Origin of the sequence: Paenibacillus camerounensis, assembly GCF_000723885.1 — a bacterium.
In the GTDB taxonomy this organism is placed as follows: Bacteria; Bacillota; Bacilli; order Paenibacillales; family Paenibacillaceae; genus Paenibacillus_AQ; species Paenibacillus_AQ camerounensis.
Genome location: NZ_CCDG010000006.1, coordinates 1 through 57671, shown reverse-complemented (window position 1 = coordinate 57671; position 57671 = coordinate 1). Strand labels below are relative to the sequence as shown.

At 43.2% G+C, this 57671-nt stretch carries 60 protein-coding genes and 2 pseudogenes (1 of these 62 running past the window's edge); 46 read left to right on the top strand and 16 right to left on the bottom strand.

Translation table 11 applies throughout. The annotated features are described in order from the left end of the window. On the top strand, positions 1-895 hold the 3' portion of the coding sequence (locus tag BN3772_RS02065; RefSeq protein WP_042196156.1) for an MFS transporter. Its footprint begins 338 nt before the window's first position; only the last 895 of its 1233 coding nucleotides appear in the window; its start codon lies off the left edge, out of view; it ends in the stop codon at positions 893-895. A gap of 247 nt (positions 896-1142) precedes the next feature. Then, a complete protein-coding gene (locus BN3772_RS02060) occupies positions 1143-2726 on the top strand; it encodes a peptide chain release factor 3 (RefSeq protein WP_042196154.1) in 1584 nt (527 codons plus the stop codon). Between the two features lie 78 nt (positions 2727-2804). Here the strand turns inward: BN3772_RS02060 and sspI are convergent, their stop codons facing one another. Then, positions 2805-3050 carry a small acid-soluble spore protein SspI gene (gene sspI / locus BN3772_RS02055; protein WP_042180672.1) on the bottom strand — a complete coding sequence of 82 codons (246 nt, stop codon included), beginning with the start codon at positions 3048-3050 and terminating at the stop codon, positions 2805-2807. 190 nt (positions 3051-3240) lie between these two features. Between sspI and BN3772_RS02050 the strand changes: the two genes are divergently transcribed. The 3 genes from BN3772_RS02050 (at position 3241) to BN3772_RS02040 (ending at position 5319) form a co-directional block, all read left to right on the top strand. After that, entirely contained in the window at positions 3241-3900 is a 660-nt protein-coding gene (locus BN3772_RS02050) for a potassium channel family protein (protein ID WP_042180670.1), read from the top strand. Between the two features lie 24 nt (positions 3901-3924). Beyond that, positions 3925-4716: a TrmH family RNA methyltransferase gene (locus tag BN3772_RS02045; protein ID WP_042196152.1), complete on the top strand. Its 792-nt coding sequence runs from the start codon at positions 3925-3927 to the stop codon at positions 4714-4716. A gap of 282 nt (positions 4717-4998) precedes the next feature. Continuing rightward, a complete protein-coding gene (locus tag BN3772_RS02040; RefSeq protein ID WP_052380335.1) occupies positions 4999-5319 on the top strand; it encodes a helix-turn-helix domain-containing protein in 321 nt (106 codons plus the stop codon). Between the two features lie 289 nt (positions 5320-5608). Here BN3772_RS02040 and BN3772_RS02035 read toward each other — a convergent pair whose 3' ends face one another. Beyond that, on the bottom strand, positions 5609-6214 hold the full coding sequence (locus BN3772_RS02035; protein WP_042196149.1) for a pentapeptide repeat-containing protein: 606 nt from the start codon (positions 6212-6214) through the stop codon (positions 5609-5611). 34 nt (positions 6215-6248) lie between these two features. Then, positions 6249-6449 (bottom strand): RNA chaperone Hfq, encoded by a 201-nt coding sequence (gene hfq / locus BN3772_RS02030; RefSeq protein WP_086074362.1) that lies wholly within the window; start codon positions 6447-6449, stop codon positions 6249-6251. 276 nt (positions 6450-6725) lie between these two features. Here hfq and BN3772_RS02025 point away from each other — a divergent pair, with 276 nt between their 5' ends. From BN3772_RS02025 to BN3772_RS02015, 3 genes are all read left to right on the top strand, one after another. After that, on the top strand, positions 6726-7178 hold the full coding sequence (locus tag BN3772_RS02025) for a MarR family winged helix-turn-helix transcriptional regulator (RefSeq protein ID WP_042196146.1): 453 nt from the start codon (positions 6726-6728) through the stop codon (positions 7176-7178). A gap of 1 nt (position 7179) precedes the next feature. Then, positions 7180-8262: a YhgE/Pip domain-containing protein gene (locus BN3772_RS02020; RefSeq protein ID WP_244444657.1), complete on the top strand. Its 1083-nt coding sequence runs from the start codon at positions 7180-7182 to the stop codon at positions 8260-8262. Positions 8263-8810: 548 nt separating this feature from the next. Continuing rightward, the gene (locus BN3772_RS02015; protein ID WP_052380334.1) at positions 8811-9155 is read left to right on the top strand and encodes a hypothetical protein; all 345 of its coding nucleotides are present in this window, start codon (positions 8811-8813) and stop codon (positions 9153-9155) included. A 174-nt stretch (positions 9156-9329) separates the two neighbouring features. Here BN3772_RS02015 and BN3772_RS02010 read toward each other — a convergent pair whose 3' ends face one another. Then, positions 9330-9761 carry a MarR family winged helix-turn-helix transcriptional regulator gene (locus BN3772_RS02010; protein ID WP_042196143.1) on the bottom strand — a complete coding sequence of 144 codons (432 nt, stop codon included), beginning with the start codon at positions 9759-9761 and terminating at the stop codon, positions 9330-9332. A 240-nt stretch (positions 9762-10001) separates the two neighbouring features. Here BN3772_RS02010 and BN3772_RS02005 point away from each other — a divergent pair, with 240 nt between their 5' ends. The 5 genes from BN3772_RS02005 (at position 10002) to BN3772_RS01985 (ending at position 16389) form a co-directional block, all read left to right on the top strand. Continuing rightward, the gene (locus BN3772_RS02005) at positions 10002-10517 is read left to right on the top strand and encodes an SRPBCC family protein (RefSeq protein ID WP_042196141.1); all 516 of its coding nucleotides are present in this window, start codon (positions 10002-10004) and stop codon (positions 10515-10517) included. A gap of 104 nt (positions 10518-10621) precedes the next feature. Beyond that, the gene (locus BN3772_RS02000) at positions 10622-11497 is read left to right on the top strand and encodes an NAD(P)-dependent oxidoreductase (protein ID WP_042196139.1); all 876 of its coding nucleotides are present in this window, start codon (positions 10622-10624) and stop codon (positions 11495-11497) included. 545 nt (positions 11498-12042) lie between these two features. Continuing rightward, positions 12043-12885 (top strand): BglG family transcription antiterminator LicT, encoded by an 843-nt coding sequence (gene licT / locus BN3772_RS01995; protein ID WP_042196137.1) that lies wholly within the window; start codon positions 12043-12045, stop codon positions 12883-12885. Between the two features lie 110 nt (positions 12886-12995). Next, a complete protein-coding gene (locus BN3772_RS01990) occupies positions 12996-14927 on the top strand; it encodes a beta-glucoside-specific PTS transporter subunit IIABC (protein WP_042196135.1) in 1932 nt (643 codons plus the stop codon). A 31-nt stretch (positions 14928-14958) separates the two neighbouring features. Further along, positions 14959-16389 (top strand): 6-phospho-beta-glucosidase, encoded by a 1431-nt coding sequence (locus BN3772_RS01985; protein WP_042196133.1) that lies wholly within the window; start codon positions 14959-14961, stop codon positions 16387-16389. Positions 16390-16556: 167 nt separating this feature from the next. Here BN3772_RS01985 and BN3772_RS01980 read toward each other — a convergent pair whose 3' ends face one another. From BN3772_RS01980 to BN3772_RS01965, 4 genes are all read right to left on the bottom strand, one after another. Continuing rightward, a complete protein-coding gene (locus tag BN3772_RS01980) occupies positions 16557-16871 on the bottom strand; it encodes a DMT family transporter (protein ID WP_042196130.1) in 315 nt (104 codons plus the stop codon). After that, positions 16871-17215: a DMT family transporter gene (locus BN3772_RS01975; protein ID WP_042196127.1), complete on the bottom strand. Its 345-nt coding sequence runs from the start codon at positions 17213-17215 to the stop codon at positions 16871-16873. Before BN3772_RS01975 ends, BN3772_RS01980 begins: the two co-directional genes overlap by 1 nt. 19 nt (positions 17216-17234) lie before the next feature. Next, on the bottom strand, positions 17235-17810 hold the full coding sequence (locus BN3772_RS01970; RefSeq protein ID WP_042196125.1) for a TetR/AcrR family transcriptional regulator: 576 nt from the start codon (positions 17808-17810) through the stop codon (positions 17235-17237). Between the two features lie 415 nt (positions 17811-18225). Continuing rightward, positions 18226-18675 (bottom strand): RrF2 family transcriptional regulator, encoded by a 450-nt coding sequence (locus BN3772_RS01965; RefSeq protein WP_042196122.1) that lies wholly within the window; start codon positions 18673-18675, stop codon positions 18226-18228. 251 nt (positions 18676-18926) lie between these two features. On the opposite strand from BN3772_RS01965, the gene BN3772_RS01960 reads away from it, so the two are divergent. From BN3772_RS01960 to BN3772_RS01870, 19 genes and pseudogenes are all read left to right on the top strand, one after another. After that, a complete protein-coding gene (locus BN3772_RS01960) occupies positions 18927-19445 on the top strand; it encodes an NAD(P)H-dependent oxidoreductase (protein WP_042196120.1) in 519 nt (172 codons plus the stop codon). 305 nt (positions 19446-19750) lie between these two features. After that, positions 19751-20461 (top strand): DsbA family oxidoreductase, encoded by a 711-nt coding sequence (locus BN3772_RS01955; protein ID WP_052380333.1) that lies wholly within the window; start codon positions 19751-19753, stop codon positions 20459-20461. 30 nt (positions 20462-20491) lie between these two features. Further along, positions 20492-21055, top strand: coding sequence for a thioredoxin family protein (locus tag BN3772_RS01950; RefSeq protein ID WP_042196118.1), 564 nt, complete (start codon positions 20492-20494; stop codon positions 21053-21055). Between the two features lie 74 nt (positions 21056-21129). Continuing rightward, positions 21130-21852, top strand: a complete 723-nt coding sequence (locus BN3772_RS01945) for a 3-ketoacyl-ACP reductase (RefSeq protein WP_042196116.1) — start codon at positions 21130-21132, stop codon at positions 21850-21852. A gap of 67 nt (positions 21853-21919) precedes the next feature. Then, entirely contained in the window at positions 21920-23086 is a 1167-nt protein-coding gene (gene bshA / locus BN3772_RS01940) for an N-acetyl-alpha-D-glucosaminyl L-malate synthase BshA (protein WP_042196114.1), read from the top strand. Positions 23087-23146: 60 nt separating this feature from the next. Further along, positions 23147-23446 (top strand): antibiotic biosynthesis monooxygenase family protein, encoded by a 300-nt coding sequence (locus BN3772_RS01935; RefSeq protein WP_042196112.1) that lies wholly within the window; start codon positions 23147-23149, stop codon positions 23444-23446. A 61-nt stretch (positions 23447-23507) separates the two neighbouring features. Beyond that, on the top strand, positions 23508-23846 hold the full coding sequence (gene ytxJ, locus BN3772_RS01930; protein WP_042196110.1) for a bacillithiol system redox-active protein YtxJ: 339 nt from the start codon (positions 23508-23510) through the stop codon (positions 23844-23846). Positions 23847-23989: 143 nt separating this feature from the next. Further along, on the top strand, positions 23990-24418 hold the full coding sequence (locus BN3772_RS01925) for a MarR family winged helix-turn-helix transcriptional regulator (protein ID WP_042196108.1): 429 nt from the start codon (positions 23990-23992) through the stop codon (positions 24416-24418). A gap of 24 nt (positions 24419-24442) precedes the next feature. Next, complete coding sequence (locus tag BN3772_RS01920) at positions 24443-25153, top strand: DsbA family oxidoreductase (RefSeq protein WP_052380332.1); 711 nt, start codon at positions 24443-24445, stop codon at positions 25151-25153. A gap of 57 nt (positions 25154-25210) precedes the next feature. Beyond that, on the top strand, positions 25211-25777 hold the full coding sequence (locus BN3772_RS01915; RefSeq protein WP_042196106.1) for a thioredoxin family protein: 567 nt from the start codon (positions 25211-25213) through the stop codon (positions 25775-25777). 488 nt (positions 25778-26265) lie between these two features. Then, positions 26266-26919 carry a nitroreductase family protein gene (locus BN3772_RS01910; RefSeq protein ID WP_042196104.1) on the top strand — a complete coding sequence of 218 codons (654 nt, stop codon included), beginning with the start codon at positions 26266-26268 and terminating at the stop codon, positions 26917-26919. 114 nt (positions 26920-27033) lie between these two features. Beyond that, on the top strand, positions 27034-28437 hold the full coding sequence (locus BN3772_RS01905; protein ID WP_042196102.1) for an MFS transporter: 1404 nt from the start codon (positions 27034-27036) through the stop codon (positions 28435-28437). A 169-nt stretch (positions 28438-28606) separates the two neighbouring features. Beyond that, positions 28607-29005: a site-specific integrase gene (locus BN3772_RS01900; RefSeq protein WP_244444656.1), complete on the top strand. Its 399-nt coding sequence runs from the start codon at positions 28607-28609 to the stop codon at positions 29003-29005. A gap of 873 nt (positions 29006-29878) precedes the next feature. Then, positions 29879-30268, top strand: coding sequence for an ArsR/SmtB family transcription factor (locus BN3772_RS01895; RefSeq protein WP_042196097.1), 390 nt, complete (start codon positions 29879-29881; stop codon positions 30266-30268). After that, a complete protein-coding gene (locus BN3772_RS01890; protein WP_042196095.1) occupies positions 30265-31128 on the top strand; it encodes an aldo/keto reductase in 864 nt (287 codons plus the stop codon). The genes BN3772_RS01895 and BN3772_RS01890 overlap by 4 nt, the downstream gene beginning before the upstream one ends. 115 nt (positions 31129-31243) lie before the next feature. Next, positions 31244-31660 (top strand): annotated as a pseudogene (locus BN3772_RS01885) (HXXEE domain-containing protein); the annotation flags it as partial. 1397 nt (positions 31661-33057) lie between these two features. Further along, positions 33058-33531 (top strand): C40 family peptidase, encoded by a 474-nt coding sequence (locus BN3772_RS01880; RefSeq protein ID WP_042196380.1) that lies wholly within the window; start codon positions 33058-33060, stop codon positions 33529-33531. 73 nt (positions 33532-33604) lie between these two features. Continuing rightward, positions 33605-34030: a BlaI/MecI/CopY family transcriptional regulator gene (locus BN3772_RS01875; RefSeq protein WP_042196093.1), complete on the top strand. Its 426-nt coding sequence runs from the start codon at positions 33605-33607 to the stop codon at positions 34028-34030. Next, complete coding sequence (locus tag BN3772_RS01870) at positions 34027-34896, top strand: M56 family metallopeptidase (RefSeq protein WP_042196091.1); 870 nt, start codon at positions 34027-34029, stop codon at positions 34894-34896. The genes BN3772_RS01875 and BN3772_RS01870 overlap by 4 nt, the downstream gene beginning before the upstream one ends. Positions 34897-35139: 243 nt before the next feature. On the opposite strand, the gene BN3772_RS01860 is transcribed toward BN3772_RS01870, so the two are convergent. After that, positions 35140-35997 (bottom strand): helix-turn-helix domain-containing protein, encoded by an 858-nt coding sequence (locus BN3772_RS01860; protein WP_042196085.1) that lies wholly within the window; start codon positions 35995-35997, stop codon positions 35140-35142. 104 nt (positions 35998-36101) lie between these two features. Between BN3772_RS01860 and BN3772_RS01855 the strand changes: the two genes are divergently transcribed. Then, on the top strand, positions 36102-39272 hold the full coding sequence (locus BN3772_RS01855; protein WP_042196083.1) for a discoidin domain-containing protein: 3171 nt from the start codon (positions 36102-36104) through the stop codon (positions 39270-39272). Positions 39273-39350: 78 nt separating this feature from the next. Here the strand turns inward: BN3772_RS01855 and BN3772_RS01850 are convergent, their stop codons facing one another. Further along, on the bottom strand, positions 39351-39902 hold the full coding sequence (locus BN3772_RS01850; protein WP_042196080.1) for a helix-turn-helix domain-containing protein: 552 nt from the start codon (positions 39900-39902) through the stop codon (positions 39351-39353). Between the two features lie 169 nt (positions 39903-40071). On the opposite strand from BN3772_RS01850, the gene BN3772_RS01845 reads away from it, so the two are divergent. From BN3772_RS01845 to BN3772_RS01825, 5 genes are all read left to right on the top strand, one after another. Further along, the gene (locus BN3772_RS01845) at positions 40072-40719 is read left to right on the top strand and encodes an alpha/beta hydrolase (RefSeq protein WP_042196079.1); all 648 of its coding nucleotides are present in this window, start codon (positions 40072-40074) and stop codon (positions 40717-40719) included. A 19-nt stretch (positions 40720-40738) separates the two neighbouring features. Continuing rightward, a complete protein-coding gene (locus tag BN3772_RS01840; protein ID WP_042196076.1) occupies positions 40739-41509 on the top strand; it encodes a DODA-type extradiol aromatic ring-opening family dioxygenase in 771 nt (256 codons plus the stop codon). A gap of 196 nt (positions 41510-41705) precedes the next feature. Beyond that, positions 41706-42407, top strand: coding sequence for a hypothetical protein (locus BN3772_RS01835; protein WP_042196074.1), 702 nt, complete (start codon positions 41706-41708; stop codon positions 42405-42407). A gap of 13 nt (positions 42408-42420) precedes the next feature. Next, positions 42421-42966, top strand: a complete 546-nt coding sequence (locus BN3772_RS01830; RefSeq protein ID WP_042196071.1) for an RNA polymerase sigma factor — start codon at positions 42421-42423, stop codon at positions 42964-42966. Further along, the gene (locus BN3772_RS01825) at positions 42963-43250 is read left to right on the top strand and encodes a hypothetical protein (RefSeq protein ID WP_042196069.1); all 288 of its coding nucleotides are present in this window, start codon (positions 42963-42965) and stop codon (positions 43248-43250) included. Before BN3772_RS01830 ends, BN3772_RS01825 begins: the two co-directional genes overlap by 4 nt. Here the strand turns inward: BN3772_RS01825 and BN3772_RS01820 are convergent. Then, a pseudogene (locus tag BN3772_RS01820) lies at positions 43244-43672 on the bottom strand (NAD(P)-dependent oxidoreductase); the annotation flags it as partial. The gene BN3772_RS01825 and the pseudogene BN3772_RS01820 sit on opposite strands and share 7 nt — an antisense overlap. A gap of 124 nt (positions 43673-43796) precedes the next feature. Between BN3772_RS01820 and BN3772_RS01815 the strand changes: the two are divergent. Continuing rightward, positions 43797-44609 carry a Cof-type HAD-IIB family hydrolase gene (locus tag BN3772_RS01815; protein ID WP_042196067.1) on the top strand — a complete coding sequence of 271 codons (813 nt, stop codon included), beginning with the start codon at positions 43797-43799 and terminating at the stop codon, positions 44607-44609. A gap of 93 nt (positions 44610-44702) precedes the next feature. Here the strand turns inward: BN3772_RS01815 and BN3772_RS01810 are convergent, their stop codons facing one another. Then, positions 44703-47021, bottom strand: coding sequence for a beta-galactosidase (locus tag BN3772_RS01810; protein ID WP_042196065.1), 2319 nt, complete (start codon positions 47019-47021; stop codon positions 44703-44705). A 117-nt stretch (positions 47022-47138) separates the two neighbouring features. Here BN3772_RS01810 and BN3772_RS01805 point away from each other — a divergent pair, with 117 nt between their 5' ends. The 4 genes from BN3772_RS01805 to BN3772_RS01790 all read left to right on the top strand — a co-directional run bounded on the left by BN3772_RS01805 (position 47139) and on the right by BN3772_RS01790 (position 50331). Then, positions 47139-48005: a helix-turn-helix domain-containing protein gene (locus BN3772_RS01805; RefSeq protein WP_042196060.1), complete on the top strand. Its 867-nt coding sequence runs from the start codon at positions 47139-47141 to the stop codon at positions 48003-48005. 114 nt (positions 48006-48119) lie between these two features. Continuing rightward, complete coding sequence (locus BN3772_RS01800; protein WP_042196058.1) at positions 48120-48422, top strand: ArsR/SmtB family transcription factor; 303 nt, start codon at positions 48120-48122, stop codon at positions 48420-48422. A gap of 26 nt (positions 48423-48448) precedes the next feature. Beyond that, complete coding sequence (locus BN3772_RS01795; RefSeq protein ID WP_042196056.1) at positions 48449-49840, top strand: aldehyde dehydrogenase; 1392 nt, start codon at positions 48449-48451, stop codon at positions 49838-49840. Between the two features lie 38 nt (positions 49841-49878). After that, positions 49879-50331: a DUF1569 domain-containing protein gene (locus tag BN3772_RS01790; protein WP_052380331.1), complete on the top strand. Its 453-nt coding sequence runs from the start codon at positions 49879-49881 to the stop codon at positions 50329-50331. A gap of 9 nt (positions 50332-50340) precedes the next feature. On the opposite strand, the gene BN3772_RS01785 is transcribed toward BN3772_RS01790, so the two are convergent. From BN3772_RS01785 to BN3772_RS01770, 4 genes are all read right to left on the bottom strand, one after another. Beyond that, positions 50341-51441 carry a sensor histidine kinase gene (locus BN3772_RS01785; RefSeq protein ID WP_042196053.1) on the bottom strand — a complete coding sequence of 367 codons (1101 nt, stop codon included), beginning with the start codon at positions 51439-51441 and terminating at the stop codon, positions 50341-50343. Continuing rightward, positions 51434-52114, bottom strand: coding sequence for a response regulator transcription factor (locus BN3772_RS01780; RefSeq protein WP_042196050.1), 681 nt, complete (start codon positions 52112-52114; stop codon positions 51434-51436). The genes BN3772_RS01785 and BN3772_RS01780 overlap by 8 nt, the downstream gene beginning before the upstream one ends. Before the next feature lie 52 nt (positions 52115-52166). Then, a complete protein-coding gene (locus BN3772_RS01775) occupies positions 52167-52718 on the bottom strand; it encodes a class I SAM-dependent methyltransferase (protein ID WP_042196048.1) in 552 nt (183 codons plus the stop codon). A gap of 158 nt (positions 52719-52876) precedes the next feature. Continuing rightward, the gene (locus BN3772_RS01770) at positions 52877-53749 is read right to left on the bottom strand and encodes an AraC family transcriptional regulator (RefSeq protein WP_042196046.1); all 873 of its coding nucleotides are present in this window, start codon (positions 53747-53749) and stop codon (positions 52877-52879) included. 166 nt (positions 53750-53915) lie between these two features. On the opposite strand from BN3772_RS01770, the gene BN3772_RS01765 reads away from it, so the two are divergent. From BN3772_RS01765 to BN3772_RS01755, 3 genes are read left to right on the top strand one after another with little or no spacing between them, the layout of a single operon-like run. Continuing rightward, the gene (locus tag BN3772_RS01765) at positions 53916-54746 is read left to right on the top strand and encodes an amidohydrolase family protein (protein ID WP_042196044.1); all 831 of its coding nucleotides are present in this window, start codon (positions 53916-53918) and stop codon (positions 54744-54746) included. Positions 54747-54770: 24 nt separating this feature from the next. After that, complete coding sequence (locus BN3772_RS01760; protein WP_042196043.1) at positions 54771-55736, top strand: aldo/keto reductase; 966 nt, start codon at positions 54771-54773, stop codon at positions 55734-55736. Further along, entirely contained in the window at positions 55736-56755 is a 1020-nt protein-coding gene (locus BN3772_RS01755) for a zinc-binding alcohol dehydrogenase family protein (RefSeq protein ID WP_042196041.1), read from the top strand. Before BN3772_RS01760 ends, BN3772_RS01755 begins: the two co-directional genes overlap by 1 nt. The last annotated feature ends 916 nt before the right edge of the window (positions 56756-57671 follow it).

Here is a 57671-nt window from a genome sequence, read left to right as displayed (position 1 = left end):
ATTGATTTCCGGCTCGCCGCAGGCCTGGTATCTGGATAAGCTCGATGATCTGGGTATGCCGGAGTATAAAAATGTTGCACTGCCGCGCCTGAACGGATATGTCTCGGCATTTGCGGTTGCAGGAGCACTGCTCGCATCCCTTAGCAGCAATATTTACCTCTATCTTCCGGTTGCTATAGCGGGGGCAGTGGCAGTTGGGCTTGGCCTCTACGTCTGGCTGCGGTTCAGTGACAATTATGGGGTGCGGACAGAGGACGGGATTTTTAAAGAGGTGTATATCACGACCATTCAATTTGCCCGGAATAAGCTGATGCGGTTCATTCTGCTGAAAAGTATATTCAGCCATGCGGCCCTGCTTGCTTTTCTGCTGAGCTGGCAGGTATACGGAGTAAATGAGCTGGGTCTGCCCACAGGTTCCTTAGGAGGATTGCTGACCGTTTTTATGGCTGTAATCAGTCTGTCGTCGTTCTGCAGCTCTTTTCTGGTGAAGCGCAGAATTCCGGCTGTGCGGATTATCTGCACGGGAATGGTGATTTCGGCCGCAGGGCTGCTGCTGGCAGGATTGTCTGCACATCCGGTTATATTTATTGCGGGGCTGATCCTGTATGAATTCGGGCTTGGACTGGAGTTCTCCTTATTCAGCGCATGGGTACAGGATTTCATTCCCCGGGGTAAAAGAGCCACATTCACCTCCGGCCTGTCCGCCCTTCAATCACTTGCCGGCTTTGCTGTCACCTTACTGCTTGGTGTGCTTGCGGAACGGTTCGGCTATACTGTAATTTGGATGCTTGGTGCGGCGAGTGTAATGCTTTCCATGATGGTTTTGCTCTTTTTGAATAAGCGGTACATCGGGGCAGATCAGACCCATGCGGAAGCTGAAACGGCAGCGGGGTAGTATGGCGGCTTTTTCAGGTCCATTTTAACAACTTATTTGACTTCCGCTGCTTTTTTGTAGATAATGTCTGCCGGATTTTGATATACTTTAAAGGATGCTTTCACTGGTGGTTGAACCGGAGACTATTATTGGATAATAAAGAATCTACGGTAGAAGGGATTTGTACTTATGAGCAGAGCGCCGATTTGAGCATAGCCTTGTGCGATGGAAGAGGCAGCATGAATTTATATATGAAGGGATATGTGCAATGACACCGGATCAGAAACTGCAACAGGAAGTGGACAAACGCAGAACGTTTGCGATCATTTCCCACCCGGATGCGGGTAAAACAACACTTACGGAGAAGCTGCTGCTGTTCGGCGGCGCAATCCGGCTGGCGGGAACGGTTAAGGCCCGTAAAGCAAGCAAGCATGCGACAAGTGACTGGATGGAAATAGAAAAGCAGCGCGGAATCTCGGTAACGTCTTCCGTTATGCAATTTGATTACCTGGATCACCGGGTCAACATTCTGGATACCCCTGGTCACCAGGATTTCAGTGAGGACACCTACCGGACCCTGACAGCTGCGGATAGCGCGGTCATGCTGATCGACGTGGCGAAGGGTGTGGAAGCACAGACGATTAAGCTGTTCCAGGTGTGCGCGAAGCGCGGCATTCCGATCTTTACCTTTATCAACAAGCTGGACCGTGAAGGCCAGAGCCCGTTCGATCTGATGGATGAGCTGGAGAATGTACTGGGCATCCGCTCCGTACCGATGAACTGGCCGATCGGCAGCGGCCGTGAGCTGTGCGGCGTGTACGACCGGATGAAGAATCAGGTGGAGCTGTTCCAGGGTGACGATCACTCGGTGATTAAGGTGCAGAAGGTTGAGAGCTACCGTGACCCGATTATCCGTGAGATGGCCGGAGAATATCTGCATGACCAGCTGTGCCAGGACCTGGAGCTGCTGGATGTGGCGGGTGACGCTTTTGACTATGAAAAAGTATTGCGCGGTGAGCTGACTCCGGTCTTCTTCGGCAGTGCGATCAACAATTTCGGAGTGCAGACATTCCTCGATAACTTCCTGGAGCTGGCACCGAAGCCGGAGCCGCGCCGCAGTACAGTGGGTTCCATTGAGCCGACGAATCAGAAATTTACCGGCTATGTATTCAAAATCCAGGCCAACATGAACCCCGCCCACCGTGACCGTATCGCGTTCCTGCGGATCGTATCCGGCAAGTTCGAGCGCGGGATGAGTGTGAAGCATGTACGGGCAGGCAAGGACATCAAGCTGTCCCAGCCGCAGCAGTTCCTGGCCCAGGACCGCGATATTGTCGAAGAGGCGTATCCGGGCGATATCATCGGTCTGTTTGACCCGGGTATCTTCCGCATCGGTGATACGCTGAGCCAGGCCGGCGAGATGGAGTTCGATGAGCTGCCTACGTTCTCACCGGAGATTTTCTCCAAAGTGAGCATCAAAAATGCACTTAAGTCGAAGCAGTTCCAAAAAGGGATTGACCAGCTGACAGAAGAGGGCATGATCCAGGTGTTCCGTACGGTTAACTTCGACGATATTCTGCTCGGCGTAGTCGGCCAGCTGCAGTTCGAGGTGTTCGAATACCGGATGAAGGGCGAATATGGCGTAGATGTTATGCTGCAGCGTATGAGCTATCAGTTCGCCCGCTGGATCGTCGATGATGAGAATAAGCCGGACCCTTCGAAATTCCGGATTAACTCTACACTTGTAACGGATAAAAAGGGCAACTATGTCGTGCTGTTCGAGAATGAGTACGCCATGCGGACAGCGATAGATAAGAATCCTACTGCGAAGTTCCTCGAGACGGCTCCTTAATGCCATGAATGTATAAAACAAAAACCTCCGCCTCTAACGGTGCAGCTGCACGTTATGAGAGCGGAGGTTTTTGGCTGTCTATCTCTGCTCAGTAGTAATGGCTCCGGGAGTAATCTCCTCCAGATGCCTGTGCAGCAGTCCGATGACATGATCCTGCTTGGCCTTGCCAATGTCTTTCCAGACCATTTCAAATACGACACCAAGTCCCGGAAGCGCGGCCTCCGGTCCGTCTACAGAGCCCTCAATCATTGAGCGCAGCCCTTCCTCTGACTGGCCGTGCACCTTATGAAGAATAGCCTGGCGTAAATCAATGGTTACCGGCATTGTGCACCTCCTTCTTAATTAAATGCAAAGCTTCAACGGGCGGAAGCTCTTGAACAGGCTGCCGCTACAGGACAGGCTCCATTCAAAATGCCCTGTACTAATGTGCCCTGCGGCGGCAGTGAAAATTCAAGTTTGGCCGCCCTTATGCTATACTGTGTGAGACGAAAAATGCTGCAGGGGGTACACGGACATGGCTAAAAAACAATACGCGATTATCGGGATGGGACGCTTCGGCTCGAGTGTAGCCAAGGCGCTCAGCGGCATGGGCTACGATGTGCTGGCAATCGACACAGATGAGCAGCGCACCCAGGAGATCTCCGGTATTGTGACCCATGCCGTATCCGCAGATTCTACTGATGAGGAAGCGCTGCGTGCGCTGGGAATCCGTAATTTTGACGTTGTCGTTGTGGCGATCGGCGAAGACATTCAGGCCAGTATTCTGACTACGCTGATCCTTAAGGATCTGGGAGTGCCGGCGATTCTGGTTAAAGCAAGGAATGAGCTGCACGGCAAGGTGCTCAGCAAGATCGGCGCAGACAAAATCATTTATCCGGAACGGGACATGGGCTTACGGGTGGCGCATCATCTGGCTTCGCCGAATATCCTTGATTATATCGAGCTGTCTCCGGACTACAGCATCCTGGACATGAAAGTCCCCAAGCAGATGCTCGGTAAAAACCTGCTGGAGCTGGACATCCGTGCCAAATACGGCTGCAACGTCATGGCTATCCGCCGGGGTGAAGAAATGAACATCACGCCAAGAGCCGAGGACCGGCTGGCAGACGGCGATGTGCTGGTCATCGTTGGGCACAAGGATAATCTGACAAAGCTGGAGATGGCTTATCAATAAAGAGGTGAGAAAGGAAAGAACTTCATGGAAATATTATCACCGCAGAACACGCGGGTAAAAGAATGGGCCGGACTTCAGGAAAAAAAACACCGCGATAAGTCCGGCAAATATATAGTGGAAGGGATTCATCTGGTTCAGGAGGCACTGCTGGCGGCAGCCGATGTGGAGATCCTTGCCTACGATTTGGACAAGGGAATGCCGTCTGAGCTGCGCGATCATCTGCAGGCGGTGCAGGGCATGGAGGTCATCGGCGTGTCGGGCGCAGTAATCGCTAAGTGCAGCAGCACCAATACGCCGCAGCCGGTGTTTGCGGTTGTCCGCAAGGAACAGCAGGGCGTAGAGACGATCCTGGCGAAGACGGACAGTCTGATTGTTGTGCTGGACGGCGTCCAGGACCCCGGCAACGTGGGTACGATCATCCGCAGCGCGGATGCTGCAGGTGCGGACGGGGTTATCCTCGGCCAAGGCTGCGCCGATCTGTATAATCCGAAGACCATCCGCTCCACGATGGGCTCGATGTTCCATCTCCCCGTAGTAGAGGGAGATCTGGGCGTTGTTCTGCCGCAGGCGCGGGAACGCGGCGCCCTTCTGGTCAGCACCTCACTGACCGGCGAGGACTCCTGCTATACGCATGACTTCCGCGGCAGCCAGTGGCTGCTGATCGGCAGCGAAGGCAAGGGCATCTCCCCGCAGACGGCGGCGCTCGTCGATAAGAGCATCATCATCCCGATGGCCGGCCGGGCCGAGTCGCTGAATGCGGCTATGGCGGCTACGATTCTGCTGTTTGAGGGGATGCGGCAGCGGTATTCAAAGTAAATAAACCTGTCTCTGTGTGTGAGTTATAACGAAAAATAGGACTGTTTTTAACCATAAATGAGACAGCTTATAGCATCAAAATGAGACGGAAAAAAGGCATGAAATCCCTTATAGGATAAGGGATTTCTGCTTTTGGTATATGGAGAGTGCTATGAGTATTACAGTGCATAAAAGTCGTTTTTATTGCAAAAAATTTTTATATCCTATATTAGGATTTACCGCATGAATTCGTGTTATATAGCCATTTTTAAAGATCTTGGTGTTCTAACTTTATGAGGAATAATGCCATGTTGGATTCTGGAGGCGATTATCAAGACTCATGTTGGGATAAATATTAAACAATTAAGGAGATTACATAATCTAAATCAAACTGAGTTTGCTAAGAAGATTGGGATTTCGCAAGGTAGCCTTAGTGATCTAGAGGCAGGTAACAGTAAGCCGGCAATAGAAACTGTTATTTCGATATGCACTATATTTGGTTGTTCTTATGAATGGCTATTGACTGGTAATGAATACTCAATTGATGGAGAGTTAAACTCTACAATAACAGAATTAGTCCAAACTGTTAGTAGACTTAATTTAGCGATCAGCTTGGGCTTTTAGAGTTAGCTAAGATCAAATTTAGAATACATGAGGCTTATAAAAACACACTCTAAGAATCTTGATATTAAATTCATGGTGATTAATTAAAAGAATGGGAATAAATATCAACCTAAAACGAAGGCAGCCGATTATATGATCGGCTGCCTTTATTCAACTAACGGGCAGTTCAGTCCAATAATTAATATGCCCGTTTAACGGGCGGTTTTAATTAATGAACAAAATAGTGTAGCTCAACACACTGTTGTAAGACGAAGTCTTTACAGTGTAAGAAGATAAAGTGCAAATTTAATCAATCTACCTTGGCACCATGCGAAAGCGTGTATAAGATGGCTTGTTCTTTATCCAATCGCATGCCAGAAATAGAGATTGCCTTAAAGTCTACTCCACTCATTTTCGCACCTCTAACGTCGGCTCCTTGTAATCTAGCTTTTGAAAAGGATGCCAAAGTAAGATCAGCATTTCTTAAATCAGCTTTCTCCAGGTTTGCCCCCGAAAAGTCAGCCTCAAGAAATTTCACCTCGCGTAAATCTTGTCTTATTAATCTTGCATTTCTCAATATTGTATAGGACCAGTCTCCTTTTGAAATTGTTAGTCCGTCCAACGTTGAATCTGTGAAATCCGAACCGGTCATCTTACATGTGATAAGCTTTGAAGAGAAAAGATTTGCTCGACTAAAGTTGCAGTTTTCAAAAGCCGATTCGTTATGAATGGAGCCATTTAATGAGACACCTTGAAAATCGCATTCGATAAAACGGCAGTTAATTGAATTAATCTCGTCCAGCATCCCGTTAGCGAAGGAGCAACGTGTAAATGTACAGCCAATTAGTTCACCGTACCTCATGTCCTGTCCACTAAAGTTTACCTCTGAGTAATTCTGTCTATGATGTTGAAGCATTCTTTACCTCCAATGAAAAATGAAATAGTCGGCTTTATCTGAATAAATGTTCACTAGTAACGGTGGATATGGCATGTTTATAAACCATGTTTAGTGTTCTGCTTTCGGAACGGATTAAAATTACATAACTATCAAATAGTTCGATTATTCCTTTAATACGTACTCCATTAGTAGTTATAATAGTGCATTCTGTTTTGTTTTTCCTTAAGGCGTTCAGTAGAAAGTCTTGACTCATAGTTATTTGTTCATCTTTTTCTTTCAACTGGACCAACCTTTCCAAAAATAAATTGTATCGTCATCGCAAATAACAGTCATTTTAATATAGCATACGGCTGTCAAGGCCCCGGTTATTTTATAAATAAAGTCAAGTTTTTTATTTTAAAGAAGCTTGGTATAAGTTTGATTTGAAACATAACAAGAGTTTTCGTAAATACAAAAAACTGTTTACAAAAGTAATATCCATACATATAATAAGCATGCTTATTAAATTTACGGGAAAGGAAACTACTAGATGACTACACAAAAGCAATTACAAACACTCGGGTACTGGTTACATCATACCTCCGCGCTTCATAAAAGAGCTTTCGCAACTGAAACTAAAAAGTTTGGTCTAACGACTGAACAGTATGGATTACTACTTCAACTACGTGACCGTGAGAAAGTAAGCCAGAAAAAGCTGGCTGGACTTATACACAAGGATCAAGCGACAACAGGAAAGATTGTTGAAAAGCTTGAAGTTAAAGGTTTTTTGAAACGCCTGCCAGATCCGTCTGATCGTCGTGCTTTTCAGCTATACATTTCTGATAATGGCCGAGAAGTGCTCAATGAGCTTATCCCTATAGCCGAGACGCTCGAAACGCAGGCATGGGAGGGAATAACGGCTGAAGAAATGCAACTTTTTGAGAGTATAATGCATCGATTGCAAGACAACCTGTACAAAAAAAATGTAAACGAGGATGAATAAAATGAAATTTATATCGGAATTTTTAAAAATTAAGCCTGCCAAAATGGGGATTACATTTTCAATTTTTTTGCCTTTTATCTTTTTATTAATTTGGATGACAGGTTTCAATGGTGCAACTGAACGAATTGATCAACTTCATGTTGGACTAGTTGCAGGAAGTAATGAAGAGAGTAGGAGTATTGCCGAGTTTCTAGCTAAAGAAGCTCCTTTTCAAACTAGTATGTCATCATCCAAAGAAGATGCACTGTCAGATATGGATAATGGAAACACTGATATGGTTATTGTTATTTCAAGTAATTTACAATCCTCATCGGCTGGTAGTACTGAAAAGCTGACTTATTATATAAATGAACGTAATTCAGAGGTTGTTAAGTCTGTGATGGAGGGATTATCAAACAAATTAACGGGACAACTAAATAGCACTGTTGTTTCTAATGTACAGCCATTACCGATTCAAGCAGAAGTTATTAAGGTTAACGAGATATCAAATTTTTCCTCCACTATGCTGCCTATGATTCTTGGTTTTATACCGTACATTGCAATGATGACAATGAATATTCAATTTAATATAGCTTCTATGATAATGAAGCGTCAGTTTGGCAAGTGGGAATTGTTCTTCGGACGTCAAATGGTACTTGTCGGGATAGCTATAATTGTTCCACTACTACTATCAGCAGCGATAAAAATATTCCTAAACGTTGAAGCCTCTTTTTGGCAACTATGGGGCTTTGAAGTACTTGTCTTTATGGCAAGCATTTGCATGACCCAACTCGGATTTGTATTATTTGGCGGCATGGGTCCATTATTTAATGTTTTCTTCGTTCCGTTTCAACTCATGACAGCCGGTAATGTTATTGCAGCTTCAATGCTGACTCCATTCTATCGTAATCTAGGAGCATTCCTGCCAGCACCTAATGGTATTCAGGGAGCTATGCATCTTGTGTACGGAGGGGGAACAGTAGGGGGATATGCCGGCAACCTTGCATTAATCGCAATGGTTACATGGGGACTCACTATTCTAAGGCTTGCTTGGCCAAGTAAGGCAGCGGTAAACCAACAGAATATGGGACAAAAAGCAGCATAAACAATGAATCCGCTATAGGTGATATGTGAAACTATTTCATTTATTTGGCAGAATCAAATTTAGCGTATGAAAGGCTATTACTATAAATTGAACCTCTTTTAAGCGTACCTATAACACAGGTTGAAACCGGAACAAAATCGATAAGAATTTGAATCGATCCTGTTCCGGTTATTATATGTCTGCCCAATAAATGAATCAATACATTACCTAGAACATTACCTAGAACATTACCTAGACTATCTAAGAATAGAGAAGATCACAATTCTGCACGGTTTTGCGCAGTTCCGAGGATGAGAGCATTATCAACATTCTCACCGTGTGGAAGCAGGCTTCGGACCACGCAGCAAATATAGCCTATCTCTTATATTTTGTAATTGCAACCTGACAGCTTCTGCGTTTGTCGCTTTTTTTTCTGCATCATTCAGCACTGTCTATTACTTTTAACGTTGTATACCCAGAACGTTCTTCATTTCTCGGCCATTCAGTCCGGCTGTACGTTCCTGCCACTCACACTTAGTGCGTTCCTAGGAGCGAAGCTCCTCAATCCTATGCTGACCAGGGTGGGCATTTCGGGGACTCTTGTCTTCATCACAAGGTTTATCCCCGGCAGTACAGGAGTCAGTCCAAAAGAGCAAGGGAGCGCGTCAGCGGTCATTAATACCGGTCTGCAGATCGGCGGAGCAATTGCACTAGCAGTTATCATGGCAATTATCTCAGCATCCCTCGGCTCCAACTCCAAGATGGAGATATTGAATCCAGAATTGCTTAATCATTCTATTAAAATTGTATTTAGTGTTTCAACAGTAGTTACTTTGTTCGGTATTACCGTCTCAATTACAGCTTTGAAACGAGCAAGAGGGGGGAAAGAAGGGGGGGTTATTAGAATATGCTGATCTTAGAGGACAAGAATTATGATAGGCATTCCTATGTTCAGCTGTAATTGTTTAAATAACGGAATCATAATCTCAATAAGTCAGGAGCAGTTTACCATCTGATAGCTGCTCTTGACTTATTGAGGGTAGGTGTAGGATCGATAAAAAAGCTGCTCCAATAGTGCCTCGATTACCTCACCTTTTTAATTGATCCCCGATCTGTCCAATATGCAGGGAGAGTGCATCACTTTCATTTTCACCTAAAATTGCACCATAAAGTTTGTGTAAATTGTCCCAAGCTTTGTTCACCTGTTCAACCATTTCGGCGCCATTATCCGTTAAATATGTTAATGCGCTTCTGCCGGAATGTTCACTGCGCAAAAGATTTTTGTTTTCTAATTTGTCTACAAAACGCGCAATTGTTGATGGTGCCGTGTGTAATAGGTCGGCAAGTTCTTTCTGACCAATACCTGGGTTTTCATTTACTGCCAGAATAATAAATCCATACGTAGGGGATAAGCCTGTGGGTTTAAAGGCTTCTTCGGCGATTTTATCCATGATCCGGTCTAACTTTTTCACCGTAAAGAATAGGCACTCGCTTAAGGCTTGATTGATTGGTTTGTTCATCTATGATCCCTTCTTTTCTTTCATATCGTCTATGCAGGTAAGATCCAATTATTAATATCTTTAATTTCTTTATTATTATACGGATGATTTAAAAGGTATGTCCACTAACTGAGCTATAAAAAACTATTGTAAAACACATGAGAAATAATCATTAAATTATTGTTGCATGTACACGCAACAATATGTATTATAAACATTATGGTAAGTGAAGAACACTTCAAAAAGAAAGGATAAACCAACATGAATGAAATTATATGGCCTCAGGGGTATCTGCCAGGCATGACTGACAACTTTGCTTCAAATGAGATTATTGTTGCTAATTTAACCACAGTGGAGGTATGGGAATACTTAAACAATACATCAAAGTGGGAATTATACTACAGCAATGTCTCGGATATTCATTTCCATAATGGTGGGGGGCCTGAATTATCCGACGGTGCTCACTTCAGATTCAATACCTTTGGTTTCCCTATAGCGGCCGAAGTGGTGGAATGCGTACCCCCGACTGATAGCAATCCTGCACGACTAGCGTGGCATGGTTGGGAAGAAGGATCAACAGCGACGGATACTTTGCATGTTCACCACGCTTGGTTGCTGGAGGACTTGCCTGGAGGCCGAGTACGTATCCTTACTCAAGAAACGCAAAACGGGAAAGATGCGCGTGAGATGGCAAAAGAAAAGCCAAATCCTATGATTAACGGACATCAGGAATGGATTGAAGGACTGGCTAACGCCGCAAAAAATGCACGTTCCTAAACATTCAACGAGCAACTCTCATAACATGAGAAAACCTAAGTCAACCGTCTTCTCCTCTGGAGAGGGCGGTTGAAAACATTTTAACAAGGAGGAGAAGGAGAAGGATGCATAAATTAGGTTGGATCGGTTTAGGTCATATGGGAGCGCCAATGGCCATGAATCTTTTACAAGCAGGATATGAAGTGAATGTGTATAATCGTTCCCATGAAAAAACAAGGGGTTTGGTTGAAAAAGGGGCAAAACAATTAAATTCGTCAAAAGAAGTGGTTGATCAATCAGATATTATATTTATCATGTTGTCTGATTCAAATGCTGTAAATAATGTGTTGATGCTGGAAAATGGTGTTTTAGAAGCACAAACAGCTGGAAAAGTAGTTATTAACATGAGTACAATTTCTCCAGAGGATGCCTTGAAATTTGCTGGAATAATATCAGAAAACGGTGGACAATATTTGGATGCGCCTGTATCAGGTTCTGTAGGGGCAGCAATGTCCGGTCAATTAGTTATTCTTACAGGTGGTGATATTCAAACCTTAGAGGAATACAAACCATACTTCGATATACTGGGGAAATCAAGCATCCACTTTGGGACAGTCGGGAAAGGAAGCTCAGCAAAATTAGCAATTAATATGCTGTTAGGCATTATGGGACAAGGAATAGCGGAAGCTTTGGTATTCGCTGATAAGGCGGGTCTTGATAAAGAGGATGTGCTGGCGTTGATTTCTCAATCCGGAATGAATTCTCCACTGTTCCAAGCTAAAAAAGAAATGTATCGTAACGAGGAATTCCCATCTGCATTCATGCTGGAGCTGATGACAAAAGATTTGGGGCTCGTTAAAGAAGCGGCAGATTTATTGGGAACGACGTTACCTTTGGCAGAAGTAGCAAATGAGACGTTTATCTCAGCTGAAAAAAACGGGAAAGCTAAGTTGGATATGGCAGCTATTTATTTAGAAATTAAGGATCGAATTACAAAGTAAAGTCAAAGGGACGCATTTAATCTCACTCTCGTACCCTGTAATCTATTGAATAGCACTTAAGCTAGCATCCCGTCTATATGTGCTACTATAGGGATAGCAGCATGATCTGTCCGTCTGCATCATCATTTTCGTCTAATGATTCAAAGCCATGCAGCACATTTTCAATCAATCTCTAAAGCAGAACCACATTGGAAATACTGAATTGATGAATTCTACTTTTTTATCATTCCCTGTGTCTTCTTAAATATGTCTGAGAATAAATCATCTTCCCCATAGCAATACTTATAAGATGCCAGAATAGAAAAATGACCAACTCCATTGTTACATCATAATGTCAGCTGAATAAAAGATCAAAATACGGCAAGAATGAAAATCAGATGTTGTTAATTTTTTTGAACACAGCTATAATGAAAATGCGAGTTAAGGATAGTGATTGTTTAATTACAAGCTAGACCTGCTTGCATATCATAAATTTGCGCTTACATAAGCGTTCATTTCATGATGTGCGGGTAGGTCTTTTATTTTGCAACAAAGGGGGGGATAAGATGTTTATTCTTAAAATCCTAAATAATAATGTGGCTGTAACACAAGATAATTTGGGCCAGGAAGTCATTGTCATGGGGAAAGGAATTGCTTACCAAAAAAGAGTTGGTGACACACTTGATGAGCAAAATATTGATAAGATTTACTCACTTTCAACAAAAGAAGCATTTCTGAAATTTCAGGAATTAGTAACTGAAATTCCATTAGATTATTTTGATATTGCTGATAAGATCATAACGAATGCAAAATTGACATTAGGAAAAAAGCTAAACGAAAGTATATATATATCGCTTAGCGATCATATTTTTTCAACCGTAAACCGATTTAAAGAAGGAATAACGTTGAAAAACGCGTTGCTTTGGGACATTAAACGATTTTATGCTGTCGAATTTCAGATCGGTTTGAAGGCGCTTCAATACATTAAAGACACTTTTGATATTCAATTTTCTGAAGATGAGGCTGGTTTTCTGGCTTTACACATTGTCAATGCTGAAGAACGACAAGAAAGTCATGATATCTATAAAGTGACGAAAATCATTCAAGAAGTTAGCGATATCGTAAGATATTACTTCCGCATTGAATTTGACGAACAGTCCGTAGCATTCTATAGATTTGTTACCCACCTTAAATTTTTTGCCCAAAGATTGATTAGTGGCAATTTACATCAGAATGAAAGTGATCAGGACTTATTAGATGTAATCAAACAAAAACATCTGGCTGCATACCAGTGTGTAGGGAAAATCGAAATCTACATTAAAAACAATTACGATTATAGCCTGACTAGTGAAGAAAAATTATATTTGACCGTTCATATTCAGCGCGTCATTTTCAAAACTAAATCCTAAAATTAATTTATGAAAGGAGGTGAGTTTTTTTAGTAACGCAGGATGGTGACATTAAGTTGGCCAAACCCTTCATTTCGCTGGTTCACAGCTCAAAACATGGAGGATTTAACATGGGAAAATATCAAAAGTTAGCTAAAGAGATAGTAGCACATGTAGGTGGAACGGATAACATCGACAATCTCACTCATTGCGTCACGCGATTGAGATTTGACTTGAAAGACAACTCGGTGCCCAAGGACGAGGTTGTAAAAACTTTAGATGGCGTAGTAACGGTAGTTCGATCTGGAGGTCAGTATCAGGTCGTTATCGGAAATCATGTTGCTGAGGTATATTCGGAGGTTAAGTCGATTGCTAATCTTGGTTCTGAAAATGCAGATTCTACAAATACAATAGTTATCAAAAAAAAGAAGCCTCTAGATGCCTTTATCGATGTAATCTCCGGTTTGTTTCAACCGATTCTAGGAATTCTTTGTGCTGCGGGGATGCTGAAGGGTCTAAACACACTATTTAGTACGCTTGATTTCTACACAATGGACAGTGGAATATATATGCTTGTTAATGCAATGGGAGACGCACTCTTTATGTTCCTCCCGGTATTTCTGGGCTTTACATCCGCCAACAAATTTAAGGTCCAACCTTTTATAGGGATACTCATCGGATTAGCGATGTGTTATCCAGCCATACAATTGGATGCTTTGACCGCAACCAAAGATCCTCTTTACACATTGTTTTCCAGTTCGGCACTAAGCTCACCTGTTTATTTGGATGTTTTCGGTATTCCTTTAATCAGTATGAACTATACATCCACAGTTTTACCTGTAATTATCGTAGTTTATTTTGCTTCAAAAGTTCAGCCTATCATGGATAAATTTATCCCTAGCGTAATCAAGTTCTTTATGGTTCCGATGATAACGGTACTTATTTCTCTAACCCTAGGATTCTTATTGATTGGACCTGTTGCCAGCTATGCGTCTGAACTCATTGCACAAGGTGTATTGGTAGTCCAAGACGCCAGTCCAGTAGTAGCTGGGTTCCTTTTAGGATTTTTATGGCAGATCCTTTTAGTATTTGGACTTCATTGGGGATTTGTGCCTATATATATAAACAATATAACAACTCTAGGATACGACACGATTATGGCTTCCATCTTTGCAACAACATTTTCCCAATTGGCGATTGTAGTGGGTATAACGATTAAAACGAAAGATAAGAAGCTCAAAGCTTTAGGCGTACCGTCAGTCATTTCGGCATTGTTTGGTGTCACAGAACCTATTGTCTACGGAATTACTTTGCCGCGTAAAAAACTCTTTATTATGAGTTGTATCGTTTCAGGAATTGCGGCCGGATTTTATGGAATGTATAACCTTAGAGAATTTACGTTTGGCGGGTTGGGAATATTCGAGTTTCTAACAATGGTAGATCCGAACGAACCTGGTACCAAAAATGTCATGATCGCCGTCATTGGCGTGGTATTTGCTATGGTTGCATCCTTTATATTGACACTCGTGATGTTTAAGGACGAATCAGAGGAAGTTCATCCTGCTGATTTATCCGTGAAACTCCCTAAATCAGTATCTGAGTCCGGGAAAAAGAATACTATGTTCAGCCCGATGAATGGGGAGGTTATTCCGATCCAGGAAGTACAAGATGAAGCTTTTTCACAAGAATTATTGGGCAGAGGCATTGGAATTCGTCCCTCTACAGGTGAATTATTTGCACCGTTTGACGGTAAAGTGGTTACGCTTTTCCCTACCAAACATGCCGTTGGGTTGGTTTCTAACGAAGGTATGGAAGTATTGATTCACATTGGATTTAATACCGTTCGGTTAAAAGGAAAATATTTTGATAGCTATGTACAAGAAGGAGACATTGTGCAGAAAGGGCAAAAACTAGTCGATTTCAATATTGCTGAAATTGAGAAGGCAGGATTTTCTGTGGAAACACCGATCATTGTTACGAATACTGAGAATTATCTTGAAATTGTTGAAACCCCGGAAAAGAAAGTCAGCGCGGGTAAGGTTCTTCTAACCGGCTTATTATAGTTTTAAAACTAAACATAGAGGGAGACGAGACATGAGTTTCAGAAAAGATTTTTTATGGGGTGGAGCTACTGCAGCCAATCAATGCGAAGGTGCATACGCGGTTGATGGAAGAGGAATAGCAAATGTAGATTTGTCACCGATCGGCGAAGATCGAATCAAAGTCATTACTGGAAAATTGAAAATGTTTGATTTTGACGATCAGCATTTTTACCCGGCCCGAGAAGCTATTGATATGTATCATCATTATAAAGAGGATATTGCTTTATTTGCTGATATGGGTTTTAGAGTGTACCGGTTATCGATTGCTTGGAGCAGAATTTTCCCAAAAGGTGACGAGTTGGAGCCGAATGAAGCTGGTTTACAATTCTATGAAGATTTATTTAATGAATGTCGGAAATATAACATTGAACCTCTTGTTACGATTACACATTTTGATTGTCCAATACATCTGGTGAAAGAGTATGGTGCTTGGAGGAATCGCAAACTAATTGTTTTCTATGAAAGATTATGCCGCGTAATTTTCAATCGTTACAAGGGGCTAGTTAAATATTGGATTACTTTTAATGAGATTAATGCTATTTTAGAAGCTCCTTTTTTGGCAGCGGGACTCTATTTCGAAGAGCATGAGGATGTAGAAGCAGTCAAATATATAGCAAGTCACCATGAGTTGGTAGCTAGTGCTTTGGCGACTAAAATTGCGCATGAAGTAGACCCGGAAAATAAAGTTGGATGTATGCTGGCTGCTCTTGCTCCCTACCCACAAACCTGTAATCCGGAAGATATTTGGAAATCAAAACAGGCGGAAAATGAAAGCTATTTCTTTATTGATGTGCAGGCAAGAGGTGAATATCCTGCATATGTATTAAAAGCATTGGAACGAAAGAATATTACATTACCGTTTCAAGACGGTGATCGAGAATTGCTAAAAGAAAATACCGTTGATTTCATTGGCTTCTCTTATTATTCGTCTACTGTAGTTAGTGCTGCACCTAAGTCAACGGATTCGATCGGAGGTGTGTTACTTTCGAGCCTACCCAATCCTTATTTAAAAGCAAGTGAGTGGGGACAGCAAATTGATCCACTTGGACTGAGAATTACAATGAATACTCTTTACGATCGTTACCAGAAGCCGTTATTCATCGTTGAAAATGGGTTGGGAGCTGTAGATATACCTGATAAAAATAATTATGTCGAAGATGACTACCGTATTAAATACCTTAGCGACCATATTAAGGCCATGCGTGATGGGGTCAATTACGATGGTATAGATTTATTAGGATACACGGTTTGGGGACCTATAGACCTTGTAAGCGCAGAATCTGGGGAGATGAAAAAACGATACGGATTTATTCATGTAGATAGGGACAATTTTGGTCAAGGAACTTTAAAACGTACGAAGAAGAAATCTTTTGAGTGGTATAAGAAAGTGATTTCTAGCAATGGGGAAGATTTAAATTACTAAAATTCTAAAGGGATAGACCGTTTGTATTAAATAATGAAAAACACGGCGACCGTATGCGGTCGCCGTAAACCAAGAGCAGGAGATGGTATACTCAATTTATCTATAGACAGGTGCTGTCTCTATGCAAAACTTCATTAGTTTTTAATTGCTACATAATAGAAACTTTTTTAGGATATAATTTTTAAACCAACAGCGGCTACCAAAACCATTGCCATAAAAACTATACGTTTTATGGCCCTGGATTCTCCGTACAGTAAAATACCGACTATACCTGAACCCACTGTACCGATACCCGTCCAAATAGCATAGGCTGTCCCCATAGGAAGAGTCTGCATAGCTATGCTGAGACAAATAAAGCTTAACCCTATTCCAAGGATAAATACGATAAAAGATTTAATATTTTTATCGCGTATAATTAAATTCATTCCAATGACACCGACAACTTCAAATAAACCAGCGAGGATGAGGAAAATCCAGGACATTATGCAACACCTCGCTTAGTTGTATTATCTTTTGTTACCATCTTTAAACCTAATACACCAGTTAAGAGTAGAGCAATCAAAAGGATCTTAATTAAACTAAACTCTTCGCCAAATAAAAGCATTTCTACTAATACCGTTCCTGAAGTTCCAAGCCCGGTGAATACAGCATACGCAGTGCCCACTGGAAGCTTAGCTGCAACAGCTCGAATGAGTAGACCAAATGACAATACAATAGCAATTACCGTTCCTGTCCATGTCAATACATCATCAGCATGCTTTAACCCCATAACCCAGAGCACCTCAAAACATGCTCCAATTAATACGTATAACCAACTACGGTTCATTCTCCAAACCCCTCTTTCTTTATTTAATTCCACGCCAGTAGATATTCCATGACGCATCTAATCTTATTCGCGCACGTTGTAATCCACCGAAGAGCATTTCAACAAACATCCCGTCCATTAGAGCAATATAAGCAATAGCAGCATGGTCTACATCCGTTTGAAACATAAAGGTGTTCTTCGTATTCGCTTCTTCAAACAAAGAACGAATTCTCTCCTGAAGTTGCTCAATAAATTCGTTTCCTCTTTGACTAATCGTATCTTTCAAGTGAAGTGGAGGATAAAAAATTGTTCTTAGGAAAAAATTAGTGTTGTCATCTTTTTCATACCGTTCAATATATTCTAGCAAAAAGCCATGCAGCAAACGTTCAATCTCTAAGTCAGATCCGCCGTGAAAGTACTTATTAATGAAATCCTCCTCTGTGTTCCATGAGTCTTCAAAAACCTCTGAGAATAACTCGTCTTTCCCTTTGAAATACGTGTAAATAGACTGTTTTTTAATCCCTACTTCATTTGCAATCGTGGCTAATGATGCGCCTTCATATCCATTCATTGCGAATTGATTACGTGAAGCCAGTTTAATTAAATTTAAAGTCATCTCATCACCTTCCGAACGTTCGTAAGGAGATAGTAGCATGATGTTCTCATTATTTCAAGTACGTATTTTAGTGATTAGTTAAATGCTAAAAGGTAGTTATCACGTTTGAGAAGAAAAGAATACACCTAAGAGGAGAAATTCTAAAACAACCAAAAACTGAAATATGTAACTAGAGGAGAGATCTTGAATATATCGCGAGAAGGGGAAAATACAAAGTAACTCGGACTTGAAAAATATTAGGGTGAGCTAATTTTGACTTGACTATTACGTTGAATAATTAGTCTAAAAGGACTCCCTGGAAAGAGAGCTAAGCAGTAAACTTAATAGCTTAAATTGAGCAAAAGCTGATGGCCCGCTTCCACTTCTTGAGTTAAAAGGTATTCTGATGAAAAGATAATTCAAGCAAAACCAACCATCAAAGATGATCTTCAATGGTTGGTATTGCGTAATTCCCTGTTATCAATGCACGTTTTGAAATATCAGAAATTGTAAACTGGCTTAACTTCTCCATAACAACTTTGTCTACTTGATTAATTACATCTTGAAAAACAGGCTGAATACCAGATCCTACGATACATTCTTTGTTGGGCTCAGCCGGACTTGCAGATATAACAGAACCACCTTCAAGGAGTGTGTAAATTTCTGCGAGCGTGATCTGGTCTGGGGATCTGGTTAGTCGGTATCCACCTCCACCACCTTCCTTTGTTTCAAGAAGACCATTGTGAACGAGCTTTGCTAATACACGTCTTAAAAATACTGAATGCGTATTAATACTTGATGCAATATAAGCACTTGAGAACCCCTCTTGAGATGTAGAGAGCAGTGACAAGGCATGGACTGCCATTGGAAACCAACTTGCAGACATTTCGTTAACCTCCGTTTTAAGTCTTACTGTAACTACAGTATAGCAGAAATGATCTGTGTCCAAATTGTAAATGAGTACAAAATAATATTAACAAAAAAACTCAATCCTCTAATAATTGTATGAAAAGGATATATATAGCCCTAAACAGATGTAAAAGTCTGTTTGACAAATCAATGGAGTGAAACTAAAATGGTTACAGTAACTGTTTTGGTTACAGTTTGCTAATCTAACTTTAGAAAGAGGAACTGACAATGAAGACATTAGTAATAACTGCACATCCCAATCTAGATCAATCGATTGTAAACAAACGATGGGTGGAAGAACTAAACAAATACTCAGGTGAACTGACCATTCATAATTTGTATAAAGAATATCCAAATGAACAGATTGATATAGAACGTGAGCGGCAGCTTGTATCAGAACATGATCGTATTGTGTTTCAATTTCCACTTTACTGGTACAGCACACCTCCACTTCTTAAGAAATGGCAGGATTGGGTACTAACAGGTTGGGTTGGTGGAGCAACTGGTTCCCAATTGATGGGCAAAGAACTATTGTTGGCTATCTCGGCAGGCACACCCAAAAAATATTTTGAGCCTGATGGTCTAGTTGGTTATTCAATGGAGGAACTGTTAAGACCTATACAGGCATTGAGCAAGTATATAGGTATTAAATTACTTCCGCCGTTCGTTCAATACGGTACTCCAGAACTAAGTGATGAGGATATTGAAATCTCCGCGCGCCAATATTTAAAGGCTGTATTATCTTAATGATCAGAAAAAGAGCTACCTTACTAAGAGTAAAGGAGCTCTTTTTTTCTTGGAATGTTGATTACTGCTTGAAAGACGAAATGTACACGGATGCTTAACATAAGTTAAGAGGAAAGAAAAACTTTAAAATTCAGGTTTTCTGGATACATACAATCTTTTACTAATGATTGGATATTATAAACGTAAGGCATGAAGAAAAAATAAATTGACAAACAAGAAATACAAATGTATATTTGATCCATCAACAGTTGACACATCAATAGTTGATGAATCAATTCATCTGAATAAATAAGGAGGCAATTTAATTGATTACAATTGATATATGGACTGATTTTGTTTGTGAGTATTGCTACATTGGTAAACGTGAGTTAGAAAATGCATTAGTAAGTACTGGGCTGAAAGACCAAGTTAAAATTAACTATAAAGCATTTCAGCTAATGCCGGATGCTCCGACTACACCAGAACAAACTATGCTTGAGGCCTATAGCCAGCATGTGGGCAAGCCGATCCATATGATTCACGAAATCATTTCTGGACCTATTGCGAGAGCTAAATCTATTGGTATTGATATCAGATTCGATAATTTAATGAGTCAGAGTACACTCAAAGCCCATCGTGTAGCAAAATATGCTCAAGAGATGGGTAAAGGGGAGCTTTTACAAGATCGTTTGTTCTATAGCCTTTTTACCGAAAATAAATTTCTGGCTGATACCGAACAATTAGTGGAAATTGCAAAACAAGTTGGTTTAGACGAAGAAGCCGTTCGAAAAGTAGCTAATGATGAAACTGCATATTTATCAGAAGTCCAAAACGATAAAAATGCTGCAGCCAAACTTGGTGTAAGAGGTGTACCTTATTACGTCTTTAATAATCAATATGCTGTATCTGGAGCCCAACCTCAAGCAGTGTTTGCTAAGTTACTGGATCAGTTAAAAGAAGAATTAGGAATGACAACTCCCCTCAAAACTTTTGGTGAGAACAGTGCAGCTTGTGGTCCAGAGGGATGTTCAATCTAATAATTAATTTAATTCCTGGGAGGAAAAACAATGTCAACAATTACTCATAATCAATGGTTTGAAAAGGGCATGACTTACGCCGAATATTTGGAGTGGATGAAAGTAAAGCGTGAGGTAGTTAATGGTGTTTATGAGAAGCTTGTCTTTACACCAGAGGATCTTGCGGTATGGAATGACGTTGCCAAGCGTAATTTGAGAGGGATTGTATTGACTGCCGACTGGTGCGGAGATGCTGCCTTGAACGTGCCCATCGTACAAAGAATAGCGGAGCAAAGCCAAATTGAATTGCGCTTTTTGATCCGGGATGAAAACCTTGAGCTTATGGATCAGTACTTGACGAACGGAACCTCGAGAGCTATCCCAATTTTTGTTTTTATTGACGAGGCAGGTGTAATGAAGGAAGTTTGGGGGCCATGCTCACCAGAAGTACAGAATTTGATTACAGAGATACGCAGTCAATTGCCAGAAAAAGATGCAGCCGATTTTAAAGAAAAACAATTAATCGCATATGAAAAATTTGAAGATCATATTGCAGAAGATCCTAGTATTTGGCGTACTGTAATCGAGAGCGTGAAGGCTAAATTGAAACCTTAACAGATACTCAACTTTAGAAGGAAACAAGGTCAATAGTAGATATTTATATTTAACTTTTAAGGATGATGATTATTTTGGATTTAAAGAACAAGACAGCTATTATTACCGGTGCAGGTAAGGGCATTGGCCGTGCTATTGCTGAATCATTGGCAAAAGAAGGTGTCCATCTCGGACTAATTTCCCGTACTGCTACAGACCTTGAAATTCTTCAGCAATCCTTGAGAGAGAGCTATGGGGTAAAGGTAACCATTCAAGTAGCAGATATCGCTGACCGCAAACAAGCTGAGACTGCAGTGAATACACTCCTATTGGAGCTTGGAAATGTGGACATCTTAATCAACAATGCAGGAATCGCCAGCTTTGGTACTCTCGTCGATATGAACCCAGAAGAGTGGGAACGTATCTTGAATGTCAACGTTTTGGGTACATTTTACGTAACACGTGCCGCTCTCCCAAGCATGATACACCAGAGCAGCGGCAGCATCATAAATATCGCTTCGACTGCAGGAGAAAGAGGCTTTGCTACGGGTTCTGCTTACTGCGCATCAAAATTTGCAGTATTAGGCATGACTGAGTCATTAATGCAGGAGGTTCGTAAGTCTAATATTCGGGTAACTGCGTTAACCCCTAGTACAGTAAACACTGGGCTAGCCGCCAAAGTTGGTTTAAACAAGATTGGAGACGAAGACCACATGATGCAACCGGAAGATGTGGCTGAACTAGCGCTGGCTACACTCAAGCTGTCCGATCGTGTCTTTGTGAAGACAGCTGGAATATGGACAACTAACCCCCAATAAATAATGATACAAAAAGAGGATTTTTCAAAAAAATCTCTATACAGAATGACAGAAGTGAGGTGCGCTTTTGTCTAATCAAAAGTTAAAGATAGGAATTACTTGTTATCCATCGTTAGGTGGTTCTGGTGTTGTAGCAACCGAATTAGGGTTGATGCTTGCAAAGCGTGGACATGAAATTCACTTTATTTCTTCAAGTTTACCATTTAGATTAAATCGTTTACCAAAAAATGTTTTCTTTCATGAAGTTGAAGTTAGTGATTATTACGTTTTTCGGTATCCTCCTTACGGTCTTTCTTTAGCGAGTAAAATGGCAAGCGTCGTGAAGGATTTTAGCTTAGATTTACTACATGTTCATTACACGGTTCCTCATACAACAAGTGCACTCCTGGCTAAGCAAATGGTGAATACCAATTTAAAGGTCATCACAACATTGCATGGGACTGATATAACAGTATTGGCACAAGAGAATTCTTTTAAAGACATTATTCAGTATTCGTTAATGAATAGTGATGCTGTCACTGCAGTATCAAACGATTTAATTCTTCAAACGCATAGGCTCCTTGGTGAAATAATTCCAATTGAACGTATATATAACTTTGTGGATGCTAACGATTTTATGCCTAGAGGTGCATTCAGTCGTATTGATTTTGCTGATCCGCATGAAAAGATCCTAATTCATATTTCTAACTTTAGGCCTGTAAAAAGGACTGAGGATGTTATAGATATTTTTTCTAAAGTTAATAAAATCATTCCGTCGAAACTGATCCTTATTGGGGATGGTCCTGATCTGCCGAAAGTGAACGAAAAAGTTCGGATTTTAGCATTGGAGGACAAAGTAAAGTTTCTTGGGAAACAAGATCAGGTAACTGAGCTTTACTTAATTGCCGATCTTCTACTATTACCTTCCGAAAAAGAGAGCTTCGGACTTGTAGCATTAGAAGCAATGGCATCAGGTGTACCTACCGTGGGTTCAGATACTGGTGGTATTCCTGAGGTCATTAAACATGGTAAAACAGGTTATTTGAGTCCAATCGGTGACGTGGAGGGGATGGCTAACCAAGCTATTCAAATTCTGAACACCACTGGTTTACATGAGCGCTTCAAGCAAGCAGGCATAGAACGAGCACGATCATATTTCGATAGTGGTCATATTGTGGCACAATATGAACGGCTTTATTATCGTGTTATGAATCCTGATAAACAGTTGCAAAAACTCGAGAGCGAGGCTTACTAATTGACGTTTCGTTATCGGGATTACAATAATCATTTATTTAAAAGAAGAGGGGAACTAAAAATGTCACACTATGTAGATCTCCAGTTCGAAATTCGCAAGGAGGCTCTCGACCGTGCAAACGACGTCATTCGGGAGACACTGAAAGCCACACGAGCGTTTGAAGGAAACCTTTCTGCTACGGTTTTGCGCAGTACCGAGGACAATAAGGTTGTTAATATCCTTACTGTGTGGGAGCAGGCGTCGGATCATGCCGCGTATTTAGATTTCCGCTCCAGTAAAGAAGGCACTCCGGTTGAGCTCTTCGCACTATTTGCTGAAGATCCGATTAGCCGTCACTGGGATGTACAGACAGGCGTATAACCGACATCGGTCAAGAATTTCAATTTTTTCAATCTAAAGAATAGAAAGAAGGAATTAAAACATGTCTTGGAAAGAAATAACAACGCCTGAAGAATGGCACAATATCCTTAAACAATCCTCCGAACGTGATCAGGTTATTCTAAAGCATAGTACAACCTGTCCCGTAAGTGCAAACGCGCTTAAAGAATTTGAAGAATATTTGAAGGGGAGTCCAAGACAAGATATTGACTATCACGTTGTTAAGGTAATTGAATCACGTGCAGTTTCAAATCAGATTGCAGAAAATCTAAATGTTAAACACGAATCACCTCAAATTATCCTTATTAAGGATGAAAGTAAATACTGGTCCGCTACTCACTGGGCCGTTACCAAAGCCCATATTTCCGCTGTATTGGATTGATGAGAACTGGATAATAAAGCACGGCCTTTATATACAAATAGGATTGACAAAAATGGCGTTTAGTCCTACGATTTGCTACATCAAGAATTGATGTGTCAAATATGAAAAGGTCAATTCATTGCTAATAAAGGAGGTATGATTTTATGGAAAAATGCTACGTAAGTTATTTGAAAACTACATTTTTGTTGAGAATGCTCAATAATCAATTAAATACAAAATTTGAAAGAGCTACGAACTTCAATCTCTCTCGGTATGAATTGCTTCATTATTTACTTGATGGCGAAAAGTATACTCAAACTCATTTACAAAAAATAATGAATATTGACAATGCTGCTATTACAAGACAATTAAAGGCTTTAGAAGCAGAAGGATATGTTTATAGAGAACGTAACCCGTCAAATAATAGAGAAATGCTCGTTCAAGTAACCGATAAGGGTAAGACGGAAACATTGGAATGTCAGGTAAGCAGAAATAATTTTAACAATAAGTTATTTGATGATTTTACAGAAGAAGATATTGAGCAACTATTATTGCTTCTAGACAAAATGAAAATAAACCTAGAGGAAATTTGATGAAATATAGAGGGGGAAATTCAATTGATTACAATCGATATATGGACTGATTTTGTTTGTGAGTACTGTTACATCGGTAGACGTGAACTAGAAAAGGCTTTGGTAAGCACAGGCATCAAAGATCAGGTGAAAATTAATTATAGAGCATTTCAGCTGATGCCAGATGCTCCAACTACGCCAACACAAACAATGCTTGAGGCCTTTAGCCAACATTTGGGTCAGCCTATTGCTAAGGTACTTGAAATGATTTCAGGCCCTATTGAGCGAGGGAAATCTCTTGGTATTGATTTCAATTTCGATAACTTATTGAGTCAGAGTACACTCAAGGCACATCGTGTCGCAAAATACGCTCAAGAGATGGGTAAAGCAGATCTTTTGCAAGATCGTTTATTCTATAGCATATTTACCGAAAATAAATTTTTGCCAGATACTGAACAATTAGTGGAAATTGCAAAACAAGTAGGGCTGGACGAAGAAGCTGTACGAAAAATTGCTAATGATGAAACGGCTTATCTTTCGGAAGTTCAAAAAGATAAACTTGAAGCATCTCGAATCGGCGTGACTGGGGTACCATTTTATGTATTCAATAATAAATATGCAATGTCGGGTGCTCAGCCTCAGGAAGTATATGTAGAGGTGTTTGAGAAACTAAAAGAAGAATTAGGAATTAAACCAACACTGGAAACTTTCGGTGAGACCAGTGCAACATGTGGTCCACAAGGATGTTCTATTTAATAACAATTCTTGTTTTCAAGTGTGTAGAATAAAACCATTTTTATAGGAGGAAAAACAATGTCGGCAATTAATCACAACACATGGTTTGACAAAGGGATGACTTACAAGGAATATGTGGAAGCAATGAATGTAAATCGCGAGGCAGTTGATCGGGTGTATGAACAGCTTGTGTTTACATCAGAAGATCTGGCTGTATGGAATAATGTTGCCAAGCGTAATTTAAGAGGGATAGCATTGACAGCAGACTGGTGCGGAGATGCAGCTTTAAACGTGCCAATTGTGCAAAAAATTGCGGAACAAAGCAATATTGAAATGCGCTTCTTGATCCGGGATGAAAATCTTGAGCTCATGGATCAGTACTTGACTAACGGAGTGTCACGAGCAATTCCAATTTTCATCTTTATCAACGAATCAGGTGAAATGGAGGAAGTTTGGGGCCCACGCTCGCCGGAAGTGCAAGATTTGATTGCAGAGGTACGCAACCAATTGCCTGCAAGCGATGCGGCAGATTTCGCAGAACAGCAAAAAATTGTATATGGAAATTTCAAAGAGAATATTACAACAGATCCGGCTATCTGGCGTACGGTAATCGAAAGTGTGAAAAGTAAACTTATCGAGGTATAAAATGTAAAAACACTGGAAAAAAAGGAACCCATTAACGGCGCGGGCGGCGCTAACGTAAATAGTTCCTTTGGTAAGAGCAGACAGAAGTCCTGCTTTTTTACCCTCAAATCTTACCATAAAAAACACCTACAATCCAATGCAAGATAGAGATTACTCTGATCATTTTGGGGATTTTCTTAATTTGGAGTTTTGAGAATAAGAAAGGGGTTAGATATATGTTTTGGAAATATAACAGTACGATGTATGCTACATGCATCTATGATTTATTTGATAGAAGCAAATATATAGTATCGGGTAATTCATATTTATAAACGAGTACTAGTCTCTTAAGTCTCTGCTGGACTGCAAATAAATAAGTATTAAACTTTGATTGATGTAATATGTAGACAAAAACTACTGCAGCATTTTACCTTCATCAACTTTAAACACTTATACTTACTAAATTTAAGTGAATGGATTAAACACTACTAATTAAGGGGCTGTTCTAAATGACGAATAATAACAATTCCGTTTTGCCTTCAAACGACTTATATACATTAATGAGAGAGCGTCATTCAGTCCGCCATTTTGATACTGAATTCGTTATTTCTGAAGAGGAAATCAATGAAATGATCGAGCTAGCGGTCAAGGCGCCTTCTAGCTCTAATTCACAAAGCTGGCGCTTTCTTGTCGTAACTGATAAAGAGTTGAAAAAACAGTTGAAGATAGTAGCAGATAATCAACAGCAAGTTGAGGATGCTTCGGCCGTATTCGTGATATTAAGTGATATGAAGTTTTACGATAAGTTAGATGAAATTTTCACATCAGCTGTCGAAGCTGGGTATATGCCAAAAGAATTTAAAGACGAATACGTGCCAAACGTAACGAAATATTATCAGGCACTTCCTAAAGAACAGTTTCATGAATCCGTAAGTTTTGACGCTGGTCTTGTGGCGATGCAACTCATGCTGATTGCGAAATCCAAGGGCTACGATACGGTTCCGATGGGTGGATACAATAAAGAGAAACTGAAAATGCTGCTCAACGTTCCGGATAATCTCCTTCCGTTGATTATCCTTCCAATCGGTAAAGGTATTCAGCCTGGGCGGCGCTCTACACGCCTTCCCGTTGAGGATGTTCTCACTTGGAATCAGTTCAAATAAGAAAATATTAAAATACAACGGCAGCCGGCGAGGAAATTGGCTGCCGTTGTATTTAATTAAACTATAGACCAAATAGGAAATAACCTTGTTCACGTCTAAATGGAGGAATTAGAAATGAATAGTGGCCGCATTAAAGGCGGAGCACTTCTAGTCCTAGCCATCTCCCAACTAATCATAGCTCTAGATTATACGATTATCTTTGTAGCGATGCCTTCAATTGGTGAAGAACTAGGCTTCTCTGCTAGCCATCTGCAATGGGTCGTCAGCGCATATTCATTAACGTTTGGAGGTTTCCTGTTACTCGGGGGTAGACTCTCAGACTTAATGGGACGACGCAATATGTTCATGATCGCCTTGTCCTTGTTCGGGTTAGGTTCTTTGCTTGGTGGGTTGGCCGATACCCAACTCATGCTTATTATAGCCAGAGGTTTGCAGGGTTTCGGGGGAGCGCTTCTGTCTCCTGCAACGTTGTCTTTAATTACGTCTAACTTTGAGGAAGGTCCGGAACGGAATCGGGCGATGGGAATCTGGGCTGCTATGGGGGGCGTCGGCATGTCTCTTGGCCTGCTACTTGGGGGCGTGCTTACCAACTTCATCAGCTGGGAAGCGACATTTTTTGTAAACGTACCAATCGTCCTTCTGACCCTCTTGCTAGCTCCGGTTGTGCTTAAAGAAAGTGTTGTGCTAAATGGTCACAAACATGTTGACATCGGAGGAACGTTTTCAATTACAGTTGGTATGCTTTTCGTGGTATATTACCTCATTCAATCTCCCATCTCGGGGTGGCGCAGCACGAGTACCCTGATATTTCTAGTAATCGGAGCAGCGATTTTAGTAGTTTTTATCTTTATTGAGAAGCACGTTCAAAAGCCATTGATCAATTTCCGTATGTTCCGTAATCGTAACCTAACTGGTGCCGCAATTGTTGCCTTTCTCTTCTCCGCCTCGTTCGGTACGCTCTATTATTTCTTAACGTTGTATACACAGAATGTTTTGCATTTCACGGCCATTCAATCAGGGTTTAGTTTTCTGCCGCTCACCTTGAGTGCGTTTTTGGGAGCAAAACTTATCAATCCTATGCTAGCCAGAGTTGGTCTAGCCGGGACCATTGCATCTGGAATGGCACTTGGAGGTATCGGATTCCTGCTCCTGACCCAGTTATCACCCTTGGGGAGTGCCTGGGGGATAATACCTGGGACGATTATTATTGGTATCGGGCGAGCCCTTGTCTTCACCACAATGTTTATTGCCGGTAGTACGGGAGTCAATCCGAGCGAGCAAGGTATTTCCTCAGCGATGATAAATACCGGTCAGCAGATAGGTGGAGCGATTGGGCTTGCGATCATCATGGCAATTATCTCAGTATCCCTGGGTTCTGATTCCACACTGGAGACGATGAGCCCGATTTTGCTGAATTCTGCTATCCATACCGTGTTCATTATTTCGGCAGTAATTACTCTTATCGGTATCATTGTCTCATTCGCAGCTTTGAAACAAGTACCGAGGGGGATCAAATGAAGAAGGGGAAGTCAGTACAACACGTTGATCTTAGGGGGCTAGTTAGTGCAGCTGTTTTTTAATTGGATGTACTTGTTCGACTAACGGGAAATGTTAGTTAAATAGCCCCACTCTAAAACCTCTTATTTGAAGCAAACTAGAATTAATTGCTCTTATAGAAGGTTTTTTTATGATCTTAAGTGAACTTTGGAATCATTATGAAGCAGATAAACAAATTGAAGGATTTAGCCCAAATACATTGCGTGCGTATGCTTTACAACTCGAAATGTTGATTTCTGATCTAGGAGATCTAGATATTTCGGTACTAACTCTAAATCTCCTAAAGGAATACTTAGCAAAGCAATCAGATCGTTTAAAACCAAGAAGCCTAGGGCACCTTATCCGTTTTGTACGTTCCATATTTCGATTCGTGTATGAAGAAACTTATCTATTAAGCAATCATTCCATTAAACTACGTGAGCCTAAAATGGAGAAGCGGATACCCGAGTTTTTAAAGGAAGAGGATATAATTCATTTAAAGATCTCTTGTCAGACCCTACGGGAAAGAGCTCTTCTAGAATTTCTATAAAGTACAGGATGTCGTATAGGTGAGGTGGATAAGTTAAACATTGAGGACTTGAACTGGGAAAACTGCTCGGCCATTGTAAACGGAAAGGGTGCAAAGTATGGTTGAAAAAGTATTTAGATAGTCGAGAAGATTCGTGTAAAGCCCTGTTTGTAACAGATACCAATCCAGTGAAACGTATGGCCATACCAACACTTAGATGAGCGTATTGTTCTTTTGAAGGACAAGCGTGTTTGTATAGATAATAAAGAATTAAAGGTATTGTTCTTAGAAGAGTCTTCGTAAGTATATGCAGCATTAAAAACACCTATAACACCTGAGAAAGCTGTGCAGACGTTAGTAGAAAAAGATTTGCTTTAAATGATTTCTTTAGTACCAACCTGCATCTCTTCATTTTCATATTTGCTATTTACGAATTATCTCAATTGCAATACTCATAAATACGATTTATCTCATCTATAGTTGTTAATTGTCTCATATATATATTGAAAAAAGCAGCCTTTTAGCTGCTTTTCAGTCTCAATTATAACCGTTACTCACATTGTGAGTTGTAAGTAACGGCTTTACTTGAGACTGATTTGGTCTATAAATGAGACTTTCTTGGGTATATGTTTGAGAATGAAATAAAAACCAGTAGTAGCGAAATCCTTGCTATTACTGGTTTTTATTTCATTACAGTAGTTGTACTTTGTTAAATTTAGGTCAACGAGGCATAAAAAGCTATATGCGAAAATTTCAATTATGAACTAGAGTTTCGGGGGGATTATGTGAAATTGTAAAAAATAGGTTCTGTATTTTCTTTCCCGAAGTACTGCTGTGTTTGAGATCGTGGTATCTTATATTCGTCAAAAGAATTAAACGTTTCAACGAAAAGGGGTGATTTCCGTAGAACAGGAATTTTTGAATACGATCGCGATCGAATTTCATAACAACCAGAAGGTGCTGAATGCAATCGGAGACGAGACTCGGCAGGCTATCTTATTGGCCTTGATTCAAGGGCCGCAGAAATCTGGCATGCGTGTGGGGGAGATCAGAGTGCGAACGCACCTCTCCCGGCCTGCTGTATCACATCATCTGAAGATATTGAAAGACGCGCAGATTATCAGCGTTCGCAAAGAAGGAACCCGTAACTTTTATCGTCTGGACGCTGGGAGTAAGCTGATGTTGTTGAAAAACTTGGTGAAAGAAATCGATAAGCTTTTTGAACATTGTGAGCAAGCAACGGAATCACAATCCGGTACCAATGAAAGGGACGCTTTTGAATGAAACATACAATCCAAGCATCAAACGGAGTCGACATTCCGCAACTCGGATTCGGCTTATACAAGATCAAGAAAGGGGAAGCTTTCGAAATAACGGTTGAAGAGGCGATTCGAATCGGATACCGCCATTTCGATACCGCGAAGATTTACGGTAATGAAGCAGCTCTGGGCCGAGTCATTCAAAAAAGTGATATTCCCCGAGAGGAATTCTTCATCACCTCGAAAGCATGGACGACGGATCTCGGGTACCAGGCGACGAAAAAGTCATTTGAGCAAACTTGCCAAAGACTGAACGTAACGTATCTGGATATGTATTTGATTCATTTTGCCGGTGCTCATTATGTGGATGCTTGGAAAGCGATGGAAGAGTTGTACGACGAAGGCCGGATCAAAGTCATAGGTGTAGCTAATTTCGGGATCGGGCATTTGGAGCGCCTCAAGAAACATGCCCGGATTGTACCGATGGTGAATCAGATCGAAACACACCCGGAATTCCAACAACGTGACTTACATGATTATATGGTTCAGAATCAGATTCTGCATGAGGCTTGGGGCCCGCTGGGACAGGGGAGCAAAGCACTGCTGGAGCATCCAGAGCTGGTTGCAATTGCTCTTCGCCACCGTAAGTCGGTTGCACAAATCATTTTGCGCTGGCATCTGGAGCGAGGTGTTATTGTGATCCCTAAATCGTCAAATCCTCAAAGAATAAAGGAGAACAGTGATCTATTCGACTTTGAGCTCAGCGCAGAGGAAAGGGAACAGATTCGCCGCTTGGACACGGGAAAAAGATACTCCGTAAGCCCGACAGGTCTTATGGTTAATCCGATTTACGTCAAATTTATAAAGCTATTCAGTTGTCCATAATAACGTATAAAGAAACGGTCATCATGAAAAAAGATAACTTTAAAATTGCCGTTACTTGTAGTGTAGAGAAGCGTATCCCAAGTAATAATGCTTCTTTCAGAAATACTGCCCCACGTGGCTGCCTAAATGGTCACAGAAATCTTCAGGGTTTCATAAGCCAGTTAATTCAAGTGAATTTCATTTTGCTGTTATTGTTATAACTATTTTGGCTTATTTATCTGCATTCAGTTATTTATATATACCAGAATCCGTATTTGTAAAATGGATTTTTATTGGATTTTTAGGCTCGATGATTTTAAATACTATTTTTCCACACCTTATAGCGACCATTTTGATGAAAAAGTATGCACCTGGACTGCTTACTGGCTTGTTACTTAACATTCCTATAAATTCATTCGTTATTTATCAGATGTTCTTACATCATTTGATTATATGGAGAGCGTTAATGATATCAACAGTGCTTGTAGGAATTATTTTAATAGCACTTATTCCGGTTTTGTTTAAGGTTGGCGGCAAAATAGCTTCTTCTTAGTATATTGGGTATAGATGAGCTATTTGAACGTGACATTAGTATCCTCTTTCTAAGCACAAAAGCCCGCACCCGGCCAGATAGGCAAGGTTGCGGGCTTTTGTCTCAAAACAGGTCTTGTCCAGCCCCAACTATCAGAAAGAGAAAACGGAGAAAGCGATATACGGACACTGATAAATTGGTCTCAAGCGCTGTTACTCATAGGGGTTGTACTATCTTTCTTGGCGGCACTTAAACGGTACATTCAGACGTGTATTTGTTATTGATGGAGCATCCTATTCAGCCGACAGACCGTAGCTGCTGGAGTCATAGTTTTCCGATTTGAACAGCAGGTTGTTAGTGCGAAATTTGTATTAATAAACAATATTCCGGATGGAATAGTGGCACTGAGGAACTAATTCTTAAAGCAAAGATTTCACCTGTATAGAACATCATTAAGAAACTAACAAAAGGGCTCCTGTTCCCGCCCGCCTTAGGTTAGCGTTGGGCAGCGGATGGATCTCCCCTTTCAAACGCTAACCTCAGTCAGTCGGTTCACAGTCAAATAAGTTTTTAAGTGTACTTTGTACAATTAAAACAGGGGGATTTAGTCGTTTTAAGGATATAACTGTATTCTGTACATCTATTTTCCTCGAAAAAGCCGGTTTCAGGCGTTTTTGGCAAATATAAATGTATAGAGTGCAGTTAAAACCTGCAGCGGAGCGAATCAGCCAGGTCTAATTGCAGAAAGTACAGTTATTTCAGCCCGTTGCATTCATTATGCCATGCCATTAACTACGAAACAGGACAAGTGCGCACCGAGTAGAAGGAAAGAGGTGATAGATTGTCTCCGCGTGAGGTTATAAACGTAATTGCGGTTTATATGGAATGAAGGTTGACCAATACTACCGGACCATCTTTTCTTTGTCTAAGCAGAATAAAACCAACGAGCAGGGTGTGCCTGGGTTGTTGCATCTTTCCAAACTTCATTTTGCTACAGAAGCTGTACATTAATCTTGCCAGGCCTGTGGGTAAGTGGCTTGGTTATGAAGCAGAGTATAAATAAAGGAGATATTTCTAGTGGACAATCACGGGAAAAAGGGTTTTACAACGATCCAATTGGCTTCATGAATTATCCGCTCTATTTTTTGGCCTGCTTGTTTACAGCGGATCTTAGCTCCATTCAAGCGAAGGGAGATCCCTTATTTCCAGAAGCTTATACTTGATGTTATTCGATTAGAAGGTACATCTTCTTTTAAATGAAAGTGCATCTCGTGTACTTCCATTGATTGTGAATAAAGTAAATGGAATTATAAAGCCTTGACAAGTTCACAGGCATTAAACTACAATTCGTAGTAGTTACAAAAAATTAATAATTTGCCTGATGACTTTAACCGGTAAGAAAGGAGATTGAGTTCTTGTTGAAGAAGGGAATGATTTTGTTTCTAGGAGCGGCGCTATTTTTATCGACAGGTGCTGCTAATGCATACGCCGATGATCACTCTAAGCTTGATCATGAGGTTAGTGAGGTAATTGGAACCCCATATAAGTGGGGAGGGACCAAAGTTTCTGATGGTTTTGACTGTTCCGGATTTATTTTATACATATTTGATAAGTTTAATCTGAATCTTCCAAGGACGTCCAAATCTCAAGCAGCGGCCGGGGAGTACGTAGCGAAATCCGATTTGCGGGCAGGGGATCTGGTTTTTTTCGACACCAGCGGCAACGGCATATCTCATGCAGGAATCTATGTGGGTGACGGTAAATTTGCTCATTCCTCCAGCAGCAACGGTGTTACAATAAGTAAACTTTCTGCAGGGTACTATAAGGATAGATATGTGACTGCCAGAAGAACGATTTCTGAAACAAGCTACTTGGAAATGATTGGAGATTAAATTCATATAATGACAAGACAAGCCTCTAGACTTTCTAGAGGCTTTATCAATAAGTACGATTGGAGCGTTTAGCGTGAGAGTAAAAAAAATTAATCTAGCCGAGGAAGGCTTACACCGTTTTTTCGGAACACTGGAAACTAAAATTATGGAGATTCTCTGGGCCAAAGGAACATTAACTATTAAACAAGTGCATGAACGCATTGATAATGAAACGCCCATCTCTTATAACGCGGTTATGACGGTGATGGTACGTCTGGCTGAAAAAGGACACCTGAACAAAGATTCTAGTGGTAGCGGGCGGAATAAGGTCACCTACTTCTGTCCAAGTCAGAGCAAGGAGCAGTTTATTCTTGAGCAAACGAAAATGGTGACGGATGGGTTAGTCAAAGATTTTGGATCAATGATGGTCAGTCATCTTGTTGATAATCTGGACAATGCGGATCCGGAACTTATCGAAAGACTGGCTCAGAAGCTGGAAGAGCTGAAGAGAAGGCCATGAGAAGCTCTAATCTCCATTTACCGCAACAAACAAAGCGGGCTCTATTTACCTTATTGACTGCAGTGCTTGTTGTTATCACTATGCTGTTATATAACATAATGCATCAATTGCAAGATGTGCAGGCCAATGATGATTTACTGAAATGGACTTTAATGATCCTTACAGATTCTCTCAACAATCATATTGTGTGGGAGCTAATCTTAAACGGTCTGATTATTTTCTCACTGGCTGTCCTTTTAAAAATATCATATCAGGAAGTCAAAGCTCGTTCGATATGGAAGAAGTACGTTAACTCCCGGAGAGAAGAACTGAATCATTCGGTAATTACATCCTTTGCACAAAGAAAAATACGTTTCATCATATTAAATGAGCCCGAAATGACTGCAATGACAGTGGGATTTTTTAGACCTACCATTGTCCTATCAACCGCATTAATTGAACGGTTTAATGAGCAGGAACTTGAAGCAATAATCTGTCATGAATATTACCATTACAAATCATTTCATCCATTGCAGTTGTTTATGATGCACCTTACAGCTGATGCGCTCGCTTTTCTGCCGGTTATTAAACAAGTGTTTCGTCATTATCAGATCTGGATGGAGCTGTTAGCGGACCGGTATGCCATCAAAAGAATGGGAAATGAAATACCGATTGCCCAAGTGCTGCTAACTATGACGCGAAATAACGTTTCAAATGCATCGCTTCATAGGGCTTATTTTGCTAATGAGGCGATTAATTACCGGCTGGTCCAACTAATTGAACCGGATCAAAAATTAGATATTCCCTTATTTGATTGGAAACCAATGATTCTCTCGACAACAATCCTCCTGCTAATCCTTTTTATTTTTGTTTACTATTGCATCTAATAAGCTGCGGTGTTGGAAGTGGTTTGCTGTTTGGACATATTACAGGAGAAATTGTGCCTAAAAGAGCGGACGCCATTAACGATAAAGCAGTTAAACAAAGAAAGCAGCAGATCCATGTGATCGGCTGCTTTTGTTCAGCCAACAAGTTCAAAAGCAAATGGATGCATATAAGCAGCTTATGGAAAGCAGCAAGTAATTCATGAGAGAGCAGGCCTCTTGTCCGGGTCTGCTCTCTTTTTACCTTCATGACTTATTCTGGGTGTGTTGTTTACGATACTGGGAGGGATTGACGCCATAGTAGCTGGCGAATTGCCTTGTAAAATAGTCTGGTGAATTGAATCCTACTTCGAGAGCAATGTCTGTGATGGGCCGCAAGGTGTACTGAAGCAATTTCTCGGCCTGTTTCAATCTATATTTCGTTAAGGTTTCTATAATGGAGTCTCCTACCTGTTCTTTAAACAAATGGGACAAGCGGGAAGGCGACAAGCATACTTTATTGGCAAGCTCCTCAATCTGATGATTGTCAGAGTAATGCTGGGCGAGGATGTTGAGGACATCTTTGATCCGGGGGTCCAGCTTTTTTTTGTCTGCAATCTGGCTTGCGATCAGCAAAATGATCTCTTCCAGCGCATTAAGGGTTAGTTCTTCCCGAAATTCACCATAGGAGTCTAATTGGTAAGACAAGACTCTGCGAAATGCATATTCAACGGTATGACGGGCTACCTCACTGTCGATCCGGATATGATAAATCGGACCTTCAGTGTTGCTTGTTGGAATCCAATCCATCCATGCCATACGGGGAATGAAATGGGCCCAAAGCTTCTCCCACTCATATCCTTCTGCAGTGAAATAATCATGCGGCACTCCTGGTGGTACGATCGTTAAAGTTCCCTCTGAGCACAGCAGGAGGTCATCGCTTCCGTCGTTGATAAGGCCCTTACCGGATAGTGTATACATAATTAACCAATCCTTTGTGCCTTCAGGCCGATAGCAAGCGTAACCGTAACCCTTATTGTAATAGTCAGAAACAAGAATTCCAGGAGGATGAGTATATTGGATATGGGAACTTGAAATAGCAGGATTGTTGGGTTTAATAGCCATATCAGCATTCCTTTCATATGCTCTCTATTTTACAATGAATATACGATAACACAAGGTATAACAGATTTTTTGGAGTGATTCTCACTAAATGAGGAGGTTACTTGATGTTGAATATACAGCAGGAAAAATCGGTTATTGATTTAGCCGGACAGTGGGCGTTTACTCTGGACCCCTACGATAAGGGTGAAGAGGAACACTGGTACAGGAGCGCATTGCCAGAGCAGTCCGGTACGCTAAAGCTTCCCGGTACATTATCGGAAAACGGGATTGGAGAGCAGGCGGCTTGGGGCGAAGAGATGAACAGGGAATCCGTCCGCTCGCTTAGGCAACATTATCGTTTCGTAGGGGCAGCCTGGTATCAGTGTTCGCTGGATATTCCTCAAGAATGGGAGGACAAACACCTGAGCGTATTCTTGGAGCGGGTCATGTTCAAGTCGGCTTTATGGATTAACGGTCAGATTGCAGGTGATCAGGATAGCCTGTCGGTTCCTCATCAATTTGATGTTTCGGGGCTTATACGTACAGGCTGCAGTAATCAGATAACGATTCGGGTTGACAACCGTGACATTCACAAGCTTGGTGAGTTCCCAAGTGCCTATACCGATGAGACGCAGACAATCTGGAACGGATTGATCGGGCGGTTGGAGATACAAGCACGTAATCCTGTCTATATCGCTGACATTCAGCTATATCCCGATCCAGAAAATAAAAGCGTCAGAGTTTGCGGGAACTGGGTGAATACAGAAGCTAAAGAAGCCAATTCTTCGTTAGAGCTGTTTGCATTTATTAAACACGGAGAACGCCCGCACCAAACGGAACAGCAGCAATACGAGTTTTCGGTCCCCGCTCACTGCGTTCAGCCGTTTACGATTGAATATGATATGGGGGAAGATATGCTTTTGTGGGATGAGTTCTCCCCCAATGTGTACGAGATGGTACTTCGCTCACGAGTGATAGTAGAAGGCAAGGCTGTCCGCGGGGAGAATAAATGCAGCTTCGGTATGCGCTCTTTTCGAAGTGCGGGTACCCAATTTGAAATTAATGGGGCGAAAACCTTTCTTAGAGGTACATTGGAGTGCTGCATTTTTCCCCTTACGGGCTATCCTGTGATGGATTTGGACAGTTGGCTCCGTCTTTTTGGAATTGTTAAAGCGTACGGTTTGAATCATATCCGCTTCCACTCCTGGTGTCCTCCAGAAGCTGCTTTTGCAGCAGCAGACCAGATCGGTATATATGTGCAGGCAGAGGGACCGGTGTGGATGGACACTTGGAATACACCTGTCGGGACACATAAGGAGCACTATTCATACCTGCCGGCTGAGGCTGACCGGATTATAGCAGCGTATGGCAGCCATCCATCCTTTTGCCTGTTTAGTAACGGGAACGAGTTGAACGGTGATTTTGATCTGCTGCATCAAATTGTAATGAATTTGAAGGCCGCCGACGATAGACGGGTATACACACTGACCACGAATTGGGACCGGCCACTTGATCCTGCGGATGATCTGTTTTGTTCGCAGACGGTGGACGGGATTGGAGCAAGAGGACAATATTTTCCTGAGGAATTGGTTAACTCCACAACGCTTGATTATAGAATGGCTGTTGCAAACCGGAATGTTCCGCTCGTTACGCACGAAGTAGGCCAATACACCGTATATCCGGATGTCACTGAAATAGATTCTTATACCGGTGTTCTAAGACCTGTAAATTATGAAGTCATAAAAGCTGATTTGGAGCGGAGAGGACTATTAAAGGATATCGGCAAATTCGTTCGCGGATCTGGTATGCTGGCTCTTCAGCTTTACCGGGAGGAGATAGAGGCTGCGCTGAGAACGCCTGGTTTGGGAGGGTTTCAGTTACTTGATCTGCATGACTTTCCTGGACAAAGCACAGCTACGGTCGGAATACTGAATGCATTCTGGGAATCCAAAGGGTTGATTGAGCCGGAACAATTCAAACAATTCTGTAATGCTACAGTCCTCCTCCTTCGTATGCAGAAAAGAATATATGCAGCAGGTGACTTATTCGAGGGAACAGTAGAGATCGCCCATTTCGGTCCTGCCGAGCTGCCGGAGTCCGATATCTTGTGGCGCATTAAGGATGATTACGGCAATGTCCTTGATGAAGGAATTGTTCGTACAGGTATCATCCCGTTAGGCTCTGGAGTGGTAGCCGGTGAGTTTAAGTCCGATTGTACTTGCCGTGTTGAACGGAGCTCTAGTCTAAAGGTTTCACTCCACTTGGCCGATCATGATATAAGTAATGAATGGTCCATATGGGTATATCCGGAGGTTCAGGCATTTGATGAAACGGAATCCGAAATCTATATAACGGAATCGTTGGATGAAACGGCCGAGAGAAAGCTTGCTGCAGGGGAGAATGTGCTGCTTACCGCCGGTTCCAATCTGCGGAATGCCGTTGCCGGTAAGTTCTATCCCGTCTTCTGGAGTCCTGTTCATTTTGCGAGTGAAAGTCCGTGCGGGATGTTCGTTAATCATAATCATCCTGTCTTCGGTTCCTTCCCGACAAAAGAATATGTGGAGCACCAGTGGAAAGACCTGATGGACCGGTCGGTATCCTTATGCCTTGATGAGGATTTTGCCGGTAACGAACTGATTGTGCAGGTCATTCCGAATTTTTATCATAACCGCCGGATGAGCAATTTGTTCGAATGCCGTGTTGGAGCAGGGAGACTTATCGTTTGCGGCTTTGATATACAGAATGATCTCCCGGCCAGACCGGCAGCCGTACATTTGAAAAGAAGCATTATGACCTATATGCGGAATGAGGCGTTTCAACCTGCTGACTCGTTTAGCATAGGGCAGTTGCGGATTTTACTTGAGGAAAAAAACGGAACTATTGGAGAATTGAAGATCTCGGGAAGTGAGCTTGCCATCGGAAAAAAAGCCGCCTGCAGCAGCAGTATGAATATCGAGCATGCAGCAAATAAGGGGAATGATGGCATCGGGCATACCTTCTGGCTTGCGGCTGATGATGCTGTTGGTCATTGGTGGCAGGTCGACTTGGGAGCTGAAAGAGAGATAACAGGTACCAGGGTGAAGTTTCACCAGGAAGGGAATTTCCTGTATGTCATACAGATTTCTTCTGACGGGGTGAATTGGAGGGTTGCCGCCAATCAGACAGGCCAGACTTCTGAAGAGCAGGAGAGAGTTGACCTAATTAGCGGTAAAGCGAGATTCGTGAAGATCAACTATAACAGTCTGCCTCCTGAAGGCAGGGCTGGACATACTGCGTTTGAAGTGTATGGATACTAAAGGACATAAAGGATTCTTAGCTGAAAATGATCACAAAAGCCCGTACCCGGCCTAATGGCTCGTGTACGGGCTTTTGTCTTAGATTAAGTCTTGTCCGTTCTCATTCTCGGTATAGATGGAGATTAGCACGACGGCTGTGTCTTCTCCGATATTTTTTACCAGATGGGGGGTGCAGGCATTCCAGCTGAAGGAATCACCTTCCGTAAACTCGGCCCCATCCTCTCCTTGCTCTGCATAAATCCTTCCTCTGATGACTACATGCACTTCCTGCCCTTCGTGCGCATGCGGTGCCTCGCCGGTCATGGCACCAGGAGGGATCTCTACAATGCTCATACGTACGTTCTTCGTAGAACTCAGATGTTCCACTTTCAGATTTTCCGGTCCGCTGGTTGTAAGGGTCCGTTCGTCCTTACGGACAATGTGCATTCGTTCTTCTTTCTTTAAAAGCAAATAGGCCAGCGGAACTTTTAGCGCCTTGGCTATATTTTCCAATGTTGAAATGGATGGTGAGGTTTTATTCGTTTCAACCTGGCTCATAAAGCCTTGGGATAGGCCGGTCAATTCGCATATTTGGGCAATCGTTATATTTTTACGCTTCCGGATTGCCCGGATCGTTGAGCCAATATCCATCTGATCACACCCTTTGGATATTTGTAATACAAAACTTAATTTTATATTATCAATTTTTATGTTGACAAGTCAATGCGAGGCGCGTTAAATTACTCATATAGAAAATATATTTTTATTACTAATATTTCATTTATGCAGCAGATAACTAACGATGAAGGGGGAGACGAAGATGAATTCCGCTTATCCATATGACGTTCACTTACCGGTTAATCTGGAGCAGGATAAGAAATATCCGGTAATTTTTACTCTTCACGGCAAAGGTTCGAATGAACGCAATATGTATGGTCTGGTTGCTCCGCTGGCTGATGATTTCATCATTATAGGCATTCGCGGTAATCTGCCGCTCGGTACCGGTTACCAGTATTACGATTTGAAAAGCCTGGGTAACCCGATCCGGGAGATGTTCGACCAGGCAGTTAACGACCTTGCATCTTTTATTCAATATGCTACTGAGAAGTATCCGGTTGATCCTGACAGACGTTATCTGCTCGGCTTCAGCCAGGGGGCGATCCTGTCCATGACGCTAGCCCTTACGATGGGATCACAATTAAAGGGAATTGTAGCGCTCAACGGATATATTCCTGATTTTGTGAAAACAGAGTACCCGCTTCGCGGGATTAAGGAGGTCTCTATATTTGCCTCACACGGGGAATATGATTCTGTATTTCCGGTCCGGATTGGGCACGAGACAGCCGCCTATCTACAAGAACAAACGGGGCGCGTAACGTTCAAATTGTATCCGACCGGTCATGGCGTATCCGAAGAGAACCAAATGGATCTTTTGCAGTGGATTAAGAAAGATGCCAGTTTAATCTAAATAAGGGGTGGAACAAAAGATGATACCTTCCTATTTCTTTGCACACGGTGCACCCTCAATCGTGCTTGAGGATAATGACTATACGAAGCTGCTGAAGCAGTTTAAAGACAATACGCCACAGCCGAAAGCGATTGTTCTTTTCTCCGCGCACTGGGAAGAAGCCGTCCAGACGGTTGGCGCTGCTAAGGCGTATGAAACGATCTATGATTTTGGTGGGTTCCAGGATGAGCTGTACCAGATGACTTATCCGGCGCAGAGTGACCTGGCACTTGCGGAGCAAATCCAAAGTTTGTTCACCAAGTATGGTATTGATAATACCCGGAATGAGACACGAGGCTTGGACCACGGGGCATGGGCGGTTCTGAAGCTGCTCTATCCGGATGCTGATATCCCGGTCGTTGCGTTATCCGTAAACCGTCACTTGTCTAATGAACAGCAGTATGAGATCGGCAAGGCGCTGGCTGAGCTTCGTGAGCAGGATGTGCTCATTATCGGCAGCGGAGGAACTGTGCATAATTTAAGGGCCTTGGACTGGTCGTCTGAGGGGATAGACGGGTGGGCTGAGCAATTCGACAATTGGATTCAGGATAAGCTGGAGACATGGGATACCGGAGCATTGTTTCAATACCGCGAGCTTGCCCCCTATGCCCGGGAAGCCGTTCCCACCAACGAGCATTTCATCCCGCTGCTGCTGGCCATGGGCACCGGCGATGCCAGCCGTAAGGCCAAGCTTCTTCACCGGAGCTATCAGTATGGCAACCTCAGCTTGAGCTGCTGGCAATTCAATTAAGATTACGTCAGGAAGTATAGGCTGCCAGACTCTAGGGCGGGCCTGTTGATAATTTAATATTTGTAGATAAAATAGGACACAAGCCGGATGATTGGTTTGTGTCCTGTTTTATTTAGTAATCGCTTATTAGGGTAACCCAACACTAGGCAACTTGTTACGTCTTTTAGAGTAGAACCATTCGAGAGGATGATATGCAATGAATGAAATTCAAACGGACTTCATGACTGAACAGGGTACAATCACATATCTCGGATTATTGGACCTCCGCCATTTGCGTTCTGTAGATGAACTTAGAAATGTAACGGAAATCTCATATGTCGGTACGATTTTAATCTCGGATCAGCTTGAAGGCAGTATCCATAACATTCCGATGCACTATGTTGGAAGTGTTGTCTCTATACCGTCAGATATGAAAGTTAAAGTTCTGAGCGGAGATTTGAAGCTTCACGGAGATTTTCTGGAGAACGTAGGAGGCGACCCCGAGGAGACTCTTCTTGTCACAGGGGGACTGATAATTACATCCCCATTCCAGAAGGTCGGGTACAAATCCCTGATCCTCACAGGTGAAATCTTTGCGCCGAAGGAGTGCGAATATGTCCTAACGTCGTCAATCTCCCAGTTGTACGGTGAGCTACACTGCTACGAAAGTGAACCAAGAATGTTCTCTGGGCAAGACCGGTTTGGTCATGATTTCTTTTTTTACTTGAAGAATCCGGTTACTTTGATCCTGAGGGGGGAATTCAGTATTGAGGCTGATGTTTCTCCAGAGCTGTTACATGAAAAAGTATCTGAGGTCTTTTTGTGGGGAAACGTTCAAACGGCGGATAATAAGCAGGCTTCGCTGTTACTGGCGCTTACAGCTCTGAAGTATGGCGATATTCGTGCCGTGCAGACCTAGGAGGCTACGTTCAATGAATGACCCTCAGAGGGAGGCATTCTTTAATCAGCTTTACAGTAAATATCACCATATTATCTTTGCTTACATCATGTCACATGTTAGTCATCGCGAGACAAGCAAAGACTTGCTGCAAGAGGTTTTTCTGAGAATCTGGAATCAAATCCATGTTGGCATTGAGCTGGGAATCGACGAATCCCGGTATTGGATCTATCGTATAGCAAAAAACTTGGTTATTGATCATTATCGGAGACGCTCTACACAGAACAGGACCGAGGATAAGATAAAAGCTGATGCTGTCAGCAACAATCTAGTGTCGAAATCGGCTGAGGACACCTTCGAAATAAAGGAGCAAATCCTTAATGTAGAGCAAGCGATCCGGCGGCTTCCCGATAATCTGTACCGTGTTTTAATACTCCAGTACATCGGACAGATGAACAGTTCAGAGATCGGTGAGCTTCTCGAATTGCCAGCGGGAACCGTTAGATATAGGCTCAGTATGGCACGCAAGAAGCTGCGGCAAGAGCTAGAAGCATTTCAAGGGGAAGGAGTACAGCCATGAGTGATGAATTTCGTGCAGAATTGAGATCCTTCGAGAAAGAATGGCCTGATCTCTCTGCTTGGATTGGTAGTGTTAAGTTAACTGAATCTGAAACAGAGGCCATCAAAAATTCAATTCTTAGGACGGATACCGGGTATGGTGATAAGTGGTTAGAAGTAATATCAACACGAATTGACCGGGCTATTTTGCGTTCCCAACGCAGGATTGAACAGACGGCTTCATTCCGGCTGCAAGTGCAAACGGACCGGATCAGGAAATGTAGCATTCAAAACAGAAATCAGTAAGCAATGCCTACACGTGAGTTCATGAAATTGCCGGCTTGTATTTGACTATAAGTAAATTCGGCCGTATCCTGCACAGATATCTCCATACCGCCTTCAGGCAGAATATTTTGCCTCACACGATAGTTCCTTAACCCTTCCCCATTCTGCAAAGCAGTAGGGCATACGATTGTCCAGCTAAGCGTCGATTGTTTTAGCAAATGATATACCTGATGATGTTCCTCTGCTGCACGGGTTGACCTGCGTTTGGATTCGCTTGATTGATAGCGCAGAAGATTGGGGGACTGCTCACTTTGCAGAATGCCGGCAGTTCCTACGGTTATAATACGTTGTATGCCTTCGTTATACATGGCTTCAATGATGAGAGGCATACTGTCTGATAGAGTTGTTGTACCATCTGTACTTAGTGCACTAATAATTACATCATTGTTTTATATTTTGAAATACTAAGGAATCCGTGATAAAATACAGCCAGGATGAAACCTGTATATACAGGTTGGGTTTGGGATTTATGAATAATCCACTCTTTGATAAAAGGAGACGAATCAGATGGCTATCAAGTTAATTGCAGTTGATATGGATGGTACATTTTTAAATAATAATCAAAGTTACAATCGGGAACGCTTTAGGTATCAATATTCAGAAATGAAAAAACAAGGGATTAAGTTTGTCGTTGCGAGCGGGAACCAATACTTTCAATTAAAATCTTTTTTTCCAGACATCGAAGAGGAAATCGCTTTTATTGCTGAAAATGGTGCCTACATCGTTGATAAGGGAAAGGATGTCTATAACGGTGAGATGTCTACGGAGACTATTAATAAAGTCCTGAAAATGCTCAAGCAGTATGACTATCCTGAATTAGTGGTGTGTGGTAAGAATGGAGCCTATGTTCATGCTTCAGTATCAGAAGAGTTTTATCAGCAAACCTTACGTTACTATCACAAACTTTCTAGAATTACTGATTTTGAAAAAATAGATGATATCATTTTTAAATTTGCAACCAGCTTTCCGGAAGAAATTGCTGCTTCTGCTCTTGATGAATTTCATAATCATGTAGGTAAGGTTGTCACTCCTGTTTCTAGTGGTCATGGTGACATTGATTTAATCATCCCTGGAATTCATAAGGCGAGAGGAATTAAGCTCCTACAAGAACGTTGGGAAATTGCAGATGAAGAAACGGCTGCTTTTGGAGATAGCGGGAACGATCTTGAGATGATCTCTCATGTTAAATATGGTGTTGCTATGTCTAATGCTATTCCTGCTATTAAAGATGCTGCTATGCATATCACTGGTTCAAATCATAATGAAGGTGTATTGGACGCAATAGATTTGATTCTCAGTAAAAAATCGCCATTTTATTGATATTTAAAGAGAAAGCCCAAAAGCATTTGAGGAGATATGAAGAGCCACACAGCAGAAGATGGACCGGCTGTGTGGCTCTTATTGTTAAGGGGATTATTTTTTTGAAGCCACCAAAGCTACCCGGTATTGAGGAATAGCTTCGATACGGTGGAATACCGCTATTTCAACACCCTCAAAAACTTCGATATGAGCCTGATTGATATACGTATGAACAGTACCTTTACGCAGCGGTGTGATGGCAATATGAAGCTTATCCTTCTCCAGCTGATTGTAAGAGGATTTCAGGCCAATGCTCCAGGGTTGGCCGAAATGGATGTTATCCGTCAGCAGCTTGTCTCCAAGGAAGGCCTCTGCAACATCTCCATCATAATCAATTTCCAGCCATACATCCTCAACGTGGGACGGCCAGGATGTGCCTACCTCAATGATAGCTGTTTTCTCTGCCGGCTTAACAACACTAATCTCCGGTGTGTACTCGGGAAGCTGCACGGAATAGGTGCTGAACACCCCTTCATGCTGAACCGGCCCCAGTTGACCAAAGGCAGGGCGCAATTCATCTGCTGGAGCTGGATAGAGGGAGACACTAAAGGAAGGGAACCCCAGAGAATTACATACCAGCTGATCATTCTGAGCAGTCAACGGGCAATCACTAACCGCTACTACCTGCCCGCCCCACAGGTTAAAACGGTAGGTTTGCAGCGCTTCTTGACGGGTCAGCGTAACAAAACGGACTGCTTTACCCTCAGTAGTACGGAATACAACTCCGTTATTTTTACCGGCAACAGGATGGATCACATATTCTTTATCGTTGTCATGAACCTGGCCGTCGGTGGTTGCCATACCGGTAATGGATGATTTCGCGATAACAAATTCCGGCTTGAGCCCATCATGAGCAAAGAAGAAAACGACATGCTCATTCTCTGTTGAGACTTCAGTCAACAGCTGGGCAGTGGCACTGATTAGTGATACTCCATACAAATCAAGATTAAACGGAAGTACAGTGCCTGTACCACTGTTCAACACAGCCTCTCCTGCATGAGGGAAGGAGACTTTTCCGGGCGCAGTCTCCAGCTCAATCCGGAAGCTGCGGTCCGGCATATCCGCACTGTCCTGGAAATTGTTCAGGAATACAAATCCGCTGCCGCCTTGTTGTCTGACACACCAGCGCAGAGTCTCGTTATCCGTTACCTCAAGGTCTGCCTGCCCTTCTGGCAGCACCGTTGGCATCGGGGCGAGAATAGGGCCAAAGGATTCCATGAAGAGTGAAAGGGAACGGATACGGTCATAGACCTCTCCAATCCGTCCGAATTCCCCGAGCGGCGCCTGATAATCATAAGAGATTTTCGGAAGGGAATACTCGTTCATGTAGGTTTTTTTGCCGGCCGGATTAGATCCGCCATGGTACATATAGTAGCCCAGCATATTGCTGCCGCTGGCAAGCTTGACCAGGGTCATTGCTTCCACACTCTCGGCAGGGACAAAGGGACGGGCTTTATAGCTAACCTGCATTCCTCCAGCCATTTCACAATAAGCAACAGGATATTCGCGGGTATTGAAATCTACTTTCTCCATTGGGACAGCATGCAGGTCACGGTACAGGAATTCGCGGCTTGCCGGCTGGTCCGGAAGCCAGGAAGTATAGGCGTAACCTGCCAGCATCGGCAGGAAACCTTCAGCCGGAATGGCAGCGCCGCCCCAGGCTGTAACCGTAAAGAACATTGGATGAATTCCGGCTTCCTCAGCAATCCGGCGAAGCTCGGCCAGATGTGCGGTTCCATCAGTACCTGAACTCATGAACTTTCCGGAGGCGTAGCCCCAGGCATCGTTAGGAGCGCTGCAGTGCATATATTCATTTTCCAGCTGGACAGCAATAACAGGGCCGCCCTCCTGGTACATGGTTCCTCTGATCTGTTTGGAAATTTCACGGTAAAGTTTTCTTGAGAGCTCCAGATAAGCCGGATCATTTGAACGGATTTCGAGCGGCTTGGCAAATACCCAGTCCGGGATGCCGCCGTTTCTGACCTCACCGTGACAGAAAGGCCCGATACGCAGAATCAGCGGGTATTCCAGCTTTGCACACAGATCAACAAAGTGACGCAGATTGCGGTTGCCGCTCCAGTCAAATGCGCCTTCTTCTTCCTCGTGGTAATTCCAGAATACATAGCTTGCTACAATATGAACGCCGCCTGCCTTCATCTTCAGCAATTCTTCCTCCCAATGGAGGTAGCTGAACCGGGAGAAATGAAACTCACCGACAACCGGGATAAAAGGCTTGCCATTACGGGTCATATAGTAGTTGGTAAAGCCAAAGGTTTCGCCCTTTGGGTTAGAGCCGCCGTTTGCTCCCAGTTTACCCGGATAAATATCAAATTGAGGCGTATCCGTCAGATCTAGTCTGGTTACTGCAGTCATTGCGTTTAGCCCTCCCTGAATAAGTTGCTTGTGATGGATACTGTTATCTGATTAAATAGATAAATCAGATTTCTCTTGTATTTTAGGGCATTTTTAAGAAGGAGGGGTAGAGTAGATATGGCTAAAAAAGCGATGGATTATGCTATTCATGGTGAGCGTTCCTATGGCATTCTGATTGCCGGGCATTTTAGTGTTGCGACAGATTATGCGATACACCGGCCGTCCGGGAGCAGAGACTGGCTGCTGATATATACAATCTCCGGTGAAGGGCAGATTCAACTGGGGCAGGAGGCAGTGGCATGTACCGCAGGGGATATGTCTATTCTGCTGCCTGGAATGCCTCATCAATACAGCACCAAAAAGAATGAATGGGAGTTCATATGGGCACATTTTATCCCTGATCCCCAGTGGAGCATCTGGCTGCGGATTCCGGAATCGGAACAGGAATTTATTTTTCATCCTATCTCTTCTATAAAAGTACGCCAGTCCGTTCAGGAGGCGCTACTGCGGATGGTTGCTCATGAGCTTCCGGGCGTAACCTCTATCCTTCACCGCAGGCTGTCTGAAATCGGACTGGAAGAAGCGCTTGTTCATGCCCAGATAAACGCAGATCCGGATCATACCGTTTCCATGGACCCGAGAATCGCTGAAATTTTGCGGGATCTGCAGCTGAATCCGGCTCAAAAGGTCAGCCTGCCCGAGCTTGCCAAGAAGAGCTGTCTCTCTGTTTCCCGCTTGTCTCATCTATTCAAGGAGCAGGTGGGTGATACGATTCTGAACACACTCACTAAATTTAGAATGGAGAGGGCGGCCCAGCTTCTGGCCGGTACCCAGCGTCAGGTGGCGGAGATTGCTGCCGATGTCGGATTCGATTGTGCCATTCATTTTACCCGCAAATTCCGTGACACCTTTGATGAGACACCTTCCATATATCGAAAACGTAAGCGCGAGGAGCTGCAGAAGGTGGAAGGTCATGAAATATAACTCACAGAAATATAAGCCGGAGCAGCTTGATTTTCATACGGGAATTTGTTACTCTGTATTTACATTATTGGTTTAAAAGTTTAAACATTTAATCATAGATAGGGTGAATGCTAAATGGGCAAGCAGGCGCTGGACATATTCCGTCAAAGCCTTCCGATTCTCCAGGTATTAAGCGATTCGAACCGTCAGGACATTCTGCTGTTTCTGTCCGAGAATGAGAAGCTCACGGTCAATGAAATAACGGAGCGGTCCAAGCTGTCACGGCCGGCCGTTTCCCATCACCTGAAGCTGCTGAAGAATGCGGGCGTCATTAATGTGGAGCAGATAGGCACCCAGCGCTATTATTACTTATCCATGCAGGAGGCAGTGGAGCTGTTGAAGAAGCTGCTGGCTGCATTAGAGCGCGATTGTTTATAAATGTAAATTAACTGGAGGTGTACTAGATGAAACAGTGGACTACAGAGCGGGTCGAACAAATACTACAGGAGCACCGCAGTAAGCTGAATAACGGGTATACCCGCAGCCTTAGCTTCCGGCAGGAGCAGCTTGGCAAGCTCGCTGATGCGATCAGAAGGAACGAGCAGGAGATACTGTCAGCACTTTATCAGGATTTGCACAAAAATGAATTTGAAGCCTACTCCACAGAAGTCGGGTATGTGCTGAACAGCATCCGGTATATCCGTAAGAATCTGAAACAATGGATGAAGCCGCAGAGGGTGAAAACACCTTTTTATCATGTTGCCTCGAACAGCCGGATATATAAGGAGCCCTACGGAACTATTCTGATTATAGGCCCTTTTAATTATCCCTTTCAGTTATTGCTGGAACCCCTGATAGGTGCAATTGCCGCAGGGAATAGTGTTATCCTGAAGCCCTCCGAGAATACTCCGGCTGTCAGTGCAGCTGTAAAGAAGCTTATAGCCGAAACCTTTGATGAAACGTATATCCGTGTTATTGAAGGGGAGAAGGAGACTACCTCTGCACTGATTCACGCTTCGTTTGACTATATTTTCTTCACCGGAAGTGTGCCTGTCGGTAAAATTGTCATGGAAGCAGCGTCCCGGAACCTTGTTCCCGTTACGCTTGAGCTGGGAGGTAAAAGTCCTGCGGTTGTAGACCGGTCGGCTAATCTTGACGTTGCTGCTGAAAGAATTATCTGGGGGAAGATGATCAATGCAGGCCAGACCTGTATTGCCCCGGACTATGTCCTGGTGCATGAAGAGGTCAAGGAAGCGCTGATCGGCAAGATGAAAGAGGTTATAGCCAGATTTTTCGGTTCTGATGCGCGGGAGAGCCAGGCTTATGGGCGAATTGTTAATGAACGCCAGTTCGACCGTTTGGCTGCTATGCTGGACAAGGATCAAGCCCGTATCGTATCTGGGGGCAGCCTGGTCCGGGAAGAGCTTTATATTGAACCCGCGCTGCTTGCTGCAGAATCCTGGTCTGATGCCGCTATGGAAGACGAGATTTTTGGTCCGATTCTGCCAATAATGGGCTTCGGCCGCCTCGAGGATGCGGTTAACATGATTAACAGCCACCCCAAGCCGTTGGCATTGTATCTGTTTACGGAAGACGGTCACGTTGAACAAGAGGTGATTGCCCGGGTATCGTTTGGCGGTGGCTGCATTAATGATACGATCAGTCATGTGGCCAATCACCACCTGCCTTTCGGCGGGGTGGGACCGTCAGGCATAGGTGCCTATCACGGAAAATATAGCTTCGATTTATTCTCGCATGCTAAGAGTGTTTTGAGCAAAAGCACAAAGCTCGGAATTCCGATTCTATATCCTCCTTACGGGAACCGGTTGAAGTGGATTAGAAAACTATTACGCTGATGCCTCTTGCAGGGTAGCAGGCGAGGAGGAGAGGTACTATGAATAACGTTACGTTTGCTTCATTAGATGAAGTGAGAGAAGAGCTGTCCAAAATGTCCGGGCAGGATATCGTCCCGATGAAAGAATGGCCTGTCTATGAAATTCTGGCCCATTGCGCCCAGACCATTGAATATTCAATGACCGGTTATCCGCAAATGAAGCCAAAGGCGATAAGGAATACAATCGGCCGTGTTGCCATCCGGAAATTCCTGAAGCAGGGATACATGAAGCATAGCCTTACCGCTCATGTTCCAGGCGCTCCCAAGCCTGAGCTACAGGGTACAGCCAGAGAGGGGATGGATCTTCTGCTAAGGACAATTGAAGCATTTCAGGCCTTTCATGGACCCTTGCAGCCCCATTTGCTTTTTGGAGAACTGAGCAAGGAGCAATATGATCAATATTTTGCGATGCATATCGCAGATCATTTTTCGGGGCTGCAGCATACGGACTGACAGTGAATACTATGCATTATATTTTCCGGCTTCTATAGGCAGTCTTAGTTGAAAGGTAAATAAGTCGTTTACATGATGAAGTGTAAGTGAACCCCCATGCAGCTCAGCGATATTTCTGGCAATGGAAAGGCCCAGGCCGGCTCCGGTCTGGATACCTTCACTGCTTCGGGAGTGGTCAACCTTATAGAAGCGTTCGAACAGTTTATCCTGCTGCTCCCTTGTTAGAGGCTTTCCGCGGTTTTCGACCCCGATTGTAACCTGCTTATGATCTGTCAGCATGTTAATACGGATTGCCCCCGGCCTGAAGGAGTATTTCAGAGCATTCATCAGCAGATTATCAATGGCTCTGGCGATTTTATCACTGTCTACGGCTGAATACACCGGCAAGCTGCCGATTTCTTTAATGATATGAAGCTCGTTGTCGTAAGCGATCGGTTCAAATTCAAACAGCAACTGGTTCAGGAGCTGGCAGAGATCAATCCGGTGCGTCTCTAGATGAGTATCAATCGAGCTAAGCCTGGTATATTCAAAAAGATCATCAAGTAGCTTTTTCAGGTGCGTAGCTTTACTGTAGGTGTTTTGCACAAAGCGGTCATATTCTTCCTGATCCTGAAATGAATTGGATCTCAGCAGTTCAATATATCCGATGATACTGGTCAGCGGGGTACGCAGGTCATGCGAGATACCGGTAATCAATTCCATCTTTGATAGCTCAGCTTCCCGTTCTTTTGCGATTTGCTGCTCCAGGCGTTCCGTCATCTGATTGATATTAAAGGCTACCCGCCCAAGCTCATCTTGCCGCTGTACAGGAACACGGTAGCTCAGGTCTCCCCCGGTAATGGTTTGGAGGCCGCGTTCCAGTGTCATAAGGTCCTTGACGATACGGCGTGTAGATATAAGGAAAGTTAGAATAAATACGATTATGAAAAAGGGCGTAATAAAATAGGGGAATACCTTTTCCAGCCATTCCATGCCTGTCCCTACCTGAAACACGAAGTAAATCAGCACATTATTCATCGTTACAGCAAGAATTAGACTAAGCAGCATGCTGAGCAGAATGTTGAGCTGAATCTTTTGTTTTCTTTTAGCGTGCAGTACAGGTTTATTCAATTTTATAGCCAACTCCCCAAACGGTTTTAATATACTGAGGACTGCGTGGATTATCTTCCAGTTTCTCACGTAAGTTGCGGATATGAACCATCACCGTGTTATCGGAGTAACCAAAGGGTTCTTTCCAGACCTTGTTATAGATATGCTCGGAGCTAAAGACCTGTCCCGGATGACTAGCCAGCAGTACCAGAATGGCGAACTCCAGGGGCGTTAGCACAACGTCATTTCCCTTTAGCTTTGCTGAGTGCTTACTTTTGTCAATGGCAAGATCTTTAATTAGAATAAGTGAAGGGTTTCCGGCTTTTCCGAGTAACGTCTGCCTCCGCATTTGGGCCTTTACACGGGCGAGTAATTCCAGCGGGTTGAAGGGCTTGGTCATATAATCATCCGCTCCGGTTGTAAGTCCGGTGATTTTATCGATATCCTCTTCTTTAGCGGATAACATGATGATTGGCGTGTCGGAGATTTCCCTGATTTTCAGGCAGGCTGTAATTCCGTCCATCCGGGGCATCATCACATCAAGGATTACCAGCCCAACAGGTGAAGCTTGGATGACTTGTAAGGCTTCCTCGCCGTTAGCCGCTTCAATGACAAGGTACCCTTCATTTCTTAAATAGACATGTATGATATCCCTTATCTCGGATTCGTCATCAACAACAAGGATGGTATTCATCTGCAGTTGCCCTCTCTCTATTGAAGTTGGTGCTTATTATACAGCAGTCCGGTTACTTTTTCCGGCAGACGTACACAAATGCAGGAGGCATATTCAAGGGTACATATTTAATATCTTCTATTATAAAATGTTCAGAGAGCTGCTTTTTCATCTGAAGGGAGTACTGGAAGGCAATAAACATCCCGCCGGGCTTGAGGGCATGGACAATTTGATCCACTAAAGTATCCCTAAGTTCACGTTCAAAATTAAAGAAGGGCAGCCCGCTGAATATACAATCCAGATGGATGATGTTTTTTTGATGAATGGTATGCACTAACCGGGTTGCATTAGCGTGACAAGTAAACCGGGGATAATGCATACGCAGTTTTTTCCTCATCACAGGATCCGTTTCGAATAAAAAGACATTTGCATTCGGGTTCACATTGGATTGAATGTAACGGGTGATAGGACCTGTTCCCGATCCAAGCTCTGCAGCGGCCTTTACCTCATCCCAGTCTACCTGGTTAACCATCTTTTTCGCCAAAAAGCGTGAGCTTGGTGCCACACTTCCCACATTCTTCGGACTTTTCATGAACCTCTGTAAAAACAATAAATGCTGATTCATTCAGTATTCCCCCATTTCTTTGCTGATGCAGTCATCTTAATGAAAAGAACTGAAGAAATTACGGGGAGAATTCTGAAGAAATTCTGAAGCTATAGATGGATACTGCAAAAAAAGCCTGGGAGCAGCGACTTAGTCACTGAATACTCCTCAGGCTTCTTTTATGGATTGGACTGGCTCTGTCTGTATTTATGCGGCGTTACCCCGGTTAAAGCTTTGAACATCCTGTAAAAATGAGTCGGTGTTTCGTATCCGCATTGTTCCGATATATCGGCAATCTTCTGATCCGAGCGGATCAGGAGCTCCTTGGCGCGGATAATCCGTTTGGCGTTTACGTATTGGGTGACATTCATAGTTGTGAGCTGCCGGAAGACCCGTGAGAAATGGGGAGCAGATACGTTGGCTTTTTCCGCGAGCCGGGCAAGGGAGGCTTCACGTTCCGGATACTCGTCGATATCACGCAGTACCTGCTTCATCCAAAAGGGGCCGACACCAGGTTCAAGGGGGGCATTGCGTCTGCGGACAGATTGCACATACCGGTTAATCTTCAGTAGGAGCTGGCAGGCAATAAGCTTGGCTGCTTCATGATAGCCTAATTGCTGTTCCTCCAGTTCCTGATGGAGCTGATCGAGCGCCGTACCGGTGGCCGCTTTTAACGGTTCGGGCAGCTCGATGCGGTAGATTCCTTTTTGTCTGGCAAAATCAAAGCATAACAAGCTGTTGTACGAATCGTCGATCGGCTCCATTGCAAGCAGTGTAGGAGCGAAGTAGAGCGCTGAAGATACAATGGGGTCTTCGTTGTGCGGCAGGGAGTGGTGAATCGTGTTACCCGGAATGATGAACAGATCACCCTGTTTTTTTTCAAACCAGGCATTATCGATAAAGAAAACACCTTGACCCTGATGAATATAGACTAGCTCATACCGGTCATGCAGATGATCCGGGAGCTCATTCATTTGTCTTTTTACCGTTTTGTAGGCAAGCTCCAGCGGGAATAGAGGATCACCAAAGAAGGGTTTGCGGATAGGCTTCACTCAGACCATTCCTTTTTAAGGATAGTGTAATGTAAAGAACGGATATCAAAATAAGTTATAAAAATGCATGTTTAAGACATTAAATACTTGATTCTCTTAGTATACAATGTTCATGGAAGAGGAGCATTAAGCATTACACTATGAATGTAAAAGAGGGTGCAGCAGGATGCGTATTGACGCTCATCAGCACTACTGGAGAATTACACGGGGAGATTATGGCTGGATCACGCCGGAGCTGCCGGTCCTGTACCGGGATTTCATGCCGGTTGATCTGGAGCCGCTGCTTCAAACACAGAGCCTTGACGGGAGTATTATTGTTCAGGCTGCCCCGACGGTTGAGGAGACTGATTTCATATTGTCTATCGCTGAGCAATCGCCATCTGTGCTTGGAGTGGTAGGCTGGCTGGATCTTTTCGACCCGGACCACCGCCGGATCTATGAGAAGTTCAGGCAGCATCCGAAATTCAAGGGATTCCGGATTATGATTCAAGACATGCCGGATGCTTACCGGATATTAGAGCCCGGGTTTGTGGAAGCGCTCCGCGGATATGCAGAAGAGGGGGTGCCCGTAGATTTGCTGCTGGTTTCTGATCAGATGGCTGCTGTATTACAGCTCCTTGAACAAGTTCCGAATCTGCGCGGCGTTATCAATCATATGGCGAAACCTCCAATCAGGAACAAGGACATGGAATCCTGGAAACAATACATGACAGCGTTCGCCCGCTACCCCCAAATCTACTGTAAATTATCAGGAATGGTCACAGAGGGTGAACATCACCGGTGGAGAAAAGAAGATTTTCTTCCATATATACGCACAGTTATTGAACTCTTCGGCCCGCAGCGGGTGATGTTCGGCAGTGACTGGCCTGTATGTCTTTTGGCCGCAGATTATTCAGAGGTTATGGATATTCTTATCAGCTCACTGCCTGAAGCCTGGGGGGAGTATGAGCGGGGGTGTTTGCTGGGTGATAATGCGAAAGCGTTTTACAAACTATGAATGTGCTGAATGGGGGAACTTGTAATGAAATATCGCAGATTAGGAAAAACCGGGCTGGATGTGTCGGTCCTAAGCTTTGGCGCTTCTTCGCTGGGCTCTGTGTTTCGTGAGACGGAAGACAGCCAGAGTATCAGGACGGTACATGCAGCCATTGATGCAGGCATTAACTACATTGATGTTTCACCCTATTACGGTCTCACCAAAGCAGAGACGGTACTTGGAAAGGCGATTCAGGAGCTGCAGCGTGACCAATTCCTGTTGTCCTCCAAAGCCGGGCGTTACGGCGAAGCGAGCTTTGATTTTTCAGCCAAACGTATCTTCAGCAGTGTGGAAGAGAGCCTTGGGCGGCTGCATACGGACTACCTGGATATTCTATTTCTGCATGATATTGAATTTGTGCCGGCTGAAGTAATTCTGGAAGAAGCAGTACCGGCAATGATTAAGCTGAAGGAACAGGGTAAGATCCGTTTTAGCGGGATCAGCGGCTTGCCTTTACAGTTGTTTGACACGCTGCTTCCGCAGATCGATGTAGATGCCATTTTATCCTACTGCCATTATTCGCTTAACGATACTTCCCTGCTGAAATTACTTCCACTGCTTCAGACAAAAGGGACGGGGCTGGTCAATGCTTCCCCTCTGTCCATGGGTTTGCTGAGTACGCGTGAGACCGCAGATTGGCATCCTGCCGGAAGCAGGCTAAAAACAGTCTGTAAACAAGCCGCTGAGCATTGTGCTGCGAGAGGTGCAGATATCGCCAAGCTTGCTGTACAGTACTCTGCCAGCCATGAACAGATCCCGACTACACTGGTAAGCACAGCTACACCGGCGAATATTATCAAGAATGCCGCCTGGACTGAAGAAAGGTTGGACAGCGAGCTGCTGCAGGAAGTGCTGGATATACTGAAGCCGGTTCACAATGAATCATGGGTTAGCGGCCGTCCTGAATACAATGAATGCCTGGAACCGGACAAAGGGGGCGGTATTGTATAATGAAGGGCATTGTCTGCGAGGAAGTCGGGAAATTTGTCTTGTATGAAGATTTAACGGAGCCTGTACCGGAAAAGGGAAAAGCTGTCGTTCGCATTCGGAGGATCGGAATCTGCGGAACGGACCTGCATGCCTACCAGGGGAATCAGCCGTATTTTAGCTATCCGAGGGTCCTGGGTCATGAACTCGCCGGTATTATCGAAGCGGTGGGAGAGAATGAGGCAGGGCTGCACGCAGGAGATCAGGTTAGCATTGTACCCTACATGCACTGCGGTGAGTGTTCAGCCTGTGCTATCGGAAAAACAAACTGCTGCAAAAATATGAAGGTGTTTGGTGTCCATATTGATGGAGGCATGCGTGAGCTGGTATCGATTCCTGCGGGACATTTAATTAAAACGGACGGACTTACTTTGGACCAGGCCGCTATGCTGGAGCCGCTGGCAATTGGGGCACATGCCATCCGGCGCTCGGGCCTGGCTGCCGGCGATACAGTTCTCGTGATCGGGGCAGGCCCGATTGGTCTTGGCGTTATGGCACTTGCCCGGTATGCAGGAGCAGAAGTCATCGCGATGGATGTGAATGAAGAGCGTCTGGACTTTTGCCGGGAATGGGCACAGGTGAAGCATGCAGTGAATGCCCTGCAGCCACAGCAGGAGCAGCTTGCAGCTATTACAGGAGAACCCAAAGCCGCTTTTGTCATCGATGCAACAGGGAATGCCAAATCCATGATGAATGCTTTCGGGTTGGTCGCGCACGGCGGATCACTGGTATATGTCGGTCTGGTCAAAAGCGAGATTACCTTTAATGACCCCAACTTCCACAGTCATGAGATGAGCTTAATGGGCAGCCGGAATGCTACCATGGAGGATTTTGATTTTGTGCTGAAGGCAATCTCGGCCGGTTACGTTGACGTAGACAGGTATATAACACACCGCACGAGTTTTGAGGGAATGATCTGCTGCTTCGACAGCTGGCTGAAGCCGGAGTCCAAGGTGATCAAAGCGTTAGTTGAAATAAACTGAAATGGAATCTATTGAAATGGATTAGCCCAGGCTAGTCCATTTTTGAATTTAATGATATTAATATTTAATGACTATATAGAACATCATTAAGAAACTAACAAAAGGGCTCCTGTTCCCGCCCGCCTTAGGTAAAGCGTTGGGCAGCGGATGGATATCCCCTCCCAAACGCTAACCTCAGTCAGTCGGTTCACAGTCAAATCCGTTTTAAGTGTACTTTGTACAATTAAAACAGGGTAATTTAGTAATTTTAAGGAGATAAATGTATTCTATACATCTATTTTCCTTGAAAAATCCGGTTTCAGGCGTTTTTGACAAATATAAATGTATAGAGTGCAGTTAAAACCTGCAGCGGAGCTAATGAGCCAGGTCTAATTGCAGAAAGTACAGTTATTTCGGCCCGTTGCATTCATTATGCCATGCCATTAACTACGAAACAGGATAAGTGCGCACCGAGTAGAAGGAAAGAAGCGATAGATTGTCTCTGCGTGAGGTTATAAACGTAATTGCGGTCTATATGACTATAGAAGCGAAATATGTGTATTAACTTTTTTTGAAAATAACACTTGCGTTGTCACTTGTATATATGGTATATTCTATTTCTGGCCGCGAAACGCTGAAAAGCGTCGAAGCTAAGCTCGAATAAAGAAATAAAAAAAGAGCTTGCAACGAACGAGTGGTTGTGATATAGTATAAGAGTTGCTGCTGACGAGATAATCGCAAGCGACAACGAGCTTGATCTTTGAAAACTGAACAACGAGTGAGTATCTGGAGATCGCTTCGGTGAGATCCAAAATAGAGAATGCAAATTCTCGTCAGATGTTTCAAAATGAGCAATCGCTCTTTTCGATAGTTTTCGGAAGGTTATTTCCCCGGAGTCATTCGGGTGAAGTGATCGTCCGGAAAAACCTAATTGGAG

Bases quoted from the DNA above. Each gene is read 5' to 3' on its own strand.
- BN3772_RS01755 (WP_042196041.1), top strand. From the start codon at position 55,736: ATGAAGGGCATTGTCTGCGAGGAAGTCGGGAAATTTGTCTTGTATGAA.
- BN3772_RS02040 (WP_052380335.1), top strand. From the start codon at position 4,999: ATGCCATGTTGGATTCTGGAGGCGATTATCAAGACTCATGTTGGGATA.
- BN3772_RS01790 (WP_052380331.1), top strand. From the start codon at position 49,879: ATGAATAACGTTACGTTTGCTTCATTAGATGAAGTGAGAGAAGAGCTG.
- BN3772_RS01760 (WP_042196043.1), top strand. From the start codon at position 54,771: ATGAAATATCGCAGATTAGGAAAAACCGGGCTGGATGTGTCGGTCCTA.
- BN3772_RS01950 (WP_042196118.1), top strand. From the start codon at position 20,492: ATGTCAACAATTACTCATAATCAATGGTTTGAAAAGGGCATGACTTAC.
- BN3772_RS01965 (WP_042196122.1), bottom strand. From the start codon at position 18,675: ATGTCTGCAAGTTGGTTTCCAATGGCAGTCCATGCCTTGTCACTGCTC.
- BN3772_RS01845 (WP_042196079.1), top strand. From the start codon at position 40,072: ATGAATTCCGCTTATCCATATGACGTTCACTTACCGGTTAATCTGGAG.
- BN3772_RS01990 (WP_042196135.1), top strand. From the start codon at position 12,996: ATGGGAAAATATCAAAAGTTAGCTAAAGAGATAGTAGCACATGTAGGT.
- BN3772_RS01780 (WP_042196050.1), bottom strand. From the start codon at position 52,114: ATGAATACCATCCTTGTTGTTGATGACGAATCCGAGATAAGGGATATC.
- BN3772_RS01795 (WP_042196056.1), top strand. From the start codon at position 48,449: ATGAAACAGTGGACTACAGAGCGGGTCGAACAAATACTACAGGAGCAC.
- sspI (WP_042180672.1), bottom strand. From the start codon at position 3,050: ATGCCGGTAACCATTGATTTACGCCAGGCTATTCTTCATAAGGTGCAC.
- BN3772_RS01860 (WP_042196085.1), bottom strand. From the start codon at position 35,997: ATGGCTATTAAACCCAACAATCCTGCTATTTCAAGTTCCCATATCCAA.
- BN3772_RS01840 (WP_042196076.1), top strand. From the start codon at position 40,739: ATGATACCTTCCTATTTCTTTGCACACGGTGCACCCTCAATCGTGCTT.
- BN3772_RS01800 (WP_042196058.1), top strand. From the start codon at position 48,120: ATGGGCAAGCAGGCGCTGGACATATTCCGTCAAAGCCTTCCGATTCTC.
- BN3772_RS01935 (WP_042196112.1), top strand. From the start codon at position 23,147: ATGTCACACTATGTAGATCTCCAGTTCGAAATTCGCAAGGAGGCTCTC.
- BN3772_RS02035 (WP_042196149.1), bottom strand. From the start codon at position 6,214: ATGCTTCAACATCATAGACAGAATTACTCAGAGGTAAACTTTAGTGGA.
- BN3772_RS01910 (WP_042196104.1), top strand. From the start codon at position 26,266: ATGACGAATAATAACAATTCCGTTTTGCCTTCAAACGACTTATATACA.
- BN3772_RS01870 (WP_042196091.1), top strand. From the start codon at position 34,027: ATGAGAAGCTCTAATCTCCATTTACCGCAACAAACAAAGCGGGCTCTA.
- ytxJ (WP_042196110.1), top strand. From the start codon at position 23,508: ATGTCTTGGAAAGAAATAACAACGCCTGAAGAATGGCACAATATCCTT.
- BN3772_RS01980 (WP_042196130.1), bottom strand. From the start codon at position 16,871: ATGTCCTGGATTTTCCTCATCCTCGCTGGTTTATTTGAAGTTGTCGGT.
- BN3772_RS02015 (WP_052380334.1), top strand. From the start codon at position 8,811: ATGCTGACCAGGGTGGGCATTTCGGGGACTCTTGTCTTCATCACAAGG.
- BN3772_RS02000 (WP_042196139.1), top strand. From the start codon at position 10,622: ATGCATAAATTAGGTTGGATCGGTTTAGGTCATATGGGAGCGCCAATG.
- BN3772_RS01925 (WP_042196108.1), top strand. From the start codon at position 23,990: ATGGAAAAATGCTACGTAAGTTATTTGAAAACTACATTTTTGTTGAGA.
- BN3772_RS01775 (WP_042196048.1), bottom strand. From the start codon at position 52,718: ATGAATCAGCATTTATTGTTTTTACAGAGGTTCATGAAAAGTCCGAAG.
- BN3772_RS01905 (WP_042196102.1), top strand. From the start codon at position 27,034: ATGAATAGTGGCCGCATTAAAGGCGGAGCACTTCTAGTCCTAGCCATC.
- BN3772_RS01960 (WP_042196120.1), top strand. From the start codon at position 18,927: ATGAAGACATTAGTAATAACTGCACATCCCAATCTAGATCAATCGATT.
- BN3772_RS02010 (WP_042196143.1), bottom strand. From the start codon at position 9,761: ATGAACAAACCAATCAATCAAGCCTTAAGCGAGTGCCTATTCTTTACG.
- BN3772_RS01825 (WP_042196069.1), top strand. From the start codon at position 42,963: ATGAGTGATGAATTTCGTGCAGAATTGAGATCCTTCGAGAAAGAATGG.
- BN3772_RS01830 (WP_042196071.1), top strand. From the start codon at position 42,421: ATGAATGACCCTCAGAGGGAGGCATTCTTTAATCAGCTTTACAGTAAA.
- BN3772_RS02005 (WP_042196141.1), top strand. From the start codon at position 10,002: ATGAATGAAATTATATGGCCTCAGGGGTATCTGCCAGGCATGACTGAC.
- BN3772_RS01850 (WP_042196080.1), bottom strand. From the start codon at position 39,902: ATGGATATTGGCTCAACGATCCGGGCAATCCGGAAGCGTAAAAATATA.
- BN3772_RS02020 (WP_244444657.1), top strand. From the start codon at position 7,180: ATGAAATTTATATCGGAATTTTTAAAAATTAAGCCTGCCAAAATGGGG.
- BN3772_RS01855 (WP_042196083.1), top strand. From the start codon at position 36,102: ATGTTGAATATACAGCAGGAAAAATCGGTTATTGATTTAGCCGGACAG.
- hfq (WP_086074362.1), bottom strand. From the start codon at position 6,449: ATGAGTCAAGACTTTCTACTGAACGCCTTAAGGAAAAACAAAACAGAA.
- BN3772_RS01765 (WP_042196044.1), top strand. From the start codon at position 53,916: ATGCGTATTGACGCTCATCAGCACTACTGGAGAATTACACGGGGAGAT.
- BN3772_RS01835 (WP_042196074.1), top strand. From the start codon at position 41,706: ATGAATGAAATTCAAACGGACTTCATGACTGAACAGGGTACAATCACA.
- BN3772_RS02025 (WP_042196146.1), top strand. From the start codon at position 6,726: ATGACTACACAAAAGCAATTACAAACACTCGGGTACTGGTTACATCAT.
- BN3772_RS01975 (WP_042196127.1), bottom strand. From the start codon at position 17,215: ATGAACCGTAGTTGGTTATACGTATTAATTGGAGCATGTTTTGAGGTG.
- BN3772_RS01805 (WP_042196060.1), top strand. From the start codon at position 47,139: ATGGCTAAAAAAGCGATGGATTATGCTATTCATGGTGAGCGTTCCTAT.
- BN3772_RS01815 (WP_042196067.1), top strand. From the start codon at position 43,797: ATGGCTATCAAGTTAATTGCAGTTGATATGGATGGTACATTTTTAAAT.
- BN3772_RS02050 (WP_042180670.1), top strand. From the start codon at position 3,241: ATGGCTAAAAAACAATACGCGATTATCGGGATGGGACGCTTCGGCTCG.
- licT (WP_042196137.1), top strand. From the start codon at position 12,043: ATGTTTATTCTTAAAATCCTAAATAATAATGTGGCTGTAACACAAGAT.
- BN3772_RS01890 (WP_042196095.1), top strand. From the start codon at position 30,265: ATGAAACATACAATCCAAGCATCAAACGGAGTCGACATTCCGCAACTC.
- BN3772_RS01970 (WP_042196125.1), bottom strand. From the start codon at position 17,810: ATGACTTTAAATTTAATTAAACTGGCTTCACGTAATCAATTCGCAATG.
- BN3772_RS01810 (WP_042196065.1), bottom strand. From the start codon at position 47,021: ATGACTGCAGTAACCAGACTAGATCTGACGGATACGCCTCAATTTGAT.
- BN3772_RS01915 (WP_042196106.1), top strand. From the start codon at position 25,211: ATGTCGGCAATTAATCACAACACATGGTTTGACAAAGGGATGACTTAC.
- BN3772_RS01985 (WP_042196133.1), top strand. From the start codon at position 14,959: ATGAGTTTCAGAAAAGATTTTTTATGGGGTGGAGCTACTGCAGCCAAT.
- BN3772_RS02060 (WP_042196154.1), top strand. From the start codon at position 1,143: ATGACACCGGATCAGAAACTGCAACAGGAAGTGGACAAACGCAGAACG.
- BN3772_RS02045 (WP_042196152.1), top strand. From the start codon at position 3,925: ATGGAAATATTATCACCGCAGAACACGCGGGTAAAAGAATGGGCCGGA.
- BN3772_RS01900 (WP_244444656.1), top strand. From the start codon at position 28,607: ATGATCTTAAGTGAACTTTGGAATCATTATGAAGCAGATAAACAAATT.